This window comes from Stutzerimonas sp. CXK-1 (assembly GCF_057738225.1).
Window position 1 is genome coordinate 4,084,505 of sequence record NZ_CM173217.1, and the last position, 49,481, is coordinate 4,133,985.

54 protein-coding genes (1 of these 54 cut by a window edge) are annotated in these 49,481 nt (G+C 65.9%); 14 read left to right on the plus strand and 40 right to left on the minus strand.

From position 1 onward, the window contains the following. From madM to AC0KXH_RS19400, 14 genes are all read right to left on the minus strand, one after another. Positions 1-85, minus strand: partial view of a malonate transporter subunit MadM gene (madM, locus tag AC0KXH_RS19335; RefSeq protein ID WP_061339912.1) — the 5' portion only. 680 nt of this gene lie to the left of the window's left edge; the window shows 85 of its 765 coding nt (coding positions 1-85); its start codon is at positions 83-85; its stop codon lies off the left edge, out of view. A 5-nt stretch (positions 86-90) separates the two neighbouring features. Continuing rightward, positions 91-504: a malonate transporter subunit MadL gene (gene madL, locus AC0KXH_RS19340; RefSeq protein WP_488223894.1), complete on the minus strand. Its 414-nt coding sequence runs from the start codon at positions 502-504 to the stop codon at positions 91-93. Between the two features lie 117 nt (positions 505-621). Further along, on the minus strand, positions 622-1,548 hold the full coding sequence (gene mdcH / locus AC0KXH_RS19345) for a malonate decarboxylase subunit epsilon (RefSeq protein WP_488223895.1): 927 nt from the start codon (positions 1,546-1,548) through the stop codon (positions 622-624). After that, on the minus strand, positions 1,545-2,168 hold the full coding sequence (locus AC0KXH_RS19350) for a malonate decarboxylase holo-ACP synthase (protein WP_488223896.1): 624 nt from the start codon (positions 2,166-2,168) through the stop codon (positions 1,545-1,547). The genes mdcH and AC0KXH_RS19350 overlap by 4 nt, the downstream gene beginning before the upstream one ends. 74 nt (positions 2,169-2,242) lie before the next feature. Next, a complete protein-coding gene (gene mdcE, locus AC0KXH_RS19355; RefSeq protein WP_488223897.1) occupies positions 2,243-3,028 on the minus strand; it encodes a biotin-independent malonate decarboxylase subunit gamma in 786 nt (261 codons plus the stop codon). Beyond that, a complete protein-coding gene (locus AC0KXH_RS19360; RefSeq protein ID WP_488223898.1) occupies positions 3,025-3,891 on the minus strand; it encodes a biotin-independent malonate decarboxylase subunit beta in 867 nt (288 codons plus the stop codon). The genes mdcE and AC0KXH_RS19360 overlap by 4 nt, the downstream gene beginning before the upstream one ends. Further along, positions 3,884-4,183 carry a malonate decarboxylase subunit delta gene (locus AC0KXH_RS19365; RefSeq protein WP_488223899.1) on the minus strand — a complete coding sequence of 100 codons (300 nt, stop codon included), beginning with the start codon at positions 4,181-4,183 and terminating at the stop codon, positions 3,884-3,886. Before AC0KXH_RS19365 ends, AC0KXH_RS19360 begins: the two co-directional genes overlap by 8 nt. A 2-nt stretch (positions 4,184-4,185) precedes the next feature. Next, positions 4,186-5,061, minus strand: a complete 876-nt coding sequence (locus tag AC0KXH_RS19370) for a triphosphoribosyl-dephospho-CoA synthase (protein ID WP_488223900.1) — start codon at positions 5,059-5,061, stop codon at positions 4,186-4,188. Continuing rightward, a complete protein-coding gene (gene mdcA, locus AC0KXH_RS19375; RefSeq protein WP_061338193.1) occupies positions 5,061-6,728 on the minus strand; it encodes a malonate decarboxylase subunit alpha in 1,668 nt (555 codons plus the stop codon). Before mdcA ends, AC0KXH_RS19370 begins: the two co-directional genes overlap by 1 nt. A gap of 120 nt (positions 6,729-6,848) precedes the next feature. Further along, positions 6,849-8,069 carry an organoarsenical effux MFS transporter ArsJ gene (gene arsJ / locus AC0KXH_RS19380; RefSeq protein ID WP_488223901.1) on the minus strand — a complete coding sequence of 407 codons (1,221 nt, stop codon included), beginning with the start codon at positions 8,067-8,069 and terminating at the stop codon, positions 6,849-6,851. A 223-nt stretch (positions 8,070-8,292) separates the two neighbouring features. Next, positions 8,293-9,297 (minus strand): ArsJ-associated glyceraldehyde-3-phosphate dehydrogenase, encoded by a 1,005-nt coding sequence (locus AC0KXH_RS19385; RefSeq protein ID WP_488223902.1) that lies wholly within the window; start codon positions 9,295-9,297, stop codon positions 8,293-8,295. 15 nt (positions 9,298-9,312) lie between these two features. Beyond that, positions 9,313-9,639, minus strand: coding sequence for a YnfA family protein (locus AC0KXH_RS19390; RefSeq protein ID WP_043222751.1), 327 nt, complete (start codon positions 9,637-9,639; stop codon positions 9,313-9,315). A 13-nt stretch (positions 9,640-9,652) separates the two neighbouring features. Continuing rightward, on the minus strand, positions 9,653-10,363 hold the full coding sequence (arsH, locus tag AC0KXH_RS19395) for an arsenical resistance protein ArsH (RefSeq protein ID WP_488223903.1): 711 nt from the start codon (positions 10,361-10,363) through the stop codon (positions 9,653-9,655). 16 nt (positions 10,364-10,379) lie between these two features. Continuing rightward, the gene (locus AC0KXH_RS19400) at positions 10,380-10,736 is read right to left on the minus strand and encodes a metalloregulator ArsR/SmtB family transcription factor (RefSeq protein ID WP_488224629.1); all 357 of its coding nucleotides are present in this window, start codon (positions 10,734-10,736) and stop codon (positions 10,380-10,382) included. Between the two features lie 293 nt (positions 10,737-11,029). Between AC0KXH_RS19400 and AC0KXH_RS19405 the strand changes: the two genes are divergently transcribed. From AC0KXH_RS19405 to AC0KXH_RS19415, 3 genes are all read left to right on the plus strand, one after another. After that, the gene (locus tag AC0KXH_RS19405) at positions 11,030-11,830 is read left to right on the plus strand and encodes a phosphatase PAP2 family protein (protein ID WP_224109146.1); all 801 of its coding nucleotides are present in this window, start codon (positions 11,030-11,032) and stop codon (positions 11,828-11,830) included. Between the two features lie 111 nt (positions 11,831-11,941). Next, positions 11,942-13,339: a permease gene (locus AC0KXH_RS19410; RefSeq protein ID WP_488223904.1), complete on the plus strand. Its 1,398-nt coding sequence runs from the start codon at positions 11,942-11,944 to the stop codon at positions 13,337-13,339. 10 nt (positions 13,340-13,349) lie between these two features. Then, positions 13,350-13,583, plus strand: coding sequence for a thioredoxin family protein (locus AC0KXH_RS19415; RefSeq protein WP_041110283.1), 234 nt, complete (start codon positions 13,350-13,352; stop codon positions 13,581-13,583). Positions 13,584-13,592: 9 nt separating this feature from the next. Here AC0KXH_RS19415 and AC0KXH_RS19420 read toward each other — a convergent pair whose 3' ends face one another. Next, positions 13,593-14,357, minus strand: a complete 765-nt coding sequence (locus tag AC0KXH_RS19420; protein ID WP_043222757.1) for an SDR family NAD(P)-dependent oxidoreductase — start codon at positions 14,355-14,357, stop codon at positions 13,593-13,595. Between the two features lie 241 nt (positions 14,358-14,598). Between AC0KXH_RS19420 and phnH the strand changes: the two genes are divergently transcribed. Further along, positions 14,599-15,210 (plus strand): phosphonate C-P lyase system protein PhnH, encoded by a 612-nt coding sequence (gene phnH, locus AC0KXH_RS19425; RefSeq protein ID WP_043222760.1) that lies wholly within the window; start codon positions 14,599-14,601, stop codon positions 15,208-15,210. 75 nt (positions 15,211-15,285) lie between these two features. Further along, positions 15,286-15,840, plus strand: coding sequence for a phosphonate metabolism protein/1,5-bisphosphokinase (PRPP-forming) PhnN (phnN, locus tag AC0KXH_RS19430; protein WP_488223905.1), 555 nt, complete (start codon positions 15,286-15,288; stop codon positions 15,838-15,840). Positions 15,841-15,857: 17 nt separating this feature from the next. Here phnN and AC0KXH_RS19435 read toward each other — a convergent pair whose 3' ends face one another. Then, entirely contained in the window at positions 15,858-16,100 is a 243-nt protein-coding gene (locus AC0KXH_RS19435) for a hypothetical protein (RefSeq protein WP_043222766.1), read from the minus strand. A 349-nt stretch (positions 16,101-16,449) separates the two neighbouring features. On the opposite strand from AC0KXH_RS19435, the gene AC0KXH_RS19440 reads away from it, so the two are divergent. The 4 genes from AC0KXH_RS19440 to AC0KXH_RS19455 all read left to right on the plus strand — a co-directional run bounded on the left by AC0KXH_RS19440 (position 16,450) and on the right by AC0KXH_RS19455 (position 20,707). Further along, entirely contained in the window at positions 16,450-17,403 is a 954-nt protein-coding gene (locus tag AC0KXH_RS19440) for a TAXI family TRAP transporter solute-binding subunit (protein WP_061338185.1), read from the plus strand. A 132-nt stretch (positions 17,404-17,535) separates the two neighbouring features. Beyond that, positions 17,536-19,560 carry a TRAP transporter permease gene (locus AC0KXH_RS19445; RefSeq protein WP_043222769.1) on the plus strand — a complete coding sequence of 675 codons (2,025 nt, stop codon included), beginning with the start codon at positions 17,536-17,538 and terminating at the stop codon, positions 19,558-19,560. Beyond that, positions 19,557-19,958 carry a DUF1850 domain-containing protein gene (locus tag AC0KXH_RS19450; protein ID WP_041110290.1) on the plus strand — a complete coding sequence of 134 codons (402 nt, stop codon included), beginning with the start codon at positions 19,557-19,559 and terminating at the stop codon, positions 19,956-19,958. Before AC0KXH_RS19445 ends, AC0KXH_RS19450 begins: the two co-directional genes overlap by 4 nt. Before the next feature lie 230 nt (positions 19,959-20,188). Next, entirely contained in the window at positions 20,189-20,707 is a 519-nt protein-coding gene (locus AC0KXH_RS19455) for a DUF3617 domain-containing protein (protein ID WP_488223906.1), read from the plus strand. Between the two features lie 26 nt (positions 20,708-20,733). On the opposite strand, the gene AC0KXH_RS19460 is transcribed toward AC0KXH_RS19455, so the two are convergent. After that, on the minus strand, positions 20,734-21,102 hold the full coding sequence (locus AC0KXH_RS19460; protein ID WP_165562423.1) for an NADH:ubiquinone oxidoreductase: 369 nt from the start codon (positions 21,100-21,102) through the stop codon (positions 20,734-20,736). A gap of 128 nt (positions 21,103-21,230) precedes the next feature. Between AC0KXH_RS19460 and AC0KXH_RS19465 the strand changes: the two genes are divergently transcribed. Beyond that, a complete protein-coding gene (locus tag AC0KXH_RS19465; RefSeq protein WP_488223907.1) occupies positions 21,231-22,220 on the plus strand; it encodes a CobW family GTP-binding protein in 990 nt (329 codons plus the stop codon). On the opposite strand, the gene AC0KXH_RS19470 is transcribed toward AC0KXH_RS19465, so the two are convergent. Both AC0KXH_RS19470 and AC0KXH_RS19475 read right to left on the minus strand, forming a co-directional pair. After that, positions 22,217-22,594: a DUF3301 domain-containing protein gene (locus tag AC0KXH_RS19470; RefSeq protein ID WP_043222776.1), complete on the minus strand. Its 378-nt coding sequence runs from the start codon at positions 22,592-22,594 to the stop codon at positions 22,217-22,219. The genes AC0KXH_RS19465 and AC0KXH_RS19470 overlap by 4 nt on opposite strands. Before the next feature lie 6 nt (positions 22,595-22,600). Then, positions 22,601-23,008, minus strand: a complete 408-nt coding sequence (locus tag AC0KXH_RS19475; RefSeq protein ID WP_041110294.1) for an SMI1/KNR4 family protein — start codon at positions 23,006-23,008, stop codon at positions 22,601-22,603. A gap of 269 nt (positions 23,009-23,277) precedes the next feature. Between AC0KXH_RS19475 and AC0KXH_RS19480 the strand changes: the two genes are divergently transcribed. Genes AC0KXH_RS19480 through AC0KXH_RS19495 form a run of 4 tightly spaced genes read left to right on the plus strand, consistent with a single transcriptional unit; the run spans position 23,278 to position 29,017 of the window. Then, positions 23,278-25,533 (plus strand): ATP-binding protein, encoded by a 2,256-nt coding sequence (locus AC0KXH_RS19480; protein WP_312572390.1) that lies wholly within the window; start codon positions 23,278-23,280, stop codon positions 25,531-25,533. Between the two features lie 10 nt (positions 25,534-25,543). Continuing rightward, positions 25,544-26,011, plus strand: coding sequence for a response regulator (locus AC0KXH_RS19485; protein WP_200290320.1), 468 nt, complete (start codon positions 25,544-25,546; stop codon positions 26,009-26,011). Positions 26,012-26,051: 40 nt separating this feature from the next. Next, on the plus strand, positions 26,052-28,451 hold the full coding sequence (locus AC0KXH_RS19490) for a response regulator (protein WP_488223908.1): 2,400 nt from the start codon (positions 26,052-26,054) through the stop codon (positions 28,449-28,451). Then, the gene (locus AC0KXH_RS19495) at positions 28,451-29,017 is read left to right on the plus strand and encodes a biliverdin-producing heme oxygenase (protein ID WP_313282154.1); all 567 of its coding nucleotides are present in this window, start codon (positions 28,451-28,453) and stop codon (positions 29,015-29,017) included. Before AC0KXH_RS19490 ends, AC0KXH_RS19495 begins: the two co-directional genes overlap by 1 nt. Positions 29,018-29,027: 10 nt before the next feature. On the opposite strand, the gene glmS is transcribed toward AC0KXH_RS19495, so the two are convergent. The 21 genes from glmS to rpmH form a co-directional block, all read right to left on the minus strand. Continuing rightward, complete coding sequence (gene glmS / locus AC0KXH_RS19500) at positions 29,028-30,863, minus strand: glutamine--fructose-6-phosphate transaminase (isomerizing) (RefSeq protein WP_488223909.1); 1,836 nt, start codon at positions 30,861-30,863, stop codon at positions 29,028-29,030. Positions 30,864-30,865: 2 nt separating this feature from the next. Further along, positions 30,866-31,648: a DeoR/GlpR family DNA-binding transcription regulator gene (locus AC0KXH_RS19505; protein ID WP_043222804.1), complete on the minus strand. Its 783-nt coding sequence runs from the start codon at positions 31,646-31,648 to the stop codon at positions 30,866-30,868. A gap of 88 nt (positions 31,649-31,736) precedes the next feature. Further along, a complete protein-coding gene (gene glmU, locus AC0KXH_RS19510) occupies positions 31,737-33,101 on the minus strand; it encodes a bifunctional UDP-N-acetylglucosamine diphosphorylase/glucosamine-1-phosphate N-acetyltransferase GlmU (RefSeq protein WP_312199378.1) in 1,365 nt (454 codons plus the stop codon). A gap of 108 nt (positions 33,102-33,209) precedes the next feature. Beyond that, a complete protein-coding gene (locus AC0KXH_RS19515) occupies positions 33,210-33,638 on the minus strand; it encodes a F0F1 ATP synthase subunit epsilon (RefSeq protein WP_041110341.1) in 429 nt (142 codons plus the stop codon). Positions 33,639-33,713: 75 nt separating this feature from the next. Next, a complete protein-coding gene (atpD, locus tag AC0KXH_RS19520; protein ID WP_041110342.1) occupies positions 33,714-35,090 on the minus strand; it encodes a F0F1 ATP synthase subunit beta in 1,377 nt (458 codons plus the stop codon). Positions 35,091-35,120: 30 nt separating this feature from the next. After that, positions 35,121-35,987, minus strand: a complete 867-nt coding sequence (gene atpG, locus AC0KXH_RS19525; protein ID WP_041110343.1) for a F0F1 ATP synthase subunit gamma — start codon at positions 35,985-35,987, stop codon at positions 35,121-35,123. A gap of 50 nt (positions 35,988-36,037) precedes the next feature. Continuing rightward, positions 36,038-37,582, minus strand: coding sequence for a F0F1 ATP synthase subunit alpha (gene atpA, locus AC0KXH_RS19530; RefSeq protein ID WP_041110344.1), 1,545 nt, complete (start codon positions 37,580-37,582; stop codon positions 36,038-36,040). A 15-nt stretch (positions 37,583-37,597) separates the two neighbouring features. Beyond that, positions 37,598-38,134 (minus strand): F0F1 ATP synthase subunit delta, encoded by a 537-nt coding sequence (locus AC0KXH_RS19535; RefSeq protein ID WP_043222810.1) that lies wholly within the window; start codon positions 38,132-38,134, stop codon positions 37,598-37,600. A gap of 12 nt (positions 38,135-38,146) precedes the next feature. Beyond that, positions 38,147-38,617 (minus strand): F0F1 ATP synthase subunit B, encoded by a 471-nt coding sequence (locus AC0KXH_RS19540; RefSeq protein WP_439931900.1) that lies wholly within the window; start codon positions 38,615-38,617, stop codon positions 38,147-38,149. 93 nt (positions 38,618-38,710) lie between these two features. After that, positions 38,711-38,938 carry a F0F1 ATP synthase subunit C gene (atpE, locus tag AC0KXH_RS19545; RefSeq protein WP_041110347.1) on the minus strand — a complete coding sequence of 76 codons (228 nt, stop codon included), beginning with the start codon at positions 38,936-38,938 and terminating at the stop codon, positions 38,711-38,713. Between the two features lie 71 nt (positions 38,939-39,009). After that, a complete protein-coding gene (gene atpB, locus AC0KXH_RS19550; protein ID WP_041110348.1) occupies positions 39,010-39,882 on the minus strand; it encodes a F0F1 ATP synthase subunit A in 873 nt (290 codons plus the stop codon). 16 nt (positions 39,883-39,898) lie between these two features. Continuing rightward, positions 39,899-40,297, minus strand: a complete 399-nt coding sequence (locus AC0KXH_RS19555; protein ID WP_369806177.1) for a F0F1 ATP synthase subunit I — start codon at positions 40,295-40,297, stop codon at positions 39,899-39,901. Positions 40,298-40,433: 136 nt separating this feature from the next. Then, positions 40,434-41,306, minus strand: coding sequence for a ParB/RepB/Spo0J family partition protein (locus AC0KXH_RS19560; RefSeq protein ID WP_488223910.1), 873 nt, complete (start codon positions 41,304-41,306; stop codon positions 40,434-40,436). 9 nt (positions 41,307-41,315) lie between these two features. Then, positions 41,316-42,104 carry a ParA family protein gene (locus AC0KXH_RS19565; protein WP_041110350.1) on the minus strand — a complete coding sequence of 263 codons (789 nt, stop codon included), beginning with the start codon at positions 42,102-42,104 and terminating at the stop codon, positions 41,316-41,318. Between the two features lie 18 nt (positions 42,105-42,122). Then, positions 42,123-42,773, minus strand: coding sequence for a 16S rRNA (guanine(527)-N(7))-methyltransferase RsmG (gene rsmG / locus AC0KXH_RS19570; RefSeq protein ID WP_439931898.1), 651 nt, complete (start codon positions 42,771-42,773; stop codon positions 42,123-42,125). Then, complete coding sequence (gene mnmG, locus AC0KXH_RS19575; RefSeq protein WP_488223911.1) at positions 42,770-44,662, minus strand: tRNA uridine-5-carboxymethylaminomethyl(34) synthesis enzyme MnmG; 1,893 nt, start codon at positions 44,660-44,662, stop codon at positions 42,770-42,772. Before mnmG ends, rsmG begins: the two co-directional genes overlap by 4 nt. A gap of 424 nt (positions 44,663-45,086) precedes the next feature. Beyond that, positions 45,087-46,454: a tRNA uridine-5-carboxymethylaminomethyl(34) synthesis GTPase MnmE gene (mnmE, locus tag AC0KXH_RS19580; RefSeq protein ID WP_041110353.1), complete on the minus strand. Its 1,368-nt coding sequence runs from the start codon at positions 46,452-46,454 to the stop codon at positions 45,087-45,089. A 72-nt stretch (positions 46,455-46,526) separates the two neighbouring features. After that, positions 46,527-48,191 carry a membrane protein insertase YidC gene (yidC, locus tag AC0KXH_RS19585; RefSeq protein WP_488223912.1) on the minus strand — a complete coding sequence of 555 codons (1,665 nt, stop codon included), beginning with the start codon at positions 48,189-48,191 and terminating at the stop codon, positions 46,527-46,529. Between the two features lie 2 nt (positions 48,192-48,193). After that, positions 48,194-48,439, minus strand: a complete 246-nt coding sequence (yidD, locus tag AC0KXH_RS19590; protein ID WP_074519951.1) for a membrane protein insertion efficiency factor YidD — start codon at positions 48,437-48,439, stop codon at positions 48,194-48,196. Next, positions 48,432-48,827 carry a ribonuclease P protein component gene (rnpA, locus tag AC0KXH_RS19595; RefSeq protein ID WP_269262913.1) on the minus strand — a complete coding sequence of 132 codons (396 nt, stop codon included), beginning with the start codon at positions 48,825-48,827 and terminating at the stop codon, positions 48,432-48,434. The genes yidD and rnpA overlap by 8 nt, the downstream gene beginning before the upstream one ends. Before the next feature lie 14 nt (positions 48,828-48,841). Continuing rightward, positions 48,842-48,976 carry a 50S ribosomal protein L34 gene (rpmH, locus tag AC0KXH_RS19600; RefSeq protein WP_003290924.1) on the minus strand — a complete coding sequence of 45 codons (135 nt, stop codon included), beginning with the start codon at positions 48,974-48,976 and terminating at the stop codon, positions 48,842-48,844. Positions 48,977-49,481: the final 505 nt, after the last annotated feature.

Here is a 49,481-nt window from a genome sequence, read left to right on the forward strand (position 1 = left end):
AGGACAGCCACATGGTTGCGCCGATGAGGGCGAAGCCGCTGATCATGCCGTAGCCGGTGACCACTTTCATGAGCGATTCGTACATGGCCATTACCCCCGTGCGCTGCTGGCGGTGGGCTTGGCGGTGGCAACCGGCTCGGCCTCAGACTTTTTTCGGCCGATGCGGTCCAGCACCGGGACCAGGGCGAAGGCCAATACCACCGCGGCGATGCCGGCGAGAATCGCCATCGGGCCGCCGGACAGCGCGCCGTAGACGTTCTGCTGCGCGGCCATGGCGACCACGATTGGGATGTAGACGGCGCTCCAGAACTTCACGCCCTGTTCGGTTTCCGGCTTGAACAGGCCGCGGTTCTTCAGGTAACTGCCGACGAGGATGAGCAGCACCATGGCGATGCCGACACCACCGACGTTGGCCGGTACGCCGATCAGCTTGCCGAGCAGCTCGCCGACGAAGATGCCGGTGAGGGTACACAAGGCCAGGAAGGCCACACCAAAGATGATCATTGTTCTTGTCCTTTTGGTTGCGCCGGCCTGCAGAGGGCCTGGCGCGTGTTGTCGAGGTCGTTGTTGTTATCCATCGATCAGCGGGCGAGTCAGGCGAACGCGCCCTTATGCACGTGTTTATCGGCTCCGGCTGCCCTCCTGACGCAGCAAGGCGTCCAGTGTGTCGAGCCGGGCGCCGTCGAAGGCGGCCAGCGTACCCTGTTCGAAAACCCGCCGCGCCAGGCCGGTGAGCACCTGGCCCGGGGGCAGTTCGATCTGCAGACGCACCCCGCGCTCGTAGGCGGTGCGCAGGGTGCCGTGCCAGTCGACGACGCGGCACATGTTGAAGGCGAGGTCGTCGCGCAGGCGCTCGCTATCGAATATCGGGCGTGCGGACGAGCTGCTCAGATAGCGAATTTGCGGAGCGCGCAGGCTGACGCCGGCGAAGGCTTCGGCCAGCTCACGCGCCGGCTGCTCGAGCAACGCGCAGTGCGATGGCACGCTCATCGCCAGACGCCGCGCACAGGAGGCACCGAGGGCCTTGGCGCGAGCGGCGACCGCGGCCATGGCGGCATCGCTGCCGGCGATGACGAGCTGGTTGTCGGCGTTGATATTGGCCAGGTAGACGGGCGCCTTGGCCTCCGCCAGCAGGCCTTCGACCGTGCTCAGCGACAGACCGAGGATGGCGGTCATGCCATAGCCGTGCGGGTAGGCCTGCTGCATCAGCTCGCCACGCAGCGAGACCAGCCGCACCGCATCGCGATAGTCCAGTGCCCCGGCGACCACCGCTGCGGCGTAGGCACCGATGGACAGCCCGGCGACGTAGTCCGGCCGCTGGCCATCACGCATCAGCAGGCGCGCCCCGGCGACCCCGGCGATCAGCAGGCAGAGCTGCACGGCACGGGTCGATTGCAGCGCCTCGGCCGAATCGAGCAGCAGCGCATCCTCACCCAGCACCGCACTGGCCTGCGTCAGGCATTCGTGCACTTCGGGCTCCTGCGGCAGGCGCTGGAGCATGCCGGGTTTCTGCGCGCCCTGGCCGGGAAAGGCGAACAGGCTGCTCATGCGGCACGCTCCGCGACCCAGGGATCGCTGACCAGGCGCGGCCCGGCGGCGGTCTTGAGCAGCACCCGCGCCGCGCCGCCGGCCCATTCGCTGAGCGCCACGCCGCCGAGCGGGGTTTGCAGTTGCAGGTCGACGCGGCAGGCGCGGCCTTCCAGCAGCTGCAACAGCGGCCGCGCCTCGCTACGCGGCAGCGGTTGTTCGGCCCTGAGCAGCAGGTCGAGATCGCTGTCCGGATGCGCCGCCGGCAGTCCGCTGGCGAGCTGGAAGCCCGCCGAGCCGGTGACGCCCCAGACGTGCCCCAGCGCATCGAGCAGCGGGCGCAGTTCGGCGAGCACGCGGAACACCGGCAGGTCCTCGACAGCCTGGCGCCCGCGCATATCCTCCGGCGCCAGCCGGCGGCTGATCGCCGTGAGCGGCATCGTTGCGGCCAGACGCTGATCGCGCGTGGCACCACGCAGGCCGACCGCCACCTGTCCCGGCGCGACGACGGCACGCCGCACCACCACCGGCTGGCCAGCGGCGAGCACGGCGAGCGCCCAGGCCGGGGCATCGGCCGGCAACTGCTCGGGGCGCATGCCCCAGAGCAGGTCGTGGGGCCGCGGATGTTCAGGCTGGTACATGGCAGTCTCCTGCTCTTGTTGTTGGTTGCCGGGTTACCGGCGGGGCCGGCGGCCGCTTCGACGGCCGCCAGCCGTTACCACTGCGCGCGCAACAGTTCGCGCACCCTGGACGACGCGGCGCGGTTCGGCGCGCCGAGGCGGCCGCGCAGGTCGCTGCTGCTGCCAATGTCCGCGACGGCCTTGATCAGGCAGTCGCGCACACGCGCCAGGTCATCCGCCGAGGGCTGCTCGATGCTGTCCACGGCGAGGGTTTCCCAGAGCAGGCCGAGGGTCGCGTAGTTGTCGATGTCGTAGGCCATCGGCGGCACCGATTCAGCCAGGGCTTCCAGCTCCTCGACGCTGCGCAGGGTGATGCGCGCCGCGGCGGCCTTGCCCATGGCATGCACCATCACGCCCGGATCGCGCAGGGCGATGATCCGCTGGGCCTGATAGCCGTGGGCGAGAAAGGCGCCGGACATGGCCTTGCCCACCAGCAGCGCGATCACCGGGTGCCCGGCCAGCCGTGCGCGGGCATAGCCGTCCACCGCACCGGCCAGCGCCTGGTGAATGCCCAGCGCCTCCTCGCGGCGGCCATAGGCCTGGCTCGGCACATCGACCACGGCGACCACGACGCGCTTGTCGGCCTTGTGGCGATCCGCCTCGATCACCTCGTCCAGCGCCTGGCCCAGCGCCCAGCCTTCGAGCAGGCCGACCTCGCCATGGCGCGCGCGCGGGAAGGGATTCGCGGCGTCCGGCACCACGGCGATATAGCGGGCGGCGCGCTTACCGAGCGTGCCGTCGACCACCTTCAGCGAGGCCGGATAGCCCGCCAGTACCTGACCGCCGTCCAGGGCTTGCAACCAGTTCAGTCCACGGCTCATTGGGCATCTCCTTCGTAGAGGGCACGCACGGCGGCGGCATCGAGCTGCGTGCGGGTGTCGACGTCGGCCAGGCGCTGGAGGAACCAGGCGTGGCGGCGGCTGCGCGGCTGCAGCGGCTTGCCGAGGGCGAACAGTTCGTGCAGTTGCGCGCGGATGGCATCGGTGTCGTCGGCCACGTAGGCGTCCACCAGACCCGAGGCGTAGCGCTGCTCGCCGCCGGTCAGGCTCCAGATGAAGGGCCGGTCGCGCGAGTCGTACTCGTCGAGGCCGGCTTCCTGTTCGATCACCTGCGGACCGTTGAGGCCGATGCGCGCCTCGCGGGTGGCGATCAGGTAGCTGCACAGGCCCGAGGCGATGCCCATGCCGCCGAAGCAGCCGACCGAACCGGCGACCACGCCGATCACCGGCTGGTACTCGCGCAGCTCGACGATAGCGGCCTGGATTTCGGCGATGGCCGCCAGGCCCAGGTTGGCTTCCTGCAGGCGCACGCCGCCGGTTTCCAGCAGAAGCACGGCGCGGGTGGGGATGCCGTTGCGGTTGTCTTCGGCAGCCAGTTCCAGCGCGCCGGCGATCTTCGCGCCGCCGACTTCGCCCATGCTGCCGCCCTGGAAGGCGCCTTCGATGGCGGCGATCACCGCCGGCTGGCCGTCAAGGGTGCCCTTGGCGACCACCACGCCATCGTCGGCCTGGGTGACGATGCCCTGCTTCGGCAGCCAGGGCGAGGTGACGCGGTCGAACGGATCGAGCAGTTCGCGGAAGCTGCCGTCATCCAGCAGCGCGCGGGCGCGATGGCGCGCACCGAGTTCGACGAAGCTGCGCGACTCGAGTAAACGGGCCACGGTGTTAGCGGACATATCAGTCATGGCCGACCTCCTCCAGTCCCTGCTCCAGGCGCAGACGCACTACGCCGGGTGTGGCCCCAAAATCGTGGATGTCGATGTTCAGCGCCGGCAGGTTCTGCTCGCGGAACATCCGCTCGAACAGGTTCTTCCAGCGCTGCTCGGCACCATTGACCGAGGTGACCACCTGGATCGCCAGCTTGCCGGCCTGGCCGGGCTGCAGCAGCACTTCCAGATCGCCCGAGCCGACCACGCCGACCAGGGCCTTGCCACGGGCGGGCTGCCCGGCGGCGAATTCGAAAGACAGGGTTTCCATGTTCAGTTGCTCCCAGTCGGCGCCGGCGCATGCGGCGCCAGGCGGTCGAGGAAAAGGGTGGCGGCCAGCAGGTCGGCGGCGCCGCCCGGCGAGGCATTGAGGGCGAGCATGTCGCGATCGAGCAGGCGCAGCTGGCGACGACCGGCGAGGCTGGCGGCACCACCGGCTTCGAGCACGGCACGGGCACCGGCCTGCATGCGGGTCAGCCCTTCGAGGCCGGCGCGGTGCAGCACGCAGGTGTCGCTCAGGCTGCTCATGATCGCCAGCAGTGCATCGAGCCTGGCGTTCTGCTCACCGACGCCGGCGCGGCGACTGGCCAGCAGTTGCGGCAAGCCGTGCGCGATGACCGCGGGAAAGCCGTGCTGCGCCTGTTCGCGGGCGCCGAGCACGCCGTAGCGACGGCAGACCCGCGCGCCGTGGCTGTCCGGGTTGTGCGGCGCGGCCGGGTCGTCCAGCCGCGCCAGGGCGGCCGCGCTGGCGGCGATCTCGCCAGCCGAAGCGCCGCTTTCCAGCATCGCCGCCGCGCTGAGCAGCCCCAGCGCCCAGATCGCGCCGCGATGGGTGTTGACCCCGACGGTGACGCGCAGCATCTCCGCTTCACCGTCGCGGCCCAGCTGGCCGAGCGTTTCCCGCAGCGCCTGGCTGACCCGGCCTTCGCTCCGCGCGGCATCGGCCATGGCGGCGAACGCCGGCCACAGCGATTGCGCCGAGGCGTGCATCAGACCCAGATGCAGATCGTCGTGCGCGCCGTTGCCACGCCGGTCGACCAGCCCCGGCTTGGGCGACAGGTCGGCCTCGTCGACCAGCGCCTGCACCGCCAGATCGGCCAGGCGCTCAGCCAGCGTCGGCTGCGCCTGTCTTGCAATGAGTGCGCTCATCACCAGCTCCTGAACTTGGCAGGCGGGTTGTAGAGGCCGCCGGACCAGTCGACCAGCTCAGCGATGCTTTTGGCCGCGAGCAGCTCGCGGGTCGCGTCGTTGCGGCGGATGCCGAGGTCTTCCGGCAGGGCGATCAGCCCTTCGCGGCGCATGCGCTCGGTGTCTTTCGGGTTGTGCCGCAGGCCGATGCTGGTGACGCCGGCCACCGCGGCGATCATCGCCTGGCGTTCCTCCAGCGAGCGGGCCTTGTACAGGTAGGCGATGCCTTCCTCGGTCAGCAGATGGGTGACGTCGTCGCCGTAGATCATGATCGGCGCCAGCGGCATGCCGCTCTTCTTCGCCACCTCGACCGCGTCGAGCTGTTCGACAAAGGTGGGTTTGCCACCCTCCTGGAAGGTCTCGACCATCTGCACCACGAGCTTCTTGCCGCGCTCGAGCATGGTCACCGGGGCCTCGCCGCCGGGCATGGCCATGTCCAGCCAGGCCGGGGTCGGGTGACGGCGACCGCGCGGGTCGTGGCCCATGTTCGGCGCGCCGCCGAAACCGGCCAGGCGGCCACGGGTGACGGTGGAGGAATGGCCATCACCATCGACCTGCAGGGTGGCGCCGATGAACAGGTCCACGGCGTACTGCCCGGCCAGCTGGCACATCATGCGGTTGGAGCGCATCGAGCCGTCGCGCCCGGTGAAGAACACGTCCGGGCGCTGGGCGATGTAGTTCTCCATGCCCAGTTCGGTGCCGAAGCAATGCACGCTCTCGACCCAGCCGGTCTCGATCGCCGGGATCAGCGTCGGGTGCGGGTTGAGCGTCCAGTTGCGGCAGATCTTGCCTTTCAGGCCGAGGGATTCGCCGTAGGTCGGCAGGATCAGCTCGATGGCCGCGGTGTTGAAACCGATGCCGTGGTTGAGCGACTGCACGTTGTGTTTTTCGTAGATGCCGCGGATCGCCATCATCGCCATCAGCACGTGCACCGGCTTGATATGGCGCGGGTCGCGGGTGAACAGCGGCTCGATGTAGAACGGCTTGTCCGCCACCACGACGAAATCGACCCAGCTCGCCGGGATGTCCACGCGCGGCAGCTCGTCGACGATTTCATTGACCTGGACGATGACGATGCCGTCGCTGAAGGCGGTCGGCTCGACCAGCGCTGGGGTGTCTTCGGTGCTGGGGCCGGTGTAGATGTTGCCGTGGCGATCGGCCTGGAAGCCGGCCACCAGCGCGACGTTGGGGATCAGGTCCACCAAGAGGCGCGAGTAGAGTTCGATGTAGGTGTGGATGGCGCCGACTTCCAGCAGGCCGTCTTCGAGCAGCTGGCTGATGCGCAGGCTCTGCGGACCGGCGAAGGAAAAGTCGAGCTTGCGCGCGATCTGCCGCTCGAACAGATCCAGGTGCTCGGCGCGGCTGACGCTCGGCATGATCATGTGCAGGTCGTGCAGCTTGCCGGGGTCGGCCTTGGCCAGGGAGCGGGAGAGGAAGTCCGCCTGCTTCTGGTTGTTGCCCTCGAGCACCACCCGGTCGCCAGGGGCGATCAGGAGTTCCAGGGCCTCGACGATCCGCTCGCTGGGCAGTACCACGCCATCGGCGAGGCTCTGCACCTGATCGAGACGACGGGCCTTTTCAGCGCGACGACGCGACCACTGCGGCGGTGGGGAGATTGTTGTTGTCATGGCGACTCCACAGGTTTTCCGCTTTGTGGAGCGCACAGTAGGGAGGTGACCGAGGGGTCATCAATCAAGCTCGAAAGGCGTTCGTTACGCTTTTCGTAACGATGACTCGCGGCGCAGGCTTCAAGTCCGTTCGTGATGCCGCGGCAGGCCCAGGGAAATCAGCGCGGCCAGCAGGACGAAGGCGGTCGACACCCACAGGCAGGCCGCCAGGCCATGGGCCTGGAACACCCAGCCCGAGAGCAGAGTGCCGAGCAGCCGGCCAAGGGCGTTGGACATGTAGTAGAAGCCGACGTCGAGCGACACCCCGTCCTCGCGGGCGTAGCTGACGATCAGGTAGCTGTGCAGCGAGGAGTTCACCGCAAACAGCGCGCCGAACAGCAGCAGCCCGCCGATCAGCAGCGGTTGCGCCGGCAGTGCGCTGCCCAGGCCGAGGGCGATCAGCGCGGGCAGCAGCGCCAGCAGCGCGGCCCAGACAAAGGCGGCACGGCCGTCCGGCACCCGGCCGCGACGCTTGCCGGTCAGATGGGGGGCGAATGACTGCACGATGCCGTAGCCGATCACCCAGGCGGCAAGAAAGCCGCCGACCTGCCAGAAGTCCCAGCCAAAGGTCGCGGACAGGTACACCGGCAGCGCCACCACGAACCAGACGTCGCGCGCGCCGAACAGGAACAGGCGGGCGGCCGAGAGAATGTTGATCGCCCGGCTCTTGGACAGCAGCTCGCTGAACTTGGGCTTGTGCCTGGCCCTGCCCAGGTCCCGGTTCAGCAGCACGAGGCTGGCCAGCCAGACCAGCGCCAGCACCGCGGCCATCGCCAGCACCGCCCCGGCGAAACCGAGCAGCGCCAGCAGCGCGCCGCCGAGGAAGAAGCCGACGCCCTTGAGCGCGTTCTTCGAGCCGGTCAACAGCGCCACCCACGTGAACAGCGTGCCCTGCTGGCCGTCCGGCAGCAGCAGCTTGATCGAGCTCTTGGCGCTCATCTTGTTGAGGTCCTTGGCGATGCCGGACAGCGCCTGCGCCGCCATCACCCAGGGCACCGTGAGCAGCGCCGCCGGCACGGTGAGCATCAGCAGCGCCACCACCTGCAGGCCGAGGCCGATGTTCATCGTGCGGTTCAGCCCCAGCCGCGCACCCAGCCAGCCACCGACCAGGTTGGTGACCACGCCGAAGATCTCGTAGAACAGGAACAGCGCGGCGATCGCCAGCGGGCTGTAGCCCAGGCCGTGGAAATGCAGCACCACCAGCATGCGCAGCGCGCCGTCGGTGAGGGTGAAGGCCCAGTAGTTGCCGGTGACCACGAGGTACTGGCGGATTTCGGGAGAGAGGCGGGTGAGAGCGTGCATAAGTAAGTCCGGCCTGGCCTGGGGTGGAGACAGGTGGAAAAGGCCTAGGGCCGTTTTCCACCCTACGAGTCCGTGTGGGCAGGCGCCGTGTGGAAGTGGACTTGCCCGCGATCGGCTGCGCACCGATCCCGAAAGCCAGCGTAGGGCGGGAAACTCGCGCAGCGATTTCCCACCGCCAAGGTCTCGGGTGAAAAAGGCCGGAGGCCGCTTCCCACCCTGCGCCTCACTCGGCCAGGCCGACCTTGCGCGCCAGCTCGACGGTGCGGTTGGCGTAGCCCCATTCGTTGTCGTACCAGGCGTAGAGCTTCACCTGAGTGCCGTTGACCACCAGGGTCGACAGCGCGTCGATGATCGACGAGCGCGGGTCGGTGCGGTAGTCGATCGACACCAGCGGGCGCTCCTCGTAGCCGAGGATGCCCTTGAGCTCGCCCTCGGCCGCGGACTTGAGCAGCTGGTTCACCTCCTCGGCGGTGGTGGCGCGCTCCACTTCGAACACACAGTCGGTGAGCGAGGCGTTGGCCAGCGGTACGCGCACGGCGTGGCCGTTCAACCGCCCGCGCAGCTCGGGAAAGATCTCGGCGATGGCGGTGGCCGAGCCGGTAGTGGTGGGGATCAGGCTCATGCCTGAGGCGCGGGCGCGGCGCAGGTCCTTGTGCGGCTGGTCGAGGATGCTCTGGGTATTCGTCAGGTCGTGGATGGTGGTGATCGAGCCGTGGCGGATGCCGAGGTTCTCGTGGATCACCTTGACCACCGGCGCCAGGCAGTTGGTGGTGCAGGAGGCGGCGGTGACGATGCGGTGCCGGGCGGGGTCGAACAGCCCGTCGTTGACGCCCATGACCACGTTCAGCGCGCCGGCTTCCTTGACCGGGGCGCTGACCACCACGCGCCTGACGCCCTGATCCAGATAGCCCTCGAGCACGGCGACGCTCTTCATCTTGCCGCTGGCCTCGATCACCAGGTCGCAGCCGGACCAGTCGGTATCGGCAATCGCCTTGTTCGCGGTGACCCGGATGCGCTGGCCATCGATCAGCAGGCCGTCACCGTCGCTGCCCGCCTCGTGCTGCCAGCGGCCGTGCACCGAATCGAAGTTGAGCAGATGGGCGTGGGTCGCCGCGTCGCCGGCCGGGTCGTTGATCTGCACGAACTCCAGCTCCGGCCAGCCCCAGGCCGCGCGCAGCGCCAGCCGCCCGATGCGGCCGAAGCCATTGATGCCTACCTTGATGGTCATGAAGCGCTCCTCGAATCAGGCGCCACGCGGCGCGAAGATGATGATGGCCATGCCGGCGAAGGCCACGGCCGAACCCAGCAGATCCCAGCCCGTGGGCCTTATGCCGTCGACCAGCCACAGCCAGAGAATCGCCGCGCCGATGTAGACGCCGCCGTAGGCCGCATACACCCGCCCGGCCGCGGTTGGGTGCAGCGACAGCAGCCAGGCGAACAGCGCCAGCGAGACCGCCGCCGGCAGCAGCAGCCAGGCGCTCTTGCCCTGGCGCAGCCAGAGATACGGCAGGTAGCAGCCGACGATTTCCGCCAGCGCGGTGAAGGCGAACAGGGCAAAGGTCTTCAGCATCAGGCCGCTCCGTTCAGATCGAACGCTGGTTGACCCGCGCCGACAGCGCCTCGGCCGACTCCTTGCGTTCGGAATAGCGCTCGACCAGATAGTCGGCACGCCCGCGCAGCAAGAGGGTGAACTTGACCAGCTCCTCCATCACGTCGACCACCCGGTCGTAGTAGGCCGAGGGCTGCATGCGCCCGGCCTCGTCGAATTCCCGGTAGGCCTTGGCCACCGAGGACTGGTTGGGAATGGTGAACATGCGCATCCAGCGGCCGAGCACGCGCATCTGGTTGACCGCATTGAACGACTGCGAGCCACCGCAGACCTGCATCAGCGCCAGGGTCTTGCCCTGGGTCGGGCGCAGCGCACCGAGCGTCAGCGGGATCCAGTCGATCTGCGCCTTGAACACCGCGCTCATCGCACCGTGGCGCTCCGGCGAGCACCACACCTGGCCCTCGGACCAGAGCACCCACTCGCGCAGCTCCTGCACCTTCGGGTGCGTATCGGGCGCATCGTCCGGCAGCGGCAGGCCGGAGGGGTCGAAGATATGCGTCTCGCAGCCGTAGGCCTGCAGCAGGCGCGCGGCTTCTTCGGTCAGCAGGCGGCTGTAGGAACGCTCGCGGCAGGAGCCGTAGAGCAGCAGGATGCGCGGCGGATGCGCCGGCTCATCGGCGGCGCCGAGCCGTTGCAGGTCTGGCTGCTGCAGCAGCTCGGCATCGAGGTTGGGTAGATCGTGCATGGCGGCTCCGGTGGTTTCAGCCGCACAGCGAGGCGCGGCCGGGGCGTTCGCTCATCCCCGCCAGCCGGCGTGCCTGCGGGTCGAGCCAGTGGCGGTTGGAATCGAGCATCAGCGTGAGCAGGTCGTGCACCCAGTCCGGCAGGTCCGGGTGCAGCCGGTAGTAGACCCACTGGCCCTGGCGGCGGTCGGCGAGCAGGCCACTGCTGCGCAGCTGGGACAGGTGGCGCGAGACCTTTGGCTGGCTCTCGCCGAGCGCGCCGACCAGCTCGCAGACGCACAGCTCGCCTTCGCGGGCGACCAACAAGGCGATGCGCGCACGGGTCTCGTCGGCCAGGGCCTTGCAGAGCAGCGGCGGGGTCAGGTGTTCGGTCATCGTCATGGCCATTCGCGGCCAGGGCCGCGGTCGGAAATCGGTCGGTACCGCCCGCGCCGTCGATTCAACACGCGGGCACGGCAGAACATACGGAAAACCATATATGGTGTAAACCCTGTCAACTCAAAGCTCGGGGTAAACCTGGCGGCGGTTCCATACGCGTTGGGGAATACGGTCGTTCGGCGCCGCACCGCTGCCCGCCGGGCGCCTTGACGCTTTCTTCACCCGCCCTTGACGAATCCTTGATCCGTTGACGGCTAACCTGGCCGCCCGCTCCCGCCACGGCCTCTATCATGCGCGCCCACGCTCCCCTGCCCCGCTTCGCCCGTCCCTGGTCCGGCCTGCTATTGGCCGCGAGCCTGCTTGGCGCCAGCAATCTCTGCCTGGCCGGCGACCTGGGCTCCTGGCAGCACTGGACAGACTCGGCGAGCCGCGCTGCGCTAGACGGCGGCACCTGGGTCCCCCTCGCCGGCGCCGCGATCATCGCCGCCGGCGGCTGGGACCATGCCTGGCAACGCTCGGCGGCAGAGCACGGTTATCTGTTCGGCGAGGATGGCGAAGACGCCAGCAACGACCTGCTCACGGCCAGCACCCTCATCTACGCCGCCAGCGCCCTGACCGCCGCCCCCGAGGGCGAGACGTTCACCGATGCGCTGGCCTGGAAAGCGGAAAACCTTGCCGTGTTCGTCGCCAGCAAGGGCGCGGTGGATGCCTTGAGCGGCGAGATCAAGGAAGCCTCCGGGCGTGATCGCCCCGACGGCGTCCCCGACGACGCCTTTCCCTCCCGCCACGGCGCGACGAGCGCGGCGCAGACCGCCATGACCCGGCGCAACCTGGACTACATCGACATGGACCCGGCCCTGCGCGACGCCGCCAAGGTCGGCCTGCATGCGCTGGATGGGCTGACCGGGCTGGCGCGCATCGAAGCCGACCAGCACTACCCGACCGACGTCCTGGCCGGCATCGCCCTCGGCAATTTCGTCTCCAACTTCGCCTTCAACCTGCTGCTCGAGCCCGGCGCGGCGCCGCGTTACTCGCTGGCCGTGCTGCCGGAACAGGGCGGCTACACCGTGCAGACGCAGTTCGCCTTCTAGCCACGCGCTCGAACCCTGCCTGGATCAATGGACGGCCCGCCGCCGCGCGTTAGGCTGACACCCATCATCAGCAAGCATGCGCCGCCAGACAGAGCGGCGCCGGGGGTGCCCATGTCCGAACCGTCAGCAGATCGCCCCGCAGAACCGGCCTTGCCGGCTGCCCAGGGCCAGCCCGGCAAGCCTTCGCTGTTCGCACATCTGCTCGGTTTCTGGCATCAGCAACGCGGGCAGGCGCGCCTGCTGCTCGGCATGTGCGCGCTGTTCGCACTGATCTATTTCCTGCCGCTGGGCCAGCCACGCTTCGAGAATGCCGTGCTCGAGGGGCTGCGGCTGACCCAGTGGTATGCGCGCGAGCACGTGATCCTCTGCCTGCTGCCGGCGTTCGTCATTGCCGGCGCGCTGGCGGTGTACATCAGCCAGGGCGCGGTGATGCGCCACCTCGGGCCGAGCGCGCCGAAGCCGGTGGCCTTTGGCGTCGCCTCGATCTCCGGCACCCTGCTGGCGGTGTGCTCCTGCACCGTGCTGCCGCTGTTCGGCGGCATCTATCGCCGCGGCGCCGGCCTGGGGCCGGCGATCACCTTTCTCTACGCCGGGCCGGCGATCAATGTGATGGCCATCGTGGTGACGGCCAAGGTGCTTGGCGCCGAGCTGGGCATCGCCCGCGCCGTGGGCGCGATCCTCTTCTCGGTGCTGATCGGCGCGATCATGCAGCTGCTCTACCGGCGCGAGGAAAGCGCCCGCGCCGCCAAGGGCACGCGCGGCTTCGCCAGCGACGGTGACGGCCATCCGCTGGGCGACGTGGTGGCGCTGTTCGGCCTGATGATCGGCATCCTGGTGTTCGCCAACTGGGCGCAGGCCGACAGCGCCGCGTGGATGGCCGTGCATGCCTGGAAATGGCCGATCACCGCGCTGCTGGCCGCGCTGCTCGGCCTGCTGCTGGTGCGTCGCTGGCAGTGGGCACCCGGGCCGCTGCTGGTGCTCGCTGCGCTGGTCGGGCTGGCCGCGCTGCTGCGCCCGCAGTGGCCGGAGCTGGCGATGCTGATCGGCATCGGCGGGCTGATGCTGCAGGCCAGCCGCGAGAACGCCGCCGGCCAGGAATGGGTCGCGCAGAGCTGGGACTTCACCCGGCAGATCGTGCCGCTGCTGCTCGGCGGCGTGCTGATCGCCGGCCTGCTGCTCGGGCGCCCGGGGCACGAGGGGCTGATCCCCTCGCACTGGGTGGCCTGGGCGGTGGGCGACAACAGCCTCGCCTCGACGCTGATCGCCGCGGTGCTCGGCGCCTTCATGTATCTCTCCACGCTGACCGAGGTGCCGATCGTCGAGGGCCTGCTCGGCGCAGGCATGGGCAAGGGCCCGGCGCTGGCCCTGCTGCTGGCCGGCCCGGCGCTGTCGATCCCCAACATGCTGGTGATCCGCACCGTGCTGGGCACGCAGAAAACGCTGGTGTACTGCCTGCTGGTGGTGGCGATGGCCACGCTCACGGGCTATTTCTACGGCCAACTGTTCTGAGGAGAACGCGATGAAACTGACCGTCTACGGCTCCGGCTGCGCCAAGTGCCAGCAGCTGACCCTCAACGCCGAGGCCGCGGCGCGGCGCCTGGGCCTGGAGTTCGCGGTGGAGAAGGTCACCGACGTCAACGCCATCATCGATGCCGGCGTACTGCGCACCCCGGCCCTGGCGGTGGACGAGGAGATCCTCGTCGAGGGCAAGGTGCCGAGCAGCAGCGAACTCGAGGCGCTGCTCGGCGGCTGAGACGCCCGCTTACTGGTCGCGGTCGATGTTGAACGGCGACCAGGCCTGGCGGGTGGGCATCACTTCCAGGCGGTTGATGTTGATGTGGTCCGGCAAGGTGGCGACGTAGAAGATCTGCTCGGCAATGTCCTCGGCCGTCAGCGGCGTGGTGCCGCGGTAGAGCCGGTCGGATGCCGCCTGGTCGCCCTTGGTGCGGACCAGGGTGAACTCGGTCTCGGCCATGCCCGGCGCGATGTCGGTGACACGCACGCCCGTGCCGAGCAGGTCGCAGCGCAGGTTGTAGCCGAACTGCTCGACAAAGGCCTTGGTCGCGCCGTAGACGTGCCCGCCCGGGTAGGGCCAGTGGCCGGCCACCGAGCCGATGTTGACGATGCTGGCGCCCGCGCCGGTGCCGATCAGCGTCGGCAGCAGGGCATGGGTGACGTTGACCAGACCGGTGACGTTGGTGTCGATCATGGTGTGCCAGTCCTGCAGATCGACCTGCTGCGCGGGCTGCGGCGCCAGCGCCAGCCCGGCGTTGTTGACCAGGCAACGCACCTGGCGGAACGCCTCGGGCAACTGCTCGACCACGTCGCGCACGGCGCCGGCGTGGCGCACGTCGAGGGTGGCGATGTGCACCGGCACCTTGGCCGAGAGTTCCTCGCGCAGTTCTTCCAGACGCTCGCTGCGCCGCCCGGTCAGCACCAGCGCCCAGCCGGCTTCGGCGAAACGGCGGGCGGTGGCACGGCCGAAGCCGGAGGTGGCGCCGGTGATGAATACGATCTTCTGGGTCATGGGTCTTCCTCTGTGGCGGGCGGGCCGCTGCTGTAGGGCAGGGCCACGAGATAAACGGGCTCCAGCTTAGGGGCGTTCGCCGAACAGGCAAAGCCTTGCGTGCGCTGTTCGCCCAGGACGTCATCGCGCCGTCACCCCGCGGTCGCCGGCCTGCAACACGCCTGCGCTAGCGTCAGGCATGGCGGCCCTGCCAGCGCCCTTCGACGCCGGCGCACCCGCCTCCCCGCTGAGATGACGACCGATGAACCGCCCGCTACCTTCCGGCTTGCTGCAGCCGGCCTTCGACGATCCCGTGCTGGAGGCACAACGCTGCTTTCGCGCCGCATTCACCGCCCTCGCCCGCCCCGGCACGCGCCATGCGCTGGCCCCGGTGCCGGCACCCGCACCGTTGCAGCCGGCAACCTACGCCCTGTGCCTGAGCCTGCTGGACCGGCACACGCCACTCTGGCTGGCACCGGCCTTCGATACGGCGGCGATCCGCGCCAACCTGGCCTTCCATTGCGACTGCCCGCTGGTCGAGGCGCGCGACGAGGCGCTGTTCGCCCTGCTCGATGGCGCCGCACTCGAGGACCTGAGCGGCTTCTACCACGGCAGTGAGCGCTGCCCGGAGCAATCCTGCACGCTGCTGGTTCAGCTCGAGCGCCTCGAGCGTGGGCCGGCGCTGGCCTGGCGCGGGCCGGGCATCGAGGGGCAGCGGCTGGTCGGCCTGCCGGTTCCGGCCGCATTCTGGCCACAACGTGCGAGGCACGACATTGCACCGCGCGGGCTGGACGCCCTGTTCTGCGCCGACGGCGAGGTGCTCGGCCTGCCCCGCACGACACGCATCGGGCCCTCGCTCGAGGCGGTGGCCTGAACACCACCGGGCCCGTTCCACGGCGACCGGGCCGGCCTCTATACTGCCCGCCCGCCCCCATTCCGGAGCCCCTCGATGCAAGGCCGCCTGATTTATCTGATCGGCCCGTCCGGCGCCGGCAAGGACAGCCTGCTCGAAGCCGCCCGCGAAGCGCTGGCCGCACGCCAGGTGCGGATTGCCCGCCGCGTCATCACCCGCTCGGCCGAGGCGGTTGGCGAAGCGGCGCATGCGGTGACCCTTGCCGAGTTCGAGCGCCTGGAGGCCGAGCAGGCGTTTGCCCTGGCCTGGCGGGCCAACGGGCTGGCCTATGGGATTCCCGCCCGGATCGATGCCTGGCTGGCGAACGGCGAGCATGTGCTGGTCAACGGCTCACGCGGCCACCTGCCCGAAGCCCGACGCCGCTACCCGGACCTGCTGGCGATCCTGCTCGGGGTGGAAGATGAGGTCCTGCGCCAGCGCCTGCTGGCCCGCGGCCGGGAGACTCCCGCCGAGATCGAGGCGCGCCTGGCGCGAAACGCGCTATTCGCTCAGGCGGCCGACAACTGCATCATGCTGGACAACTCGACGGCGCTGGCCGACAGCGTCGTGCGCCTGCTGGCGCTGATCGACGACAGGCTCGGCGGCCGCTGAGGGTTCGGCGGGCCGGGTCAGCGCCCCGGCTGCGGGCGGAAACCCGGTACGCCCTCGGGCCGCTCGATGCGACCGGCCGGCAGGGTGCAGTTGAGGTCGCGGTACGGCCGGCCGTCGAGGCGCTCCCAGCCTTCACCGGGCGAGCTCTGCCGGCAGATGACGGTGCCGTCGACCTTGCTCTGCCACTTGTAATAGGGCGCAGGGGCGGCCCACGCCAGGCCGGCGCAGAGCAGCAGCAAGACCAGCGGCAGCACGCGCATGGCAGACCTCCAGCAAATACAGTGGCGCCACTTTAGCGGGCCGTGCAGCAGGCGCAAGCACCCTGACGGCCGGGCCGATGCGCGGGATTCTGCCGACGCCCACCCGGCAATCGGCGGATTCTTGCCGATTGCTTGCGCGCGCGTGCCGCCAAAGCGCCATCCCAGAGCATCCGGGCAGGCTGGCATGGCTTCTGCTATGCCTAGAACAGCTCGATGCGATCCTCCAACGACAAGAAGCGCTGCCAGCGAACCGCCTGTCCTCCCGCCGCCCCTTCCTGTCGTTGCGCAACGGCTCACTGCGCCGGCTCTGCGCTGGCGCCATCAATAAAAACGAAACGGAGATGCATCCATGAGACTGACCAAGCGCCTGGGGCTGCTCGCAGCCGCCGCGGCCTTCACCGCCAGCACCGCCGCCGTTGCCGCGCCAACCTTCATCAACATCCTCACCGGGGGCACCAGCGGGGTGTACTACCCGATCGGTGTGGCGTTGTCGCAGCAGTTCGACAAGATCGAGGGTGCCAAGACCTCGGTGCAGGCCACCAAGGCTTCGGTGGAAAACCTCAACCTGCTGCAGGCCGGTCGCGGCGAGCTGGCGTTCGCCCTGGGTGATTCGGTGGCCGATGCCTGGAACGGCGTCGAGGATGCCGGCTTCAAGGCACCGCTCAAGCGTCTGCGCGCGCTCGGCGGTACCTACAACAACTACATCCAGATCGTCGCCAGTGCCGATTCGGGCATCAAGACGCTGGACGACCTCAAGGGCAAGCGCATCTCGGTCGGCGCGCCGAAGTCCGGTACCGAGCTCAACGCCCGCGCGATCTTCAAGGCCGCCGGCCTGACCTACGAGGACATGGGCCGCGTCGAATTCCTGCCCTATGCCGAATCGGTCGAGCTGATCAAGAACCGCCAGCTGGACGCCACCCTGCAGTCCTCGGGCCTGGGCATGGCCGCCATTCGCGACCTGGCCAGCACCATGCCGGTGACCTTTGTCGCCATCCCCGAAGCGGTGGTGACGAAGATCGGTAACGCCGCCTACCAGCCGGGCACCATTCCGGCCGGCACCTATGACGGTCAGGACGCCGACGTGCCGACCGTGGCCGTGACCAACATCCTGGTCACCCACGAGAAGGTCGCCGACGACGTGGTCTACCAGATGACCAAACTGATGTTCGAGAACCTGCCGGCGCTGAGCAACGCCCACGCCGCGGCCAAGGACATCAAGCTGGAAAACGCCACGAAGAACCTGCCGATCCCGCTGCACCCGGGCGCCGAGCGCTACTACAAGGAAGTCGGCGCGCTCCAGTAAGCCGACCCGCGCCGAGCACAGGGGCCGCCGCACGGGCGGCGCGCCCCTCCCGGCTGTACAAGCAGGCTTGCCCGCGTGGTCTCGTCGGCAAACCTGCTTCTACAGGCACCTTCCAGCAAGAGATCCGATTCCATGAGCGAAAGCAAAGGGCTGCACGCCAGCCCCAGCGAATGGCCCAGGGCGCTGTTCTACGTCGCGCTGCTGTTCTCCATCTACCAGATCGTCACCGCGGCGTTCCATCCGGTGACCAGCCAGGTGCTGCGTGCCGGGCACGTCGGCTTCCTGCTGCTGCTGGTGTTCCTCTGCTACCCCGCCCGCGGCGACGGCCGGCCATTCCAGCCCCTGGCCTGGCTGCTCGGCCTGGCCGGCTTCGGCACCTTTATCTATCAGTGGTATTTCGAAGCCGATCTGATCCAGCGCTCCGGCGACCTGACCCCACTCGACATGGCCGTCGGCCTGACCCTGATCGTGCTGGTATTCGAGGCCGCGCGACGGGTGATGGGCATCGCCCTGCCGATCATCTGCGCTCTGTTCCTGGGCTACGGCCTGTTCGGTGAGTACCTGCCGGGCGACCTGGCGCACCGCGGCTACTACCTGGACCAGATCGTCAACCAGCTGTCGTTCGGGACCGAAGGCCTGTACGGCACGCCAACCTACGTGTCGGCCACCTACATCTTCCTGTTCATCCTGTTCGGCTCGTTCCTCGAGCAGGCCGGGATGATCAAGCTGTTCACCGACTTCGCCATGGGCCTGTTCGGCCACAAGCTCGGCGGCCCGGCGAAGGTGTCGGTGGTGTCTTCGGCGCTGATGGGCACCATCACCGGCTCGGGTGTGGCCAATGTGGTCACCACCGGGCAATTCACCATTCCGCTGATGAAGCGCTTCGGCTATCGCCCGGCCTTCGCCGGCGGCGTCGAAGCGACCTCCTCGATGGGCAGCCAGATCATGCCGCCGGTGATGGGCGCTGTGGCCTTCATCATGGCCGAGACGATCAACGTGCCCTTCGTCGAAGTCGCCAAGGCCGCCCTGCTGCCCGCGCTGCTCTACTTCGGCTCGGTGTTCTGGATGGTTCACCTGGAAGCCAAGCGCGCCAAGCTGCACGGCCTGCCGAAGGATGAATGCCCCAACGCCATGGCCGCGGTGAAGGAACGCTGGTACCTGCTGATCCCGCTGGGTGTGCTGGTCTGGCTGCTGTTCTCCGGCCGCACGCCGATGTTCGCCGGCACCATCGGCCTGGCGCTGACCGCCATCGTCATCCTCGGCTCGGCGATCATCCTGCGGGTGTCGTCCAAGGCCATGCGCTTCGCCTTCTGGATCGCCCTCGGCCTGCTCTGCGCCGGCTTCTTCCAGCTCGGCATCGGCGTCATCTTCGCGGTGATCGCGGTGCTGGTGGCGGTGTGCTGGTTCATCAAGGGCGGCCGCGAGACCCTGACCATCTGCCTGCATGCGTTGGTCGAAGGCGCCCGCCATGCGGTGCCGGTGGGCATCGCCTGTGCGCTGGTCGGGGTGATCATCGGCATCGTCTCGCTGACCGGCGTGGCCTCGACCTTTGCCGGCTACATCCTGGCGATCGGCCGCGACAACCTTTTCATCTCGCTGATCCTGACCATGCTCACCTGCCTGGTCCTCGGCATGGGCATCCCGACGATCCCGAACTACATCATCACCAGCTCCATCGCCGCGCCCGCGCTGCTGGATCTGGGCGTGCCGCTGATCGTCTCGCACATGTTCGTCTTCTACTTCGGGATCATGGCCGACCTCACGCCGCCGGTGGCCCTGGCCTGCTTCGCCGCCGCGCCGATCGCCAAGGAGCGCGGGTTGAAGATCAGCCTGTGGGCGATCCGCATCGCCATCGCCGGCTTCATCGTGCCGTTCATGGCGGTCTACGAGCCGGCGCTGATGATGCAGGGCGACAGCTGGGCCGCGACGTTCTACATCCTGTTCAAGGCGGCCTTCGCCATCGGTCTGTGGGGCGCCGTGTTCACCGGCCACCTGGAACGCTCGCTGAGCTGGTGGGAGCGCGCCCTGGCGTTTGCCGCCGGTGTGGCGATGATCATGTCGATGCCGATCAGCGACGAGATCGGCTTTGCCCTCGGTGCGCTGTTCCTCGTTCAGCACGTCTGGCGCGCCCGCCGTGCCGAGCCGGTTGCCGCATGATCGGCCTCTGTCTCGGCCTGGCGGGGGCGGTCTGGGCGCAGCTGCCGACCGCCGACTTCACCCTGGCGTGGAACCACACCATCGAGAAGATCCGCTGGGAAGAGGATTACCGCGTGACGCCGAGCGGGCTGCTGCTCGGCGAAGCGCGGGTCAAGGGTTCTGGCGCCGGGATGGAAATCCCGGATGACGCCGAACTGCGCGACGGGGCCTGGCACTACCAGCGCCGGATGCCGCCGTTGCAACCCCTGCGTGTGGGGCGAACCCCCGAAGCGGGGGACTACCAACTGTGCTTCGACCAGCGTTGCCACGCGATGAGCGAATGGCTGGGCCCGCCACAAGCGGACCAGCCCGCGCTGGAGCTCTGGAGCTGCGAGCTCGCCGCCCCCGGAGCGTCCTGATCTGCCGCGGGTCACCACGCCCGCCGGATCGGGCGGTGCTTCCACCCCTGGCCTGCCCACGGGTGGATGGCCACCGCCTCGCCTGCCCTTCCACGCCTGCCCGGCACACAGCCGCATGCCTGCCGGCCAGCCGTACGCGCCCCGGCTCACGGCTCGCTGGTCGCCCTCGGCGCAATCGTGGCGCCAATCTCGGCTAGGCTCAGTGCAGCCCAATCACGGAGACCGCCTTCATGCATCGTTCACTCTGCCTGGCCAGCCTGTTGTTCCTCACCGCGACCGCCGAGGCCGCGCCCATCCTGCCGGGCTTGTGGGAATTCACCAGCAGTGACATTCAGGTCGACGGTCAGCAGATGCCGGGCATGCAGGAAATGCTCGAGCAACTGAAGGGCATGCCGCCCGAGCAGAAGAAGATGATGGAAGGCATGCTTGCCGAACATGGCATGCAGCTGGGCGGCCAGGGCATGCGCATCTGCCTCAGCGAAGCGCAGGTGCAGGCCGAGGAACTGCCCTTCAGCGACGACCCGGCCTGCCGTCAGGAGATCACCGAGCGCAGCGACAGCGTCTGGAAGTTCCGCTTCGAATGCCCGGACGCCCGCGGCCAGGGTGAGACCCGCTTCATCAGTGAGCGCGAGTTCGTCAGCCAGGTGGAAACAGAGCACAGCGGCGAAGGCATGCCGCAACGCACGCGCATGCAATCGCGCGGCCGCTGGCTGGGTGCCGATTGCGGCGGGTTGAAGCCGGCTCGCTGAGGTTTCACGTGGAACCTGCTGGCCGATCAGCGCTGAGGTGACTCCCAGCGCGCGCCCGGCTGCTGCTCGCAGGCCGGCCGCAGAAAGCGCGCATCACTGGCCACGCCGTAATAATGAACGTCCTGCCGATAGGCCAGGTTGGCGGCCTGAGCGTTACGACAGATTCCAAAGGCGCCGTTCGGACAACTCGCAACGAAGCGCACCGCCACCTGCTGATCGACGAGCTGCGGCTGGCAATAACCGGAACGAAACAATTCGCGGGGAATGCTGCGGTTCTCCTGGCACAGCTCCACTTCCACGCCCTTGGCGCGGCTGCTGATGATGCAGGCATCGGCGATAACCGAACCGCTCGGCAACGTCACGGACAACAGCAACAGCAGTGGCAGGCTACGCATCATCGACTCCAGGGCGGACGGCGCGACTCTAGGGCCTGCCGCGCCCGCTGTCGAGCCAGGCACGGGCGATGCGCCCCGCATTGCACGGATCACTTCCCCGACGGGGCTCTGCCGGGCACCATAGCCGCATGTTCGAACAGATCCCGACGCACGTCATCTGCGGCCCGCTGGGCGCTGGCAAGACCAGCCTCCTGCGCGATCTGCTGGCCCAGCGGCCGGCGGCGGAGCGCTGGGCCGTGCTGATCAATGAATTCGGCCAGATCGGCCTCGATGCCGCCCTGCTCGAAGACAGCGTTGGCGATGGTGTGACCCTGCACGAAGTCGCCGGCGGCTGCCTGTGCTGCGTCAACGGCGTGCCCTTCCAGGTTGGCCTGACGCGCCTGCTGCGCCGCGCCCGGCCGCAGCGTCTGTTCATCGAACCTTCCGGGCTTGGGCATCCGGGCGCACTGCTGCGCCAGTTGCGTGAACCGCCCTGGCAAAGCCTGCTGAGCGTGCAAGCACCGGTGGTGGTGCTTGATGCAGCAGCGCTGGCGGCCGGTCAGCCGCTGGCCGACACGCAGCAGGCGGCGCTGGACGAGGCTGGGCTGGTCTTGCTGAACAGGAGCGAAACGCTGGAAGCACAGGCGCGCGAAGCGCTTTCGCGAACGCTGGGGCCGCGCCCGCTGTACTGGACCGAGCACGGGCGGCTGCCGCTCCGATACCTGCCCGGCAGCACCGCACAGGCGGTCAGCGCGCAGGCATCCTCGAAACTGCCGCAGGTGGGCCCGGTGCCGGGCCATCTGTGGCTCGACCCGGGCGAACCGATCTGCCACAGCGGGCACGCCGCAGAAGGCTGGAGCATCGGCTGGCGCTGGCACCCTTCACAGCGCTTCGATCTCGAGCGCCTGCGGCAATGGCTGGCCCGCTGGGGCTGGCAGCGCGCCAAGCTGATCGTGCATGCCGAAGCGGGCTGGCTGTCGGCCAATGCGCTGCAGGGCACCGCGGTCGAATTCCGCCCCAGTGAGTGGCGCAGGGATTCGCGGCTGGAGCTGATCTTTGCCGAGCCCGTCGACGAAGCAGCGCTACGCCGCGAACTGGCCGCCTGTCGCCAGGCAGCGGAAGGGCCTGCAGCCGGCTAGTGCCGCCGACGCCATTCGTCGAGCTGGATGACGCGCCCCTGCTCGGCCGCTGTCGGCTCACGCACCGGGTGGGCCTGCAGCTCGATACGCCCGAGCTTGCCGCCATACATGGTGACCCAGCCCTGATGACGCTGCTCGCCGGTCACGGTGAATTCGAACCCGTACAGGCGCGCCAGCCGGCGCTGGCCGCGGGCATCGCGCACCAGGGCGAAGCGGCGAAAGGCCACGTTGCCGTCGAGCAGCTCGACGTCCTCGCGCTCGCAATGCCGGCGCACCGCCGTCAAAGCCCGCTCGCGGATGCCGTGCGCGTGCCAGAACCAGGCGGCGAACGCCGCCAGCAGCAGGAACAGGCTCAGGTTGCCGAGGCTCAGCATGCCGGTTCAGCTCTGCAGCCAGACATCGCGCGCCCAGTGCCAGACGCTTTCCCAGCTCTGCTCGGTGAGCTCGGCAGACTCACCGCTGAACAGCGTCACCTCGCCTTCGAGGTCGACTACGTAGTAATCCAGGCCATCCTGGCAGATCGGCAGCAGATCGCGCGGTACGCCGGCGTCCCAGGCGTTGGCCGCCACTTCGGGCAGAAAGGTGTGCGACTGCGGATCGGTTGCGGTGACCGGTTCGAGCCGGCCATAGACCACATCGCTGACCTGCAGCAGGAACTCGCGCAGGCCGAACGGCAGGTTGATCAGCAGCTGCTCTTCGATCTCCACCAGCAGGTCGTCGTCGGGCAGCTCCAGCGGCACCGGCACCGGCTCGTTGAGTTCTCGTAGCTGTTCAATGACGTCTTCCACGGTTGTCTCGCTCGGCTCAGGGAATGAACAGGCAAAAGCGTCGTCCAACGACGGGGCTTGGCGCCAGATGCGCCATCGGACCGGGCTGCTTTCGTCAGGCGCTCGTTTATACGCCGCCTTTGATTGGCCAGCCAGTCCGGGCACGTTACAGTGGTCGCCTTTTATCGCCATTTCGCGACAGTGCATGTGCCGTCCCATGCTGTTGCCCCACCCGAGGCCGCCATCGCCCGGTACCCGCTCGGGTGCATGCCCGGCCGAAAGGAGACACCATGGTCACCCGTCACGTCCAGAGCCTCGAACAGGCCATCGCTCACTGCGCCGACGAGCCGATCCACATCCCCGGAAGCATCCAGTCGCACGGCTTCCTGCTGGTGCTCGGCGAGCCGCAGCTGGAGGTCATCCAGGCCAGCGAGAACGTCCAGCAGTGGCTGGGCAAGCCTGCCGAGGCGCTGCTCGGCCAGCGCCTGGAGACCCTGTTCCCGGGCCTGGAGCTGGCGCCGCGACTGCAGGCGCTCAGCGACGACGACAACAATCCCTTCCATCTGCGCGACCTGTGCTTCGACCTGCCTGACGGCGAGCAGGAGCGCTTTGCCCTGATGGCCCATCGCTTCGCCGGCCAACTGATCATCGAGTTCGTCCGCGCCAGCCGCGCGGACGACGCCTATGACAACCTCTACCCGATGATGCGCACCTTCGTCACCGAGCTGGAGAATGCGCGCGATCTCGACGCGCTGTGCGGGCTGGCGGTACGCGAGGTCAAGCGCATCACCGGCTTCGGGCGGGTGAAGATCTACCGCTTCGATGCCGAGGGCAACGGCCTGGTGCTGGCCGAGGAGGCCGACCCGGGCTATGCGAGCTATCTGGGGCTGCGCTTCCCGGCGGCGGACATCCCGGCCCAGGCGCGCCGGCTGTACTGCACCAACCTGATCCGCGTGATCCAGGACGCCAACTACCGCCCCGCACGGATGGTACCGCCGCTCAATCCTGAAACCGGCGCACCGCTGGATCTGAGCTTCGCCGCGCTGCGCAGCGTATCTCCGGTGCATCTGCAGTACATGCGCAACATGGGCACCCTGGCCTCGATGTCGCTCTCGATCCTGGTCGACGGCCAGCTTTGGGGCCTGATCTCCTGCCACGATGCCAGCCCACGCCAGGTCAGCTACCAGACGCGTACCGCCTGCGAACTGCTCGGGCGCATCCTGGCGCTGCAGATCGAAGCCAAGGAAACGGCAGTGCTGGCGCAACGCAAGCTCGAGCTGCGCCGGCAGGTCGTGCAATTGCTGGCCGCGATGGCCGATCGCGACAGCGTGGTCGAGGGTTTCCGCAGCCTGCCGGACGTGGTCCTGGAGTTCGCCCGCGCCAGCGGTGCGGCGGTGATCGCCGGTGACGACTACCAGACCTTTGGCAATACCCCAACGGAGGAGCAGTTGCAGGCGCTGGCGCGCTGGCTGTCGACCGATTCGCAGCAGCTGATCTATCACAGCGACAACCTCCGCCGCGACCTGCCCGAGCTGCCGGAAATCGCCGAGCACTCGGCCGGCCTGCTGGCAATCGCGATTTCCCGGCTGCATGCGCACTACCTGGTGTGGTTCCGTGCCGAGCAGGTGCAGACGGTGAACTGGGCCGGGCAGCCGGAAAAACAGGTCGATCCGAGTACCGGCGCGCTGTCGCCGCGCCACAGCTTCGCCCGCTGGCAGGAGACCCTGCGCGGCTTTGCGGAGCCCTGGGAAGCGGTCGAGCTGGAGGGTGCGCTGGAGCTGCGCAACGCGGTGCTCGGCATCGTGCTGCGCAAGGCCGAGGAGCTGGCCCAGCTGGCCGGCGAATTGCGCAAGAGCAACAAGGAACTCGAGGCCTTCTCCTACAGCGTGTCACATGACCTGCGCGCGCCTTTGCGGCACATCGCCGGCTACGCCGAGCTGCTCGGCGAAATGGAGGGCAGCAAGCTGAGCGAACGCGGCGTGCGCTTCCTCGACAACATCGCCGAGTCGGCGCGCTTCGCCGGCACCCTGGTCGACAACCTGCTGAGCTTTTCGCAGATGGGTCGCTCGGCGCTGCGCCTGTCCGACGTCAATCTCGCGGCGCTGGTGGAGTCCATCCGTCTGGAGATGGAGCCGGACTGCCAGGGTCGCGCGATAGACTGGCGCCTGTCCCCGATGCCGGTGGTCGTCGCCGACGCCGCGTTCATCCACATGGCCCTGAGCAACCTGATCGGCAACGCCATCAAATACACCCGTACGCGCGAGCAGGCGGTGATCGAGATCGGCGCCGAGGAGCACCCCGGCGAAGTGATCGTATATGTCCGCGACAACGGCGTGGGGTTCAACATGCAGTACGCCAACAAGTTGTTTGGCGTCTTCCAGCGCCTGCACCGGATGGAAGAATTCGAAGGCACCGGCATCGGCCTGGCGAGCGTTCGCCGGATCGTCGAGCGCCATGACGGCCGCGTCTGGGCCGAAGGCGAACCGAACCGCGGTGCCTGCTTCTATTTCGCGCTACCCAAGCTCAACTATTCCCCTACAGCCTGACGAAAACGCCATGCTCAAACCCATTCTGCTGGTCGAAGACAACCCACACGATCTGGAGCTGACCCTGATCGCGCTGGAACGCAGCCAGCTGGCCAACGACGTCGTCATCATGCGTGACGGTGCCGAGGCGCTGGACTACCTGCAGCGCAGCGGCGCCCACGCCGATCGCCCGGAGGGCAATCCGGCGGTGATGCTGCTCGACCTGAAGCTCCCGAAAGTCGATGGCCTCGAAGTGCTGCAGACCGTGCGCAGCTCGGAGACGCTGCGCAGCATTCCGGTGGTGATGCTGACCTCCTCGCGCGAGGAACCGGACCTGGCCCGAGCCTACGAGCTGGGGGTGAACGCTTACGTGGTCAAGCCGGTCGAATTCAAGGATTTCGTCGCCGCCATCTCCGACCTCGGGATCTTCTGGGCCGTGCTCAACGAGCCGCCACCGGGCTCACTGCGTTACAAGCGCGCCAACCAGAACCCTCGTTAACCCTTTTCCGCCGCGTGCATGTTCTGCGACAGGATGGCGAATGCCTGCAAACAAGAACCTGAAAATCCTGTTCATCGAGGACAGCCCCTACGACGCGGAGCTGGCGCAGATCACGCTCGAACGTAGCGGCTTCGTGCTCGACACCGAGCTGGCCTACGACCACGACGGTGTCGTACGGGCCTTGCAGCAACGCGAATTCGATCTGGTGCTGGCCGACTTCATCCTGCCGGGTTTCTCCGGCGCGCAGGCGCTGGAACTGGCCCGCGAACTGGCGCCACAGACGCCTTTCATCTTTCTCTCCGGGGTCTACGGCGAAGAGCATGCGGTGAACATGATGCGCTCCGGCGCCGTCGACTACGTGCTCAAGCAGAACCTGGCGTTCCTGCCCAAGGCAGTGGAACGTGCCGTCGCCGAAGTCAACGAGCGGCGTCGCCGGCTGCAGGCCGAGCAGGCGTTGCGCGAAGTCGAGGTACGCGCACGGCTGGCGGTCGACGCGGCGCGCCTGGGCATGTGGGATTACGAGCCACAGAGCGACACGCTGATCTGGGACCAGCGCTGTCGCGCCATGTTCGGCCTGACGGTCGATGAGCCGGTGAGCATGGCCACGTTCGAACGGCTCTGTCATCCCGACGACATCGGCCGAATGCGTCGGCGCATCGAAGCGGCGATCGCCCGGCAGAACGACCGCGACTACGCGGAGGTGTACCGCGTCTGCCTGCCGGACGACCGCGTGCGCTGGCTGGAAACCCGCGGCCAGGCCTTCTTCGAGAACGGCCGTTGTGTGCGCTTCGTTGGCGTGGTGATGGATATCACCGAGCAGAAGCTCGCCACCGAGGCCCTCAAGCAGCTCAACGAAAAGCTCGGTGAGCGCGTTCAGGAGCGCACTCGCGAGCGGGATCGTACCTGGGATCTGTCGCGTGATTTGCTCGCCGTCACCCGCTTCGACACCACACCGATCGCGCTCAACCCTGCCTGGGAGAGCACGCTGGGCTGGCCGCGGGAAAAGTTGCTGCAGGGCCCGCTGAGCGACCTGGTGCATCCCGATGACGTCCAGGCGACGCTCGAGGAAACCGCCAGCATCGCCAGCGGCCAGGTCAGCAATCGCTTCGTCAATCGCCTGCGCCACGCCGACGGCAGCTATCACTGGCTGTCGTGGAACGCCGTGCCGGACGCCGGGCACATGTACGCGGCGGCACGTGACATCACCAGCGAGATCGCCACCATCGACAAGCTTGCCGAATCCAACCGGCAACTGCTCGAACAGATCGGCGAGCGCGAGCGCATGGAAGAGACGCTGCAGCAGATGCAGCGCCTGGAGGCGGTCGGCCAGTTGACCGCCGGCGTGGCGCACGACTTCAACAACCTGCTCACGGTGATCCTGACTAGCACCAGTTTCCTCAAGCACGACCTGGAGAGCGGTGCGCCGTCGACCAAGGCGCTGGCGCGCCTGCAGTACATTCGCGACGCCGGCGAGCGTGGCGCTACGCTGACCAGCCAGCTGCTGGCCTTTTCCCGGCGGCAGCAGCTGGCGCCCAAGGCGATCTGGCTGAACGACACCATTACCGGCATGCTCAACCTGCTGCAGAGTTCGCTCGGCGGCAGCGTCAGCATCAGTGTCGACGCCGCAGCCGACCTCTGGCCGGCGATGGTCGACCCGACCCAGATCGAAATGATCATCCTCAACCTGGCGATCAATGCGCGCGATGCGATGGGCAGCGGTGGGCAGCTCGTTCTGCGAACCGGCAATATCAGCCTGACCCGGCCGGCCGAGCGCCCGGAAGATCCGCTGCCGGGCGATTACGTGGTGCTGGCCGTCAGCGACAACGGTACTGGCATGACCGACGAGGTGCTGCGCAAGGCCTTCGAGCCCTTCTTCACCACCAAGGAAGTCGGCAAGGGCTCGGGGCTGGGGCTGGCGCAGGTGTTCGGCTTCGCCAAGCAGTCCGGCGGCGGCGCCAGCATCGAAAGCGAGCCCGGAGTCGGCACCACGGTGAAGGTCTTTCTGCCACGGGCCTGCAGCACGCTGGCCGTGGCGGAGAACGCAGACCATCCCGCACGGCCGCCGGCGCCGTCCGTGCGCCACGCCATTCTGCTGGTCGACGACGACCAGACGGTGCGCGAGGTGACGGCACAGATGCTCGATACGCTCGGCTATTCGGTGATCGAAGCCGACAGCGGCGCAAAGGCGCTGGAGCTCCTGGAAAATGGCGTGAGCGTCGACCTGCTGCTGGCCGACTTCGCCATGCCGGCGATGAACGGCGGCGAGCTGGCGCGCCGCGTTCGCAGCCACTATGCGCGGCTGCCGGTCGTGTTCATCACCGGTTATGCCGAACTCGGCGAGCTCGGCCTCGACGGCGCGGTGGTGGTGCAGAAGCCCTTCCGCGAGGAACAGCTGGCGGACAAACTGATGCAGGCCCTGCGCGAGCGGAGCCCGGTCTGATGGATTGCCGGCAGCACCTGCGCCAGGCCACCGCGACGATGCACCAGCAGGTCGACCGGGCCTTCTCAGCCTTCCAGCTGACCGAGGCGGCAGGTTACCGGGGCTTCCTGTGCGCGCATGCGCGCGTACTGCTGCCGCTGGAACAGGTGCTCGACGAGGCCGAGGCCGCCCAGCTATTGGCGGACTGGCCACAACGCCGGCGCAGCGCGGCCCTGCGTGCCGACCTGGCCGATCTCGCGGTCATGCCGCCGCCGGCTCTGGTGATCGATCGCCCCGCGGATGAGGGTGCACTGTGGGGCCTGCTCTATGTGCTCGAAGGCTCTCGCCTGGGTGGCCGCGTGCTGGCCGAACGGGTTCGTCGGGCCGATCCCGACCAGCCGCTTCGCTACCTCAGCCATGGCAATACGGCGCCGCTGTGGCCCCGTTTTCTGGAACGCCTGCAGAGCCGCGCCGCGGCCTGCGACATGGCGAGCATGCAGGCCGCCGCAGTCGCCCTGTTCGCCCGCTTCGCCGAGGCCGCCCGCCAGGAACAGGCGAGCGCGGCGACGGCAGCGGCCCTCTGCTGAAGCGAGCGCCTTACTCCACGGTTACCGACTTGGCCAGGTTGCGTGGCTGGTCGACATCAGTGCCACGCTGCACGGCGACGTGATACGACAGCAGCTGCAGCGGCACGGTGTAGAGGATCGGCGCCAAGGCGTCGTGAATATGCGGCATCTTCACCAGGAAGATGCCCTCGCCATTGTCGAAGCCGGCCTCGCCATCGGCGAAGACGATCAGCTCACCGCCGCGGGCGCGCACTTCTTGCAGGTTGGACTTGAGCTTTTCCAGCAGCTCGTTGCTCGGCGCCACGGTGACCACCGGCATGTCCGCGTCGACCAGGGCGAGCGGGCCGTGCTTGAGCTCGCCGGCCGGATAGGCTTCGGCATGGATGTAGGAGATCTCCTTGAGCTTGAGCGCGCCTTCCATCGCCACCGGATACTGGGTGCCGCGACCGAGGAACAGCGTGTGGTGCTTCTCGACGAAATGCTCGGCGATCTTCTCCACCGTCGTGTCCATCGCCAGCGCCTCGCCCAGCCGCGTGGGCAGGCGCCGCAGCTCTTCGACCAGCGTGGCCTCGACACCCGCCGGCAGGCTGTTGTGCACCTGGCCGAGGGCAAGGGTCAGCAGCAGCAACCCGACCAGCTGGGTAGTGAAGGCCTTGGTCGAGGCCACGCCGATCTCCGGACCGGCCTGGGTCAGCAGCGTCAGGTCGGATTCGCGCACCAGAGAGCTGATGCCGACATTGCAGATCGCCAGGCTCGCCAGGTAGCCGGCAACCTTGGCGTTGCGCAGGGCGGCCAGGGTGTCTGCGGTTTCGCCGGACTGCGAGATGGTGACGAACAGGGTGTCCGGCTGCACGACGACCTTGCGGTAGCGGAACTCGCTGGCCACCTCGACCTGGCAGGGAATACCGGCGAACTCCTCCAGCCAGTAACGCGCCACCATGCCGGCGTGGTAGCTGGTGCCGCAGGCGACGATCTGCACGTTGCGCACCTTGGCGAACAGCTCGGCGGCCTGCGGGCCGAACGCCTGCACCAGTACCTGCCGATCGCCCAGGCGGCCTTCGAGGGTGCGCTGCACGACTTTCGGCTGCTCATGGATCTCCTTGAGCATGAAGTGACGGTACTCGCCCTTGTCGGCCGCCTCGGCGCCCTCGTGGTACTGCACCACCTCGCGCTGCACCGGCTCGCCGTCGATATCCCAGATCTGCACGCTGTCGCGGTGGATCTCGGCGATGTCGCCCTCTTCCAGGTACATGAAGCGATCGGTGACCTGGCGCAGCGCCAGCTGGTCGGAGGCCAGGAAGTTCTCGCCCAGGCCGAGACCGATCACCAGCGGGCTGCCACTGCGGGCAGCGAGCAGGCGGTCCGGCTGGCGCGCATTGATCACCGCCAGACCGTAGGCGCCATGCAGTTCCTTGACGGCGTCCTTCAACGCCGTGGCCAGGTCGGCGCAGGTCTTCAGCTTGTGATTGAGCAGATGGACGATGACCTCGGTGTCGGTATCGGACACGAATACGTAGCCCAGCGCCTTGAGCTCGCCGCGCAGCGCTTCATGGTTTTCGATGATGCCGTTGTGCACCACGGCCAGGTCACTGCCGGACACATGCGGGTGGGCATTGCGCTCGCACGGCGCGCCGTGGGTGGCCCAGCGGGTATGCGCGATACCCAGCCGGCCGACCAGCGGAGCCTGCTGCTGCGCCTGCTCGAGTTCGGCAACCTTGCCCGAGCGCCGCAGGCGCTGCAGCTCGCCATGGCTGTCCAGCACGGCCAGGCCGGCGCTGTCGTAACCGCGGTACTCCAGACGCTTGAGGCCTTCGAGAAGGATGGCGGTGATGTTGCGTTCGGCGATGGCGCCCACGATGCCACACATGATCAATTCTCCTGCTGGTGCTCTGGGGCCGCGCAGATCAGTCTGACGCCGCGGGCCTGAATGCTGGTGCGCGCCTCTTCGCTGAGGCGCTCGTCGGTAATGAGCGTGTGGATGCTGCTCCACGGCAGCTCCAGATTGGGAATACGCCGGCCGACCTTGTCCGCCTCGGCGAGGACGATGACTTCGCGTGCGACCTCGGCCATGACCCTCGATAGGCCGAGCAACTCGTTGAAGGTCGTGGTGCCGCGCGCCAGGTCGATGCCATCGGCACCGATGAACAGCTGGTCGAAATCGTAGGACCTGAGGACCTGCTCGGCGACCTGCCCCTGGAAGGACTCCGAGTGCGGGTCCCAGGTACCGCCGGTCATCAGCAGGACCGGTTCGTGCTCCAGCTCGCGCAGCGCCGTGGCAACATTCAGCGAGTTGGTCATCACCACCAGGCCGTGCTTGTGGCCGAGCTGCGGAATCATCGCCGCCGTGGTGGTACCGGAATCGATGATGATCCGCGCATGCTCGCGGATGCAGCCGACCGCCGCACGGGCGATGGCCTGCTTCCAGGGCGAAACCGGCTGGCTGGTATCGGCAATGAATTCCTGCGGCAGCGGGACGGCGCCGCCATAGCGGCGCAGCAACAGGCCATTCTTTTCCAGCGCGGCGAGATCCTTACGGATGGTGACCTCGGAGGTCTCGAAGCGCCGGGCGAGCTGGTCGACGCCGACTTCGCCCTGTTCGTCGAGCAGGGCGAGAATGGCATGGCGGCGCTGCGGTGTGTTGCGCTTCGACATCGCTAAGTTTCGATTCGAAATTTAATGGCGCGAATCAAAACATAAGGCGCTTTCTGACGCAACCGTCAGGCCGCCGGCGCTGGTCGGCTCAGGGCTTGGCTTTCACCGGCCGCTGCCAGCCCTCGATATTGCGCTGGCGGCCGCGGCCAAGGGCGAGGTTATGCGCCGGCACGTCCTCGGTGATGGTCGAGCCGGCGCCGGTGGTCGCCCCCTCACCCAGAATCAGGGGCGCTACCAGAGAACTGTTGGAGCCGATGAAGACGTCCTCGCCCATGACCGTGCGGTGCTTGTTGGCGCCGTCGTAATTGCAGGTGATGGTGCCAGCCCCGATGTTGGTGCGGGCGCCGATGTCGGCATCGCCCAGGTAGCTCAGGTGACCGGCCTTGGCGCCCTCGCCCAGCGTCGCATTCTTCAGCTCGACGAAATTGCCGACGTGCGCCTTGGCCCCCAGCCGGGTGCCGGGGCGCAAGCGGGCGAAAGGCCCGCAATCGGCGCCTTCGCCCAGCTCGGCGCCTTCCAGGTGCGAGTTGGCCTTGACCTGGGCCCCGCGGCGCAAGGTGCTGTCCTTGATCACGCAATTGGGGCCGATCTGCACACCGTCCTCGATGACCACCCGGCCTTCGAGCAACACGTTGACGTCAATGCTGACATCGCGGCCAACGCTGACTTCGCCGCGTACGTCAAAGCGCGCCGGGTCGCGCAGCGTGACCCCCTGCGCCATCAGCTGTCGCGCCGCGCGCCACTGGTAGTGCCGCTCGAGTTCGGCGAGCTGAATGCGGTCGTTGGCGCCCTGCACTTCCATTGCATCGGATGCCTGCTCGGTCGCCACGCTCAGACCTTCGGCAACGGCCATGGCGATCACGTCGGTGAGGTAGTACTCGCCCTGCGCGTTGCCGTTGGACAAACGTCCCAACCAGTCACCCAGGCGCTGGCCTGGCACGGCGAGAATGCCGGTGTTGCCCTCGCGGATCGCGCGCTGCTCGGCGCTGGCATCCTTGTGCTCGACGATCGCCTGCACCTTGCCCGCCGCGTCGCGCACGATGCGCCCGTAGCCGGTAGGGTCGGCCAGTTCGACGGTCAGCAGTGCCAGCTGATCGGTGCAGACCTTGGCCAGCAGTCGCTCCAAGGTTTGCGCCTGGATCAGCGGTACGTCGCCATAGAGGATCAGCACGCGCTCGGCACCAAGCTGCGGCAGCGCCTGGGCCACAGCGTGGCCGGTACCCAGCTGTTCGGCCTGAAGGACGAAATTGAGGTCATCGGCGCCAAGTTGCTCGCGCACCTGCTCGGCACCGTGCCCGATCACCACCTGGATGCTGCGCGGCTGCAGCGCCCGGGCGGTATCGATGACATGCGCCAGCATGCTCTTGCCGGCCACGGGATGCAGGACCTTGGGCAGGGCGGAACGCATGCGGGTGCCCTGGCCGGCGGCCAGAATGACGATATCGAGCGACATGAAGGATTCCTGAATCGACGAAGCCAGGCGGGCTTCATGGGTGACAGAAAAAGAAAAAGGGTAGCCAAGGCTACCCTTTTACTCGAACGCGATGAAGTCGCTGACCGATCAGTGACGGCCGTACTTCTTGCGCAGTGCCTCGATGGTCCGCAGCTGGGCCGCGGCCTCGGCCAGACGTGCGGCCGCAGAGCCGTAGTCGAACTCGGCACCTTTCTCGTGCAGCGCTTTCTCGGCAGCCTTGACGGCAGCCTGGGCGGCCGCTTCGTCGAGGTCCTTGGCGCGCGTCGCGGTGTCGGCGAGCACCTTCACCATGTTCGGCTGCACTTCGATGAAGCCGCCGGAGATGTAGAAGATCTCTTCCTCGCCACCCTGCTTGATCACTCGCACCGGACCGGGCTTGAGATCGGTCAGCAGCGGCGCGTGGCCCGGCAGGATACCGATGTCACCGAGGTTCCCGTGGGCGATGACCATTTCCACCAGCCCCGAGAACAGCTCTTCTTCCGCACTGACGATGTCGCAATGGACTGTCATAGCCATATTCATGCCTCGGTAGTCAGCCTGGCCGGCATACGCCAGTCAGGCTGGGACAGCGCCCGCGAACGGGCGCGCCAGTTACAGTTTCTTGGCCTTCTCGATGGCTTCGTCAATGGAACCGACCATGTAGAACGCCTGCTCGGGCAGGTGATCGTAGTCGCCATTGAGGATGCCGGCGAAACCACGGATGGTTTCCTTCAGCGGCACGTACTTGCCCGGCGAACCGGTGAAGACTTCGGCCACGAAGAACGGCTGGGACAGGAAACGCTGGATCTTACGTGCGCGGGATACCAGCTGCTTGTCCTGCTCGGACAGTTCGTCCATACCGAGGATGGCGATGATGTCCTTCAGCTCCTTGTAGCGCTGCAGCACGTACTGAACGCCGCGAGCGGTGTCGTAGTGCTCCTGGCCGATGACCAGCGGATCCAGCTGCCGGGAAGTCGAGTCGAGCGGGTCGACCGCCGGGTAGATACCCAGGGAGGCGATGTCACGCGACAGTACGACGGTGGCGTCGAGGTGGGCGAAGGTGGTCGCCGGGCTCGGGTCGGTCAGGTCGTCCGCGGGAACGTAGACAGCCTGCACGGAGGTAATCGAACCGGTCTTGGTCGACGTGATGCGCTCCTGCAGAACGCCCATCTCTTCGGCCAGCGTCGGCTGGTAACCCACCGCGGACGGCATACGGCCCAGCAGTGCCGACACTTCGGTACCGGCCAGGGTGTAACGGTAGATGTTGTCGACGAACAGCAGAACGTCACGGCCTTCGTCACGGAACTTCTCGGCCATGGTCAGGCCGGTCAGCGCCACGCGCAGACGGTTTCCTGGCGGCTCGTTCATCTGGCCGTAGACCAGGGCAACCTTGTCGAGAACGTTGGAGTCCTTCATCTCGTGGTAGAAGTCGTTACCCTCACGAGTACGCTCACCCACACCAGCGAACACGGAATAACCGCTGTGCTCCATGGCGATGTTACGGATCAGTTCCATCATGTTCACGGTCTTGCCGACACCGGCACCACCGAACAGACCGACCTTACCGCCCTTGGCGAACGGGCAGACCAGGTCGATTACCTTGATACCGGTTTCCAGCAGGTCGTTACCGCCGGCTTGTTCGGCATAGGAAGGGGCAGCGCGGTGGATGGTCCAGCGCTCTTCTTCACCGATGGGACCGGCTTCGTCGATCGGGTTGCCCAGCACGTCCATGATACGGCCCAGGGTCGCCTTGCCGACCGGGACGGAGATGGCTTCGCCGGTGTTGGTGACGTCCAGGCCACGCTTGAGGCCTTCGGTCGAACCCATGGCGATGGAACGGACGATGCCGTCGCCCAGCTGCTGCTGGACTTCCAGGGTGGTTTCCGCGCCTTGTACTTTCAGCGCGTCATAGACGTTCGGCACCTGATCGCGCGGAAACTCCACGTCGATAACGGCGCCGATGATTTGAACGATACGTCCGCTACTCATGTTTGGTTCCTCTGAATATTTGAACCGTTCTTAAACCGCGGCAGCGCCGCCGACGATTTCCGAGATTTCCTGAGTGATCGCAGCCTGACGGGCCTTGTTGTAGACCAGCTGCAAATCGCTGATCAGATCACCGGCGTTGTCGGTTGCGTTCTTCATGGCGATCATCCGCGCGGCCTGCTCGGCTGCGCCGTTCTCAACTACCGCCTGGTAGACCTGGGACTCGATGAAGCGAACCAGCAGGGCATCCAGCAGCTGCTGGGCATCCGGCTCGTAGAGGTAGTCCCACTGACCCTTCTTCACTGCCTGTGCGTCTTCGACTTCAGCCAGTGGCAGAAGCTGATCGATCGTCGGCTTCTGGGTCATGGTGTTGATGAACTTGTTGGAGACCAGGTACAAGCGGTCCAGCCGGCCCTCGTTGAAGGCGTCCAGCATGACCTTGACGCTGCCGACCAGGTCGTTGACCGACGGCTCTTCGCCCAGGTTGCCGATCGCCGCGACGACGTTGCCACCGAAGCTACGGAAAAAGCTCGCACCCTTGTTGCCGATGACGCACAGGTCGGCCTCGACCTTCTGGTCGTGCCATTCCTTCATGCTGCGAATCAGTGCCTTGAACAGGTTGATGTTCAGGCCACCGCACAGACCGCGATCGGACGACACGACGATGTAACCGACACGCTTGACCGGACGCTCCACCATGAACGGATGACGGTACTCGGGGTTGGCGTTGGCCAGATGGCCAATCACCTGCCGGATCCGCTCCGCGTAGGGACGGCTGGCAGCCATGCGCATCTGTGCCTTGCGCATCTTGCTGACCGCCACCTTTTCCATGGCGCTGGTGATCTTCTGCGTGCTTTTGATGCTCGCAATCTTGCTGCGAATCTCTTTTGCGCCTGCCATTTGACACCTTTCGGGTTAGCAGGCGGGAGCCCTGAGGCTCCCGCTGCGGCTTACCAGCTCTGCGTGGCCTTGAACTTCTCGACGCCGGCCTTCAGGCCTGCATCGATTTCGTCGTTGAAGTCGCCCTTCACGTTGATCTTCGCCATCAGGTCGGCGAACTCGCGGTTGAAGTAGGCGATCAGGGCCTGCTCGAAGGCGCCAACCTTGGCTACCGGCACGTCGGTCAGGAAACCACGCTCGGCGGCGTACAGCGACACGGACATGTCGGCAATGGACATCGGCGCGTATTGCTTCTGCTTCATCAGCTCGGTGACGCGTTGACCATGCTCGAGCTGCTTGCGGGTCGCCTCGTCCAGGTCCGATGCGAACTGCGCGAACGCAGCCAGTTCACGGTACTGGGCCAGTGCGGTACGAATCCCGCCGGACAGCTTCTTGATGATCTTGGTCTGCGCCGCACCACCGACACGGGATACCGAGATACCGGCGTTGACCGCCGGACGGATACCCGAGTTGAACATGGCGGACTCGAGGAAGATCTGGCCGTCGGTGATCGAGATCACGTTGGTCGGAACGAACGCGGACACGTCGCCGGCCTGGGTCTCGATGATCGGCAGCGCGGTCAGCGAACCGGTCTTGCCCGTCACGGCGCCATTGGTGAACTTCTCGACATACTCTTCGGATACGCGCGAAGCACGCTCCAGCAGACGGCTATGGAGATAGAACACGTCGCCCGGGTAGGCTTCACGTCCCGGCGGACGGCGCAGCAGCAGGGAGATCTGGCGGTAGGCCACGGCCTGCTTGGACAGATCGTCATAGACGATCAGCGCGTCTTCACCGCGGTCGCGGAAGTACTCGCCCATGGTGCAACCGGCATAGGGTGCCAGGTACTGCAGCGCGGCGGACTCGGAAGCCGAGGCGGCAACGATGATGGTATTGGCCAGGGCGCCATGCTCTTCCAGCTTGCGTACGACGTTGGCGATGGTCGACTGCTTCTGACCGATGGCCACGTAGACGCAGCGGATGCCGCTGTTCTTCTGGTTGATGATCGCGTCGATCGCCAGAGCGGTCTTACCGATCTGACGGTCACCGATGATCAGCTCGCGCTGACCACGGCCGACCGGGATCATGGCGTCGACCGACTTGTAACCGGTCTGTACCGGCTGGTCGACCGACTTACGCCAGATCACGCCCGGCGCGACCTTCTCGACCGCATCGGTGAGCTTGGCGTTGATCGGACCTTTGCCGTCGATCGGGTTGCCCAGTGCGTCGACGACACGACCCAGCAGCTCCGGACCGACCGGAACCTCGAGGATACGGCCGGTGCACTTGGCGCTCATGCCTTCGGTCAGGCCCAGGTAGTTACCCAGAACCACGGCACCGACGGAGTCCTGCTCCAGGTTCAGCGCCATGCCGTAGATGCCACCAGGGAACTCGATCATTTCGCCGTACATGACGTCGGCCAGACCGTAGATACGTACGATGCCGTCAGACACGCTGACGACGGTGCCCTCGTTACGGGCTTGAGCGGCGACATTCGAGCTATCGATGCGCTGCTTGATGATTTCACTAATCTCGGAAGGATTCAGTTGCTGCATGCCATGACCCTCAAATCAGGATTTCAACGATTCGGCCAACTGGCTCAGTTTGCCGCGAACCGAACCGTCGACAACCACGTCGCCAGCGCGGATGACCACGCCGCCGATCAATGCAGGATTCACGGCCTGCTGGAGGTTGACGGTGCGATCTAGCCGCTTGGACAGGGCGGCAGCCAAGGTTTGGAGTTGCTCGTTGCTGAGCTCGTAGGCAGTTTCGACTTCTGCATCGAGCGTTTTCTCGGCTTGCGCCTTGATGTCCTCGTACAGCTCCCACACGGTCGGCAGAACGGCCAGGCGATCGTTCTCGCCCAGGGTCCTGACGAAATTGCGGAACGCTTCGTCCGCGTCGTTGCCCAGCACACGTACCAGCGCCTCGACCTTGCTATCGCTAGTCAGGCGCGGATCGTTGAGCAATGCATCGACTTCGGGGACTTCTACAGCGACGGCGGCCAGATTCAGCATTTTCGACCAGGCCTGAGTCTGGTCGACCGAGCTGGCAAACTCGAAAGCGGCTTTCGCGTAAGGCCGAGCAAGCGTCTGGGTATTGATCATCGCTTGCCTCGCTTAGAGTTGGGAGGCCAGTTTTTCGACCAGTTCGTTGTGTACCTTGGCGTCCACCTGGGACTCCAGGATCTTCTCCGCACCGGCTACGGCAAGCGCCGCGACCTGACTGCGCAGTTGGTCCCTGGCACGGTTCACTTCCTGTTCGATCTCGGCGCGGGCGCCGGCTACCAGCCGCTCACCCTCGGCACGGGCTTGCTGCTTGGCTTCCTCGATGATCGCATTGGCGTGCTTGTTCGCCTGCTCGAGGATCAGGGCAGCCTGCTCCTTGGTCTCACGGAGGGTGTTGGACACCTTTTCCTGAGCCAGTTTCAGGTCTTGCTGCGCACGGCCTGCCGCATCCAGCCCCTCGGCGATCTTCTTCTGGCGTGCGTTCATGGCGGCCGTGATAGGCGGCCAGACGAACTTCATGCAGAACCAGACGAAGATAGCGAAGGCGAGCGTTTGACCGAACAGCGTCAAGTTAATGTTCACAGCGATTTACCTCGTGCTATCTCGTTCAACGCGGGAGTCATTCCACGGCGACGGGGCTCGCCCGGCGAACCCCATCTCAAACCGGAAAAATGATTAACCGGCGACAACGAAGATGAGGTACATCGCGATACCAACGCCGATCATCGGTACGGCGTCGAGCAGGCCGGCCATCAGGAAGGTCTTGGTTTGCAGCTGCGGAGCCAGCTCAGGCTGACGAGCAGTGGATTCCAGCAGCTTGCCACCCAGCAGGGCGAAGCCGATGCCGGTGCCCAGAGCACCCAGACCGATCATGAGGGAAGCGGCGATGTAGACGAGTTCCATGTAAAGCTCCTGAAGCTAAGGGGGGTTTAAGGTTTGTTGGGTAAAGCGGACTAGCGTTGGCCGGACGTTCCTTACGGGGTCAACTCGGCATGACTGTGGTCTTCATGCGCAGAGCTGAGGTACACCACGGTCAGGACCATGAAGATGAACGCCTGCAGCGGGATCACCAGGATATGGAAGATCGCCCACGGTACGTTCAGGGTCCACTGCACGTAGAACGGCAGCAGCGCGATGAGGATGAATACCACCTCACCAGCGTACATGTTGCCGAACAGTCGCAGAGCCAGGCTCAGCGGCTTGGTCAGCAGACCGAGGATCTCGAGGAACAGGTTGAACGGCACCAGCGACCAGTGGTTGAACGGGGTGAACGCCAGTTCCTTGGTGAAGCCGCCAAAGCCCTTGACCTTGAAGCTGTAGAACAGAATCAGAATGAACACGCCGAGCGACAGGCCGAAGGTGCCGTTCGGGTCGGCGGTCGGAACGATCTTGAAGGCCGGCAGGCCAGCCAGATGGGCGATGCCCGGGATGTAGTCGACCGGAATCCACTTCAGGCTGTTCATCAGGAACACCCAGACGAAGATGGTCAGCGCCAGCGGTGCGATCACCGGGTTGCGACCGTGGAAAGTGTCCTTGACCACGCCCTCGACGAACTCGACGCACATCTCGACGAGATTCTGCAGCTTGCCGGGCACACCGGAGGTGGCGGACTTGGCCGCGGAGCGGAACACGAGGATGAAGATCAGGCCCATCAGGACCGACCAGCCCAGAGTGTCCAGGTGCACCGCCATGAAGCCCATTTCACGAGCCTCGGCGCCGGTCTGGGCGATCGTCCAGGTAGCCTGGTCGAGCACGGAGCCATCAGCGCGTTCGTAACCGGCAGGCAGTTTGCCGTAGGTCAGGTTCTGCAGGTGATGCTGGATATATTCAGCCGGGGTACTCGCCATATGCGCGCCTCAATACTCAATGCTTCGGATTGTTTTTCAGCAGCAGGAGTGCGCTCGCGGAGGTGCCCAGCACCAGCACGTAGCCGGCAAACAAGGCAACCGGCTCCAGCGGTCGTACTCCCACGAACACCAGCGCAAAGAGCGCTGCTGCCAGAATCTGTTTTCCCATCTCTCCAGCCCAGAAGGACTGGACGATCGCCCGGGTCGAACGCGCGCCAAAGTAACGAAAGGCCTTGTACGCAAAATACGCATTCGCCGACAGGGCGATCAGGCCGCCGAGCAGCGCCGAGTATCCGGCGACGACTCCAAACACAACACCGCAAGCCAGCGTGCCGACCAAGGCCGCAACGGCCTGGACGAGCAGTCCTCGAAATGCTGGCTGACGGTGGAAGGGTGTCCTGTTACGTATGTTCACCGGCATTCCACCGCGGTATCGAGATGCGCCTGGCTGCTGGCTGCAGTCCCAAAAAAGCGCGGCGAGTATAGGAGCAGGGCCCCACCGGTTCAACTATCCGGTAGTTATTTCCGACCGGCACTACAAAAATTTTGTATCAACGAATGTGAGCCAGCACGCCCTGCAGCTCATCGAGCGAGCTATAGCGAATCACCAGCTCCCCCTTGCCCTTGGCCCCGTGGCGAATCTGCACCGGAGAGCCCAGCCGCTCGGCCAGCCGCTGTTCCAGACGGCTGATGTCGGGATCCGGCTTCGGTGCCTCCTTTGGTGCTTCCTTGCCGTTGAGCCACTGGCGGACCAGCGCTTCGGTCTGACGTACCGTCAGGCCGCGTGCGACAACGTGCCGCGCCCCTTCCACCTGCTGCTCGGCTGGCAGGCCGAGCAGCGCCCGGGCGTGGCCCATTTCCAGATCGCCATGCGCGAGCAGAGTCTTGATCTCTTCGGGCAGGCCGATCAGGCGCAACAGGTTGCTTACCGAAACCCGCGATTTACCCACGGCGTCGGCGACCTGTTGCTGGGTCAGCTGGAATTCCTGCTGCAAGCGCTGCAGGGCAATGGCCTCTTCGATCGGATTGAGGTCCTCGCGCTGGATGTTTTCAATCAGCGCCATGGCGATCGCCGCTTCGTCAGGAACGTCACGCACCATCGCCGGGATCTTTTCCAGGCCTGCCTGCTGGCTGGCGCGCCAACGACGTTCGCCCGCGATGATCTCGAAGCGGCCGCCGTCGATCGCGCGCACGACGATCGGTTGCATCACGCCCTGGGCACGGATCGAGCTGGCCAGCTCCTCCAGCGCGGCCGGATCCATGTCGCGTCGCGGCTGGTACTTGCCGCGCTGGATCAATTCCAGCGGCAGATGCTGCAGTTCTCGGCTATCGGCCTTGACCGCCTGTTCCTGTAGCGTCGTGACGCTGGCACCGCCAAGCAAGGCGTCCAGTCCGCGTCCCAGGCCTCTTTTCTTGGTCGCCATGAAAATTCCTTATGCGAGGGCGCTGCGTGCTGCCTTGCGCTGGCGACGGGACAACTCGCCGGCGAGCGCCAGATAGGCCTGTGCGCCCTTCGATTGCTTGTCGTACACCAGAGCCGGCATGCCATGGCTGGGCGCTTCGGCCAGGCGCACATTGCGCGGGATGACGGTGTCGTAGAGTTTGTCGCCGAAATGCGTGCGCAGCTGCTCGGAAACATCGTTGGTCAGGCTGCTGCGCGGGTCGTACATGGTACGCAGCAGGCCTTCGATCGTCAGGCTCGGATTGAGTGCCCGACCGATGCGCTGAATCGAGTCGACCAGATCGGTCAGCCCTTCGAGCGCGTAGTACTCGCATTGCATCGGAATGATCACCCCGTCGGCGGCGGCCAGCGCGTTGACCGTCAGCATCGACAGCGAAGGCGGGCAGTCGATGAGGATGTAATCGTAGTTTTCGCGCACCGGCGCCAGCGCCTCGCGCAGGCGATGCTCCTTGGTCGGCAGCTTGAGCAGATCGACCTCGGCCGCGGTGAGATCGCGGTTGGCCGGCAACAGCTGGTAGCCGCCATGCTCGGAGAACTGCATCGCATCGACCAGGCTGCAGTCGCCGATGAGCACGTCGTAGATCGAGTGCTCCAGGTTGAGCTTGTCCACACCACTGCCAGTGGTGGCGTTGCCCTGCGGGTCGAGGTCGATCAGCAGGACACGACGACGCGTGGCTACCAGCGAGGCCGCCAGGTTGATGCAGGTGGTGGTCTTGGCGACACCACCCTTCTGGTTGGCGATGGCGAATACACGGGCCATGTCAGCGTCTGTCCAGGGTCATGAAATGCGGCGCAGTATCAGCAGATGGCGCTGGCCTTGGCAACCTGGAACCTGCAGCACATGACAACGCTCCAGTTCGAAGTCCGCGGGTAGCGCCTGCAGTTCGTCCTCCGGATGCACACCCTTCATCGCCAGCCAGCGCGTGTCGGTGTCGCCCAAGTGGCGGGTCCAGTCAGCGAAATCGGCCAGCGCGCTGAACGCCCGTGAGCTGATCCCCGCGAACGGTTGCTCCGGACGGTAGCGTTCGACCCGCTCATGGACCACTTCGAGATTGCCCAGCCCAAGCTCTAGCTTTACCTGGGTGAGAAAGCGCGTCTTCTTGCCGTTGGAGTCGAGCAGCACGAAGCGCCGCTCGGGAAACATGATGGCCAGCGGTATACCTGGCATGCCGCCGCCGCTGCCAACATCTAGCCAGCGATCGCCACCTTCGGCGACATAGCGGACCACGCTCAGGCTGTCGAGCAAGTGGCGCGAAACCATCTCGTCCGGATCACGGATGGCCGTCAGGTTGTAGGCCTTGTTCCACTTGATCAGCAGCGCCAGATAGTCGAGCAACTGCCGCTGCTGTTGCTCGGACAGCGCTATGCCCAGTTCATGGGCACCGGCGACCAGCTCTTCGGCATGGCTTCGGGTCACCGCCTCGCTCACGCGCTCTGCTCCAGCTGTTGTCCGGCACCACGCTTTTTCAGGTGGATCATCAGCAGTGAAACCGCCGCCGGGGTCACCCCTGGGATACGCGAGGCCTGGCCCAGCGTCTGCGGGCGGGCCTGCGAAAGCTTGTGCTGGATTTCCTTCGACAGACCGGAGATCGAGGGGTAGTCCAGGTCGACCGGCAGTGCGATGTTCTCGCTGGCGCGCAAACGCTCGATCTCGTCGCGCTGGCGCTCGATGTAGCCTGCGTACTTGGTGCTGATCTCCACCTGCTCGGCCACCTGCGGATCGGCGCTGGCATCGCCGGTCAGTTCGATGAGGCTGGCGTAGTCGATTTCCGGCCGCGCCAGCAGGTTGAGCAGGTTGTACTCACGCACCAGGGGGCTACCGAAACGCTCGGCGATCGCGGTGCCCTCCGCGCTGCCGGGCCGCACCCAGGTGCTCTTCAGTCGCTGCTCCTCGCGCTCGATGCCTTCGCGCTTGGCGCAAAACGCTGCCCAGCGGATGTCATCCACGAGGCCCAGTTCGCGTCCCTTTTCGGTCAGGCGCAGATCGGCATTGTCCTCGCGCAGGATCAGGCGGTACTCAGCGCGCGAGGTAAACATGCGATAGGGCTCTTGCGTGCCGAGCGTGATCAGGTCATCGACCAGCACACCGAGGTAGGCCTCGTCACGACGCGGGCACCAGGCTTCACGCCCCTGCGCCCGCAGCGCTGCATTGGCACCGGCCAGCAGCCCCTGAGCGCCAGCCTCTTCGTAGCCGGTGGTGCCATTGATCTGCCCGGCGAAGAAAAGCCCACCGATTACCTTGGTTTCCAGGCTGTACTTCAGGTCTCGCGGATCGAAATAGTCATATTCGATGGCGTAGCCCGGACGAACGATATGCGCGTTCTCCATGCCACGAATGCTGCGGACGATCTCAAGCTGCACGTCGAACGGCAGCGAAGTGGAGATGCCATTGGGATACAGCTCGTGCGTCGTCAGCCCTTCGGGTTCGAGGAAAACCTGATGGCTGTCCTTGTCGGCGAAGCGATGGATCTTGTCTTCGATCGATGGGCAATAACGCGGGCCGATGCCTTCGATCACACCGGAATACATGGGCGACCGATCCAGGTTGCTGGCAATGATCTCGTGGGTGCGAGCGTTGGTATGGGTGATCCAGCAGCTGACCTGCGGCGGATGTTGCTCGCGCGAGCCGAGGAACGACATCACCGGCAGCGGCGTGTCGCCCGGCTGCTCGGTCATCTGCGAAAAATCCACGCTGCGCCCGTCGATGCGCGGTGGTGTACCGGTCTTCAGACGACCGACACGCAGCGGCAGCTCCCGCAAGCGACGTGCCAGGGCGAGCGAAGGGGGATCACCGGCGCGTCCTCCCGAATAGTTCTGCAACCCGATGTGGATAAGTCCGCCGAGAAAGGTCCCGGTCGTCAGAACAACGTTGTCCGCGAGGAAACGCAGGCCCATCTGTGTCACGACACCCTTGACCTGGTCCTGCTCGACAACCAGGTCGTCCGCCGCCTGCTGAAATATCCACAGGTTGGTCTGGTTTTCCAGGATTTCCCGCACGGCAGCCTTGTACAGGATCCGATCGGCCTGCGCACGCGTGGCGCGCACAGCCGGGCCCTTGCGGCTGTTGAGGATGCGGAATTGGATACCGCCCTTGTCGGTGGCTGTCGCCATGGCGCCGCCGAGCGCATCGATTTCCTTGACCAGATGACTCTTGCCGATACCGCCGATCGCGGGGTTGCAGCTCATCTGTCCGAGTGTCTCGACGTTGTGCGTCAACAGCAGGGTCTTCACGCCCATGCGCGCAGCGGCCAGGGCTGCCTCGGTGCCGGCATGGCCACCGCCTATGACGATCACGTCGAACCGGGAAGGGAAATCCACACGCACCTCGTGCCTGTTGAGTTGGGATCTGGGAAGGCCGCGAAGTATAGGGAGTTAGCAGGCTCGAATGAAGGGCTCTGCACAAAAAATGACCAAAGGGACGCCTGTGGCCAAAAATGAATAAGCAAGTCAGTGAGAAGAAAAGCTTGTTTATATGTTTACTTATACTGAACCCGCTTTCTGTGGATAACCTATTACAGACCACGCAGGACTAGGTTTCCAGCGTTCAGAAACTCTGTGCGGTATCTGCGTGGGAATTGGGGGGAGCCGGTTGACGGCTTGTGGGTAAAACACCTCGTTATCCACAAGCAGGTGGGCGACCATGTTGCCAACAGGCTTATCGACGGTGTTCAGGGCCAGTTATCTACAAGGCTCCTGCAGGAGCGGCGGGCCGTTGCCCGGCCCCGCTCACCCGGGCGACCGGCTATTTGCCGATGCAAAAACTCGAGAAGATCCGGCCAAGCAAATCATCCGAGCTGAAGGCTCCGGTGATTTCGCCAAGCGCCTGCTGCGCCAATCGCAGATCCTCGGCCAGCAGCTCGCCGGCGCCCGCGCCAACCAGTTGCTCGCCGCCATGCCGCAGGTGCTCGTCGGCCAGATGCAATGCCTGCAGGTGCCGGCGGCGTGCGCTGAAGCTGCTTTCCGCCGTCTGGTCGAAGCCCATGCAGGCCTTCAGGTGCTCGCGCAGCAGCTCCAACCCCTCTCCCTCGCGTACCGACATGGCGACCGTAGCCTGGCCGTCGTCAGCCAGGCGTAGCAGTGCCGACTCCCCGGTCAGATCGATCTTGTTGCGGATCACGGTGACCTTGCCGTGCGGCGGCTGGCAGTCGAGGAACTCGGGCCAGAGGGAAGCCGGATCGGCGGCCTCCGGAGCGCTTGCGTCGACGACCAGCAACACGCGGTCGGCCTGCTCGATCGCGCCCAGTGCTCGCTGCACCCCGATCCGCTCGACCTGGTCGTCCGTTTCACGCAGGCCGGCCGTATCGATCACGTGCAGCGGCATACCGTCGATCACAATGTGCTCGCGCAACACGTCGCGGGTGGTGCCGGCGATGTCAGTGACAATGGCTGCCTCACGGCCTGCCAGCGCATTGAGCAGGCTCGATTTGCCCGCATTGGGCCGGCCGGCGATGACCACCGTCATGCCGTCGCGCAGCAACGCGCCCTGTCCCGCTTCGCGCAGCACCTGCGACAGTGATCGTTGCAGTTCCTGCAGTTCGGTCAGCACATGGCCGTCGGCGAGAAAGTCTATTTCTTCTTCCGGAAAATCGATGGCGGCTTCGACGTATATCCGCAAGGCGATCAGCTGCTCGACCAGCTGGTGCACCCGTCGGGAGAACTCACCTTGCAACGAGCGCACCGCGTTGCGCGCAGCCTGTGCCGAGCTGGCCTCGATCAAGTCTGCGATGGCTTCGGCCTGTGCCAGGTCCAGTTTGTCATTTAGAAATGCGCGTTCGCTGAATTCGCCGGGCCTGGCAGGCCGAGCGCCTAGCTCCAGGCAGCGCTGCAGGAGCATGTCCAGGACTACCGGGCCGCCATGCCCCTGTAGCTCGAGTACATCTTCGCCGGTGAACGAATGCGGCCCCGGGAAGAACAGCATGATTCCCTCGTCGATGACTTCGCCTACGTCATCGTGGAAGGGGCCGTAGTGCGCATGTCGCGCGATGGGTTCCTTGCCGGTGAGGGTAATGGCGATCGGCTTCGCCCGCGGGCCCGAGACCCGAACGATGCCCACACCACCTCGGCCAGGCGCGGTGGCGACGGCGGCAATGGTTTCGCGAACGTGGCTCATGACGCTCCTCCAAAAAAGGGCTGGATAGCAAAACGCCCCAATCAAGGGGCGTTTTGCTGGCTTTCGGTACGGTCAGGCAGTCTTGCCGGACGCCTCGATCCGCCGGGTAATGTACCACTGCTGTGCGATCGACAGGACGTTGTTGACCACCCAGTACAGCACCAGACCGGCCGGGAACCAGAGGAAGAAGAAGGTGAAGATGATCGGCAACAGCTTCATCACCTTGGCTTGCATCGGATCCGGCGGCGTCGGGTTCAACTGCTGCTGCAGGAACATGGTCACGCCCATGATGATCGGCAGGATGAAGTAGGGATCCTTGATCGACAGGTCGGTGATCCAGAACATCCACGGCGCCTGGCGCATTTCCACGCTTTCCAGCAGCACCCAGTAGAGTGCAAGGAACACCGGCATCTGTACAAGGATCGGCAGGCAACCACCCAACGGGTTGATGCGCTCCTTCTTGTAGAGCTCCATCATCGCCTGCGACATCTTCTGACGGTCGTCGCCGAACTGCTCCTTCAACGCCTGCATCTTGGGCGATACGGCTCGCATGCGCGCCATCGACTTGTAGCTGGCCGCCGACAGCGGGAAGAATGCCAGCTTGATGATCAGGGTCAGCACGATGATCGACCAGCCCCAATTACCCAGCAGCGAGTGGATGGTGCTGAGCAGCCAGAAGATCGGCTGAGCGATAAACCAGAGGATGCCGTAGTCGACGGTCAGGCGCAGGCCGGGTGCGAGCTCTTCGAGCTTGCCCTGAATCTTCGGACCGGCGTACAGGGTTGCGGCGGTTTCGCCCTGGGTGCCAGGGGCAACCGTCACCGCGGGACCGGTAAAACCAATGATGTAGTTACCCTGGCTGTCCTTGCGCGTCTGCACCTGGGTGGTGTCGTCAGGCTGCGGAATCCAGGCGGTGACGAAATAGTGCTGCAACCAGGCGATCCAACCGCCCTGAACGGTTTCACGCAGGCTCTTGTCGTCCATGTCGCCGCGGGAAATCTTGCGGTAGGAGTCTTCCTTGGTCCACATCGCCGCGCCGAGATAGGTCGCGGTGCCGGTCGCGGTGCTCGACGACGGGTCGCTGCTGTTGTCGCGCTTGAGCTGCCCGAACAGGTAGCCGGTCCAGGGCTCGTTGCTCTGGTTATCGATCAGGTAACGCACGCCCAGGTCGTAGTCACCGCGCTCGAAGGTAAAGCGCTTGGTGTAGTTGACCCCATCGGCACTGTAGGTCAGGTCAACGACAAGCTGTTCCTGGCCTTCGTCCAGTGTGTACTGCGTTTTGGCACTGCTGTACAACGGCCGACCGTTGGCCTGATCCGGGCCATCGCCGATCAGTCCGCTCTGCGCTTCATAGGTACGCTCGCCACTGCGCTCAAACAGCTGGAACGGAACGTCCGGACGATCCTGACGGCGCGGATACTGCGTCAGCAGTAGCTCGACGATATCGCCACCGCGAGGGTCGATGGCGACCTCCAGCACGTCGGTACGCACACGGATCAACTGCTGGCTTGGCTGCGCGGCGGCCAGGCTCTGTTCCGGCTGGCGGTTGGCGACCGACGGAACATCGGTCGCCGCGGCAGGGCTCGAGGACGTTTCGGGCAGTGCCGGCGTGGATGACTGGGTCGTAGACGTCGTGCTCGGCAGTGCGGTCTGGCCGTAGTCCTGGTTCCATTGCAGAACCAGGAGATAGGCGACGACTGCCAGGGCGACGAGCAGGATCGAGCGTTTGATATCCATGGTTACTCGGCCATCGAAGAGGAATTGGAAGTTTTGGGAGGAGGAACCGGGTCGTAACCGCCCGGGTTCCAGGGATGGCAACGCCCCAACCGGCATAGCGCAAGCCATCCACCACGCATGAGGCCATGTTGTTCGATGGCTTCGAGTGCGTAGCAGGAGCAAGTGGGATAGAAGCGACAGTGGCTGGCCATCATCGGGCTGATGGCATAGCGATAGAGCTTGATGGGGGCGGTGGCCAATTTACGCATTGGAGTCATTGGCTTTATCCGCTCCGTCAGCGGCTCGCGACTGCTGCTTGAGCAGCTTGCGCCAGAGCTTGGCGAACTGCCGGGCCAACTCCTGATTATCCAGGTCGGCGAGCCCCTTGCGAGCGACGATGACCAGATCCCAGCCACTCAGCTCGGCCTGATGAAGGCGAAAGCTTTCCCGAATCTGGCGTTTGATGCGATTGCGTTCGACCGAGAGTTTGACACTCTTCTTGCCGATCACCAGACCCAGTCGAGGAAACGCAAGATCGTTCCCCCGGGCCAGCAGCAGAACGTTGTGACCCGTTGCCTTGCTGGTGGAGGAGTCGAAGACCGCTTTGAACTGGTCGGGACGCAGCAGACGCTTTTCCCGGCCGAAGCCTCGACTCACCACCTCAAGCAGGTTCAGACGGTCAGGCGCTTACGGCCCTTGGCGCGGCGACGCGACAGAACCTGACGACCATTCTTGGTAGCCATGCGGGCACGGAAACCATGGGTACGAGCGCGCTTGATGGTGCTGGGTTGGAAAGTGCGTTTCATGATGCTGTTACCTGGTGATTCGTTGCGAGCCGGAATGGCCCCCTTTTAAGAGACCGGCGATTGTAGAGAAGCCAAGGGTGCAGGTCAATTTCCAACCGGTACGTCGAGAGCCACTGGCTGAGCTGGGGTTAGAAATAGAAGAAGAGAAGAAAGAAAAGGTTTTCTAGAAGCTGTGTTTATGTATAGCGTGGCGTCTCGCTGTGGATAACCACTGCGAGGCCCAGCGCCGCAAGGCTTACCGCGAAACGTAACCTTGTGCAGATCTGGTTCGTTTCCGTTGCACACCCGTTGCGGGAGCTGTGGATGGAGTAGGCATTTGTGCACAGCCCAGGTTATGCAGGTGCATTTCCTACTGCTAACACACAACGCTAAGGCGGCTTTATCCACAGATTTCCCTGGATCATCGTTGGATGGAAGGTTCGGACTTTGTCTGGCGCATTGTGGATAACAGTAGGCGTGGCGAGTACAATCCACGCTTTCTTGCGTCAGATGATCGAGGTGGTTC

Bases quoted from the DNA above. Each gene is read 5' to 3' on its own strand.
- madL (WP_488223894.1), bottom strand. From the start codon at position 504: ATGATCATCTTTGGTGTGGCCTTCCTGGCCTTGTGTACCCTCACCGGC.
- mdcH (WP_488223895.1), bottom strand. From the start codon at position 1,548: ATGAGCAGCCTGTTCGCCTTTCCCGGCCAGGGCGCGCAGAAACCCGGC.
- AC0KXH_RS19350 (WP_488223896.1), bottom strand. From the start codon at position 2,168: ATGTACCAGCCTGAACATCCGCGGCCCCACGACCTGCTCTGGGGCATG.
- mdcE (WP_488223897.1), bottom strand. From the start codon at position 3,028: ATGAGCCGTGGACTGAACTGGTTGCAAGCCCTGGACGGCGGTCAGGTA.
- AC0KXH_RS19360 (WP_488223898.1), bottom strand. From the start codon at position 3,891: ATGACTGATATGTCCGCTAACACCGTGGCCCGTTTACTCGAGTCGCGC.
- AC0KXH_RS19365 (WP_488223899.1), bottom strand. From the start codon at position 4,183: ATGGAAACCCTGTCTTTCGAATTCGCCGCCGGGCAGCCCGCCCGTGGC.
- AC0KXH_RS19370 (WP_488223900.1), bottom strand. From the start codon at position 5,061: ATGAGCGCACTCATTGCAAGACAGGCGCAGCCGACGCTGGCTGAGCGC.
- mdcA (WP_061338193.1), bottom strand. From the start codon at position 6,728: ATGACAACAACAATCTCCCCACCGCCGCAGTGGTCGCGTCGTCGCGCT.
- arsJ (WP_488223901.1), bottom strand. From the start codon at position 8,069: ATGCACGCTCTCACCCGCCTCTCTCCCGAAATCCGCCAGTACCTCGTG.
- AC0KXH_RS19385 (WP_488223902.1), bottom strand. From the start codon at position 9,297: ATGACCATCAAGGTAGGCATCAATGGCTTCGGCCGCATCGGGCGGCTG.
- AC0KXH_RS19390 (WP_043222751.1), bottom strand. From the start codon at position 9,639: ATGCTGAAGACCTTTGCCCTGTTCGCCTTCACCGCGCTGGCGGAAATC.
- arsH (WP_488223903.1), bottom strand. From the start codon at position 10,363: ATGCACGATCTACCCAACCTCGATGCCGAGCTGCTGCAGCAGCCAGAC.
- AC0KXH_RS19400 (WP_488224629.1), bottom strand. From the start codon at position 10,736: ATGACCGAACACCTGACCCCGCCGCTGCTCTGCAAGGCCCTGGCCGAC.
- AC0KXH_RS19405 (WP_224109146.1), top strand. From the start codon at position 11,030: ATGCGCGCCCACGCTCCCCTGCCCCGCTTCGCCCGTCCCTGGTCCGGC.
- AC0KXH_RS19410 (WP_488223904.1), top strand. From the start codon at position 11,942: ATGTCCGAACCGTCAGCAGATCGCCCCGCAGAACCGGCCTTGCCGGCT.
- AC0KXH_RS19415 (WP_041110283.1), top strand. From the start codon at position 13,350: ATGAAACTGACCGTCTACGGCTCCGGCTGCGCCAAGTGCCAGCAGCTG.
- AC0KXH_RS19420 (WP_043222757.1), bottom strand. From the start codon at position 14,357: ATGACCCAGAAGATCGTATTCATCACCGGCGCCACCTCCGGCTTCGGC.
- phnH (WP_043222760.1), top strand. From the start codon at position 14,599: ATGAACCGCCCGCTACCTTCCGGCTTGCTGCAGCCGGCCTTCGACGAT.
- phnN (WP_488223905.1), top strand. From the start codon at position 15,286: ATGCAAGGCCGCCTGATTTATCTGATCGGCCCGTCCGGCGCCGGCAAG.
- AC0KXH_RS19435 (WP_043222766.1), bottom strand. From the start codon at position 16,100: ATGCGCGTGCTGCCGCTGGTCTTGCTGCTGCTCTGCGCCGGCCTGGCG.
- AC0KXH_RS19440 (WP_061338185.1), top strand. From the start codon at position 16,450: ATGAGACTGACCAAGCGCCTGGGGCTGCTCGCAGCCGCCGCGGCCTTC.
- AC0KXH_RS19445 (WP_043222769.1), top strand. From the start codon at position 17,536: ATGAGCGAAAGCAAAGGGCTGCACGCCAGCCCCAGCGAATGGCCCAGG.
- AC0KXH_RS19450 (WP_041110290.1), top strand. From the start codon at position 19,557: ATGATCGGCCTCTGTCTCGGCCTGGCGGGGGCGGTCTGGGCGCAGCTG.
- AC0KXH_RS19455 (WP_488223906.1), top strand. From the start codon at position 20,189: ATGCATCGTTCACTCTGCCTGGCCAGCCTGTTGTTCCTCACCGCGACC.
- AC0KXH_RS19460 (WP_165562423.1), bottom strand. From the start codon at position 21,102: ATGCGTAGCCTGCCACTGCTGTTGCTGTTGTCCGTGACGTTGCCGAGC.
- AC0KXH_RS19465 (WP_488223907.1), top strand. From the start codon at position 21,231: ATGTTCGAACAGATCCCGACGCACGTCATCTGCGGCCCGCTGGGCGCT.
- AC0KXH_RS19470 (WP_043222776.1), bottom strand. From the start codon at position 22,594: ATGCTGAGCCTCGGCAACCTGAGCCTGTTCCTGCTGCTGGCGGCGTTC.
- AC0KXH_RS19480 (WP_312572390.1), top strand. From the start codon at position 23,278: ATGGTCACCCGTCACGTCCAGAGCCTCGAACAGGCCATCGCTCACTGC.
- AC0KXH_RS19485 (WP_200290320.1), top strand. From the start codon at position 25,544: ATGCTCAAACCCATTCTGCTGGTCGAAGACAACCCACACGATCTGGAG.
- AC0KXH_RS19490 (WP_488223908.1), top strand. From the start codon at position 26,052: ATGCCTGCAAACAAGAACCTGAAAATCCTGTTCATCGAGGACAGCCCC.
- AC0KXH_RS19495 (WP_313282154.1), top strand. From the start codon at position 28,451: ATGGATTGCCGGCAGCACCTGCGCCAGGCCACCGCGACGATGCACCAG.
- glmS (WP_488223909.1), bottom strand. From the start codon at position 30,863: ATGTGTGGCATCGTGGGCGCCATCGCCGAACGCAACATCACCGCCATC.
- AC0KXH_RS19505 (WP_043222804.1), bottom strand. From the start codon at position 31,648: ATGTCGAAGCGCAACACACCGCAGCGCCGCCATGCCATTCTCGCCCTG.
- glmU (WP_312199378.1), bottom strand. From the start codon at position 33,101: ATGTCGCTCGATATCGTCATTCTGGCCGCCGGCCAGGGCACCCGCATG.
- AC0KXH_RS19515 (WP_041110341.1), bottom strand. From the start codon at position 33,638: ATGGCTATGACAGTCCATTGCGACATCGTCAGTGCGGAAGAAGAGCTG.
- atpD (WP_041110342.1), bottom strand. From the start codon at position 35,090: ATGAGTAGCGGACGTATCGTTCAAATCATCGGCGCCGTTATCGACGTG.
- atpG (WP_041110343.1), bottom strand. From the start codon at position 35,987: ATGGCAGGCGCAAAAGAGATTCGCAGCAAGATTGCGAGCATCAAAAGC.
- atpA (WP_041110344.1), bottom strand. From the start codon at position 37,582: ATGCAGCAACTGAATCCTTCCGAGATTAGTGAAATCATCAAGCAGCGC.
- AC0KXH_RS19535 (WP_043222810.1), bottom strand. From the start codon at position 38,134: ATGATCAATACCCAGACGCTTGCTCGGCCTTACGCGAAAGCCGCTTTC.
- atpE (WP_041110347.1), bottom strand. From the start codon at position 38,938: ATGGAACTCGTCTACATCGCCGCTTCCCTCATGATCGGTCTGGGTGCT.
- atpB (WP_041110348.1), bottom strand. From the start codon at position 39,882: ATGGCGAGTACCCCGGCTGAATATATCCAGCATCACCTGCAGAACCTG.
- AC0KXH_RS19560 (WP_488223910.1), bottom strand. From the start codon at position 41,306: ATGGCGACCAAGAAAAGAGGCCTGGGACGCGGACTGGACGCCTTGCTT.
- AC0KXH_RS19565 (WP_041110350.1), bottom strand. From the start codon at position 42,104: ATGGCCCGTGTATTCGCCATCGCCAACCAGAAGGGTGGTGTCGCCAAG.
- mnmE (WP_041110353.1), bottom strand. From the start codon at position 46,454: ATGAGCCACGTTCGCGAAACCATTGCCGCCGTCGCCACCGCGCCTGGC.
- yidC (WP_488223912.1), bottom strand. From the start codon at position 48,191: ATGGATATCAAACGCTCGATCCTGCTCGTCGCCCTGGCAGTCGTCGCC.
- yidD (WP_074519951.1), bottom strand. From the start codon at position 48,439: ATGCGTAAATTGGCCACCGCCCCCATCAAGCTCTATCGCTATGCCATC.
- rpmH (WP_003290924.1), bottom strand. From the start codon at position 48,976: ATGAAACGCACTTTCCAACCCAGCACCATCAAGCGCGCTCGTACCCAT.